Origin of the sequence: Gardnerella sp. KA00718, assembly GCF_049244285.1 — a bacterium.
GTDB lineage: Bacteria > Actinomycetota > Actinomycetes > Actinomycetales > Bifidobacteriaceae > Bifidobacterium > Bifidobacterium vaginale.
Genome location: NZ_CP058370.1, coordinates 346,030 through 403,700, shown reverse-complemented (window position 1 = coordinate 403,700; position 57,671 = coordinate 346,030). Strand labels below are relative to the sequence as shown.

The 57,671-nt window shown below is 42.2% G+C and carries 65 protein-coding genes and 5 tRNA genes (2 of these 70 only partly in view); 5 read left to right on the top strand and 65 right to left on the bottom strand.

Going from position 1 to position 57,671, the window contains the following annotated elements; genetic code table 11:
• The 3 genes from HXT55_RS01775 to HXT55_RS01765 all read right to left on the bottom strand — a co-directional run.
• Positions 1-184, bottom strand: partial view of a sugar ABC transporter ATP-binding protein gene (locus HXT55_RS01775; RefSeq protein ID WP_180372282.1) — the start only. The gene continues 1,388 nt to the left of window position 1, outside the view; only the first 184 of its 1,572 coding nucleotides appear in the window; it begins with the start codon at positions 182-184; its stop codon lies off the left edge, out of view.
• Between the two features lie 42 nt (positions 185-226).
• Positions 227-1,264 (bottom strand): substrate-binding domain-containing protein, encoded by a 1,038-nt coding sequence (locus HXT55_RS01770; protein ID WP_004114423.1) that lies wholly within the window; start codon positions 1,262-1,264, stop codon positions 227-229.
• 88 nt (positions 1,265-1,352) lie between these two features.
• Positions 1,353-2,837 (bottom strand): xylulokinase, encoded by a 1,485-nt coding sequence (locus HXT55_RS01765; protein ID WP_004114421.1) that lies wholly within the window; start codon positions 2,835-2,837, stop codon positions 1,353-1,355.
• Between the two features lie 321 nt (positions 2,838-3,158).
• Between HXT55_RS01765 and HXT55_RS01760 the strand changes: the two genes are divergently transcribed.
• Positions 3,159-4,265 carry an ROK family protein gene (locus tag HXT55_RS01760; RefSeq protein WP_240318824.1) on the top strand — a complete coding sequence of 369 codons (1,107 nt, stop codon included), beginning with the start codon at positions 3,159-3,161 and terminating at the stop codon, positions 4,263-4,265.
• An 89-nt stretch (positions 4,266-4,354) separates the two neighbouring features.
• Here HXT55_RS01760 and HXT55_RS01755 read toward each other — a convergent pair whose 3' ends face one another.
• The 8 genes from HXT55_RS01755 to HXT55_RS01720 form a co-directional block, all read right to left on the bottom strand.
• A complete protein-coding gene (locus HXT55_RS01755) occupies positions 4,355-4,807 on the bottom strand; it encodes a DUF386 domain-containing protein (protein ID WP_065189383.1) in 453 nt (150 codons plus the stop codon).
• 18 nt (positions 4,808-4,825) lie between these two features.
• The gene (locus HXT55_RS01750) at positions 4,826-7,843 is read right to left on the bottom strand and encodes a glycoside hydrolase family 2 (protein WP_064623052.1); all 3,018 of its coding nucleotides are present in this window, start codon (positions 7,841-7,843) and stop codon (positions 4,826-4,828) included.
• A gap of 13 nt (positions 7,844-7,856) precedes the next feature.
• Entirely contained in the window at positions 7,857-8,504 is a 648-nt protein-coding gene (pgmB, locus tag HXT55_RS01745) for a beta-phosphoglucomutase (RefSeq protein ID WP_064623054.1), read from the bottom strand.
• A gap of 7 nt (positions 8,505-8,511) precedes the next feature.
• On the bottom strand, positions 8,512-9,384 hold the full coding sequence (locus HXT55_RS01740; RefSeq protein WP_004138715.1) for a DMT family transporter: 873 nt from the start codon (positions 9,382-9,384) through the stop codon (positions 8,512-8,514).
• 1 nt (position 9,385) lies between these two features.
• Positions 9,386-11,722 carry a glycoside hydrolase family 65 protein gene (locus HXT55_RS01735; RefSeq protein WP_064623056.1) on the bottom strand — a complete coding sequence of 779 codons (2,337 nt, stop codon included), beginning with the start codon at positions 11,720-11,722 and terminating at the stop codon, positions 9,386-9,388.
• Between the two features lie 67 nt (positions 11,723-11,789).
• Positions 11,790-12,611 carry a carbohydrate ABC transporter permease gene (locus HXT55_RS01730; RefSeq protein ID WP_004114402.1) on the bottom strand — a complete coding sequence of 274 codons (822 nt, stop codon included), beginning with the start codon at positions 12,609-12,611 and terminating at the stop codon, positions 11,790-11,792.
• Positions 12,608-13,573: a carbohydrate ABC transporter permease gene (locus HXT55_RS01725; protein ID WP_421792294.1), complete on the bottom strand. Its 966-nt coding sequence runs from the start codon at positions 13,571-13,573 to the stop codon at positions 12,608-12,610. The genes HXT55_RS01730 and HXT55_RS01725 overlap by 4 nt, the downstream gene beginning before the upstream one ends.
• Before the next feature lie 8 nt (positions 13,574-13,581).
• Positions 13,582-14,805: an ABC transporter substrate-binding protein gene (locus HXT55_RS01720; protein ID WP_004114397.1), complete on the bottom strand. Its 1,224-nt coding sequence runs from the start codon at positions 14,803-14,805 to the stop codon at positions 13,582-13,584.
• Between the two features lie 198 nt (positions 14,806-15,003).
• On the opposite strand from HXT55_RS01720, the gene HXT55_RS01715 reads away from it, so the two are divergent.
• Positions 15,004-16,020: a LacI family DNA-binding transcriptional regulator gene (locus HXT55_RS01715; RefSeq protein ID WP_004114395.1), complete on the top strand. Its 1,017-nt coding sequence runs from the start codon at positions 15,004-15,006 to the stop codon at positions 16,018-16,020.
• A gap of 287 nt (positions 16,021-16,307) precedes the next feature.
• On the opposite strand, the gene HXT55_RS01710 is transcribed toward HXT55_RS01715, so the two are convergent.
• From HXT55_RS01710 to HXT55_RS01505, 42 genes are all read right to left on the bottom strand, one after another.
• Positions 16,308-16,393: transfer RNA gene (locus tag HXT55_RS01710), tRNA-Ser, on the bottom strand.
• 99 nt (positions 16,394-16,492) lie between these two features.
• Entirely contained in the window at positions 16,493-17,425 is a 933-nt protein-coding gene (truA, locus tag HXT55_RS01705) for a tRNA pseudouridine(38-40) synthase TruA (protein WP_421792292.1), read from the bottom strand.
• Between the two features lie 51 nt (positions 17,426-17,476).
• Complete coding sequence (locus HXT55_RS01700) at positions 17,477-18,793, bottom strand: Mbeg1-like protein (RefSeq protein ID WP_064623060.1); 1,317 nt, start codon at positions 18,791-18,793, stop codon at positions 17,477-17,479.
• Positions 18,794-18,946: 153 nt separating this feature from the next.
• Complete coding sequence (rplQ, locus tag HXT55_RS01695) at positions 18,947-19,381, bottom strand: 50S ribosomal protein L17 (RefSeq protein WP_004114389.1); 435 nt, start codon at positions 19,379-19,381, stop codon at positions 18,947-18,949.
• 79 nt (positions 19,382-19,460) lie between these two features.
• Positions 19,461-20,456, bottom strand: coding sequence for a DNA-directed RNA polymerase subunit alpha (locus HXT55_RS01690; RefSeq protein ID WP_004114387.1), 996 nt, complete (start codon positions 20,454-20,456; stop codon positions 19,461-19,463).
• Positions 20,457-20,535: 79 nt separating this feature from the next.
• Positions 20,536-20,934, bottom strand: coding sequence for a 30S ribosomal protein S11 (gene rpsK / locus HXT55_RS01685; RefSeq protein ID WP_004105468.1), 399 nt, complete (start codon positions 20,932-20,934; stop codon positions 20,536-20,538).
• Between the two features lie 83 nt (positions 20,935-21,017).
• Entirely contained in the window at positions 21,018-21,395 is a 378-nt protein-coding gene (gene rpsM / locus HXT55_RS01680) for a 30S ribosomal protein S13 (protein ID WP_004105472.1), read from the bottom strand.
• Between the two features lie 132 nt (positions 21,396-21,527).
• Complete coding sequence (rpmJ, locus tag HXT55_RS01675) at positions 21,528-21,641, bottom strand: 50S ribosomal protein L36 (protein WP_003842636.1); 114 nt, start codon at positions 21,639-21,641, stop codon at positions 21,528-21,530.
• 21 nt (positions 21,642-21,662) lie between these two features.
• The gene (infA, locus tag HXT55_RS01670; RefSeq protein WP_004105485.1) at positions 21,663-21,881 is read right to left on the bottom strand and encodes a translation initiation factor IF-1; all 219 of its coding nucleotides are present in this window, start codon (positions 21,879-21,881) and stop codon (positions 21,663-21,665) included.
• A 148-nt stretch (positions 21,882-22,029) separates the two neighbouring features.
• The gene (locus HXT55_RS01665) at positions 22,030-22,590 is read right to left on the bottom strand and encodes an adenylate kinase (protein WP_004114385.1); all 561 of its coding nucleotides are present in this window, start codon (positions 22,588-22,590) and stop codon (positions 22,030-22,032) included.
• A 63-nt stretch (positions 22,591-22,653) separates the two neighbouring features.
• Positions 22,654-23,994 (bottom strand): preprotein translocase subunit SecY, encoded by a 1,341-nt coding sequence (secY, locus tag HXT55_RS01660; RefSeq protein ID WP_004116039.1) that lies wholly within the window; start codon positions 23,992-23,994, stop codon positions 22,654-22,656.
• Between the two features lie 202 nt (positions 23,995-24,196).
• Entirely contained in the window at positions 24,197-24,652 is a 456-nt protein-coding gene (rplO, locus tag HXT55_RS01655) for a 50S ribosomal protein L15 (protein ID WP_004114381.1), read from the bottom strand.
• A 2-nt stretch (positions 24,653-24,654) separates the two neighbouring features.
• Positions 24,655-24,837 (bottom strand): 50S ribosomal protein L30, encoded by a 183-nt coding sequence (gene rpmD / locus HXT55_RS01650; protein ID WP_004114379.1) that lies wholly within the window; start codon positions 24,835-24,837, stop codon positions 24,655-24,657.
• Positions 24,837-25,565, bottom strand: coding sequence for a 30S ribosomal protein S5 (gene rpsE / locus HXT55_RS01645; protein WP_004114377.1), 729 nt, complete (start codon positions 25,563-25,565; stop codon positions 24,837-24,839). The genes rpmD and rpsE overlap by 1 nt, the downstream gene beginning before the upstream one ends.
• Positions 25,562-25,933, bottom strand: coding sequence for a 50S ribosomal protein L18 (gene rplR / locus HXT55_RS01640; protein ID WP_004114376.1), 372 nt, complete (start codon positions 25,931-25,933; stop codon positions 25,562-25,564). The genes rpsE and rplR overlap by 4 nt, the downstream gene beginning before the upstream one ends.
• A gap of 1 nt (position 25,934) precedes the next feature.
• Entirely contained in the window at positions 25,935-26,474 is a 540-nt protein-coding gene (gene rplF, locus HXT55_RS01635) for a 50S ribosomal protein L6 (RefSeq protein WP_004114374.1), read from the bottom strand.
• 16 nt (positions 26,475-26,490) lie between these two features.
• Positions 26,491-26,889 carry a 30S ribosomal protein S8 gene (rpsH, locus tag HXT55_RS01630; protein WP_004114372.1) on the bottom strand — a complete coding sequence of 133 codons (399 nt, stop codon included), beginning with the start codon at positions 26,887-26,889 and terminating at the stop codon, positions 26,491-26,493.
• 82 nt (positions 26,890-26,971) lie between these two features.
• Positions 26,972-27,157 carry a type Z 30S ribosomal protein S14 gene (locus HXT55_RS01625; RefSeq protein ID WP_004114370.1) on the bottom strand — a complete coding sequence of 62 codons (186 nt, stop codon included), beginning with the start codon at positions 27,155-27,157 and terminating at the stop codon, positions 26,972-26,974.
• Between the two features lies 1 nt (position 27,158).
• Entirely contained in the window at positions 27,159-27,731 is a 573-nt protein-coding gene (rplE, locus tag HXT55_RS01620) for a 50S ribosomal protein L5 (RefSeq protein WP_004114368.1), read from the bottom strand.
• A complete protein-coding gene (gene rplX, locus HXT55_RS01615; protein ID WP_004114367.1) occupies positions 27,728-28,063 on the bottom strand; it encodes a 50S ribosomal protein L24 in 336 nt (111 codons plus the stop codon). The genes rplE and rplX overlap by 4 nt, the downstream gene beginning before the upstream one ends.
• Position 28,064: 1 nt before the next feature.
• Complete coding sequence (rplN, locus tag HXT55_RS01610) at positions 28,065-28,433, bottom strand: 50S ribosomal protein L14 (RefSeq protein ID WP_004114366.1); 369 nt, start codon at positions 28,431-28,433, stop codon at positions 28,065-28,067.
• A gap of 90 nt (positions 28,434-28,523) precedes the next feature.
• Positions 28,524-28,790, bottom strand: coding sequence for a 30S ribosomal protein S17 (gene rpsQ / locus HXT55_RS01605; protein ID WP_004114365.1), 267 nt, complete (start codon positions 28,788-28,790; stop codon positions 28,524-28,526).
• Between the two features lie 2 nt (positions 28,791-28,792).
• A complete protein-coding gene (gene rpmC, locus HXT55_RS01600; RefSeq protein WP_004105502.1) occupies positions 28,793-29,044 on the bottom strand; it encodes a 50S ribosomal protein L29 in 252 nt (83 codons plus the stop codon).
• Positions 29,044-29,463 carry a 50S ribosomal protein L16 gene (gene rplP / locus HXT55_RS01595; RefSeq protein ID WP_004114362.1) on the bottom strand — a complete coding sequence of 140 codons (420 nt, stop codon included), beginning with the start codon at positions 29,461-29,463 and terminating at the stop codon, positions 29,044-29,046. The genes rpmC and rplP overlap by 1 nt, the downstream gene beginning before the upstream one ends.
• 4 nt (positions 29,464-29,467) lie before the next feature.
• Positions 29,468-30,268, bottom strand: a complete 801-nt coding sequence (gene rpsC, locus HXT55_RS01590; protein WP_101891738.1) for a 30S ribosomal protein S3 — start codon at positions 30,266-30,268, stop codon at positions 29,468-29,470.
• Between the two features lie 2 nt (positions 30,269-30,270).
• Positions 30,271-30,630: a 50S ribosomal protein L22 gene (rplV, locus tag HXT55_RS01585; RefSeq protein WP_004114358.1), complete on the bottom strand. Its 360-nt coding sequence runs from the start codon at positions 30,628-30,630 to the stop codon at positions 30,271-30,273.
• 16 nt (positions 30,631-30,646) lie between these two features.
• Positions 30,647-30,925, bottom strand: coding sequence for a 30S ribosomal protein S19 (gene rpsS / locus HXT55_RS01580; RefSeq protein WP_004114357.1), 279 nt, complete (start codon positions 30,923-30,925; stop codon positions 30,647-30,649).
• A 15-nt stretch (positions 30,926-30,940) separates the two neighbouring features.
• Entirely contained in the window at positions 30,941-31,771 is an 831-nt protein-coding gene (gene rplB, locus HXT55_RS01575; protein WP_004114355.1) for a 50S ribosomal protein L2, read from the bottom strand.
• 34 nt (positions 31,772-31,805) lie between these two features.
• On the bottom strand, positions 31,806-32,102 hold the full coding sequence (rplW, locus tag HXT55_RS01570) for a 50S ribosomal protein L23 (protein ID WP_004114354.1): 297 nt from the start codon (positions 32,100-32,102) through the stop codon (positions 31,806-31,808).
• Between the two features lie 5 nt (positions 32,103-32,107).
• Complete coding sequence (gene rplD, locus HXT55_RS01565) at positions 32,108-32,773, bottom strand: 50S ribosomal protein L4 (protein ID WP_004114353.1); 666 nt, start codon at positions 32,771-32,773, stop codon at positions 32,108-32,110.
• Between the two features lie 5 nt (positions 32,774-32,778).
• On the bottom strand, positions 32,779-33,429 hold the full coding sequence (gene rplC / locus HXT55_RS01560) for a 50S ribosomal protein L3 (protein ID WP_004116043.1): 651 nt from the start codon (positions 33,427-33,429) through the stop codon (positions 32,779-32,781).
• Positions 33,430-33,444: 15 nt separating this feature from the next.
• A complete protein-coding gene (gene rpsJ, locus HXT55_RS01555) occupies positions 33,445-33,753 on the bottom strand; it encodes a 30S ribosomal protein S10 (protein ID WP_003808013.1) in 309 nt (102 codons plus the stop codon).
• 342 nt (positions 33,754-34,095) lie between these two features.
• Complete coding sequence (gene adhE, locus HXT55_RS01550) at positions 34,096-36,801, bottom strand: bifunctional acetaldehyde-CoA/alcohol dehydrogenase (RefSeq protein WP_162860822.1); 2,706 nt, start codon at positions 36,799-36,801, stop codon at positions 34,096-34,098.
• A gap of 373 nt (positions 36,802-37,174) precedes the next feature.
• Positions 37,175-37,663, bottom strand: coding sequence for a 30S ribosomal protein S9 (rpsI, locus tag HXT55_RS01545; RefSeq protein ID WP_004114350.1), 489 nt, complete (start codon positions 37,661-37,663; stop codon positions 37,175-37,177).
• 20 nt (positions 37,664-37,683) lie between these two features.
• Entirely contained in the window at positions 37,684-38,133 is a 450-nt protein-coding gene (rplM, locus tag HXT55_RS01540; RefSeq protein ID WP_004114349.1) for a 50S ribosomal protein L13, read from the bottom strand.
• 266 nt (positions 38,134-38,399) lie between these two features.
• A complete protein-coding gene (gene malQ, locus HXT55_RS01535; RefSeq protein ID WP_064623555.1) occupies positions 38,400-40,568 on the bottom strand; it encodes a 4-alpha-glucanotransferase in 2,169 nt (722 codons plus the stop codon).
• 109 nt (positions 40,569-40,677) lie between these two features.
• Complete coding sequence (locus HXT55_RS01530) at positions 40,678-41,346, bottom strand: AbrB family transcriptional regulator (protein ID WP_004116059.1); 669 nt, start codon at positions 41,344-41,346, stop codon at positions 40,678-40,680.
• Between the two features lie 93 nt (positions 41,347-41,439).
• The gene (locus tag HXT55_RS01525; RefSeq protein ID WP_004114344.1) at positions 41,440-42,081 is read right to left on the bottom strand and encodes an IMPACT family protein; all 642 of its coding nucleotides are present in this window, start codon (positions 42,079-42,081) and stop codon (positions 41,440-41,442) included.
• Between the two features lie 78 nt (positions 42,082-42,159).
• A complete protein-coding gene (locus HXT55_RS01520) occupies positions 42,160-42,453 on the bottom strand; it encodes a metal-sensitive transcriptional regulator (protein WP_004114342.1) in 294 nt (97 codons plus the stop codon).
• A gap of 180 nt (positions 42,454-42,633) precedes the next feature.
• The gene (locus HXT55_RS01515; RefSeq protein ID WP_421792287.1) at positions 42,634-45,846 is read right to left on the bottom strand and encodes a hypothetical protein; all 3,213 of its coding nucleotides are present in this window, start codon (positions 45,844-45,846) and stop codon (positions 42,634-42,636) included.
• Positions 45,847-46,165: 319 nt separating this feature from the next.
• Positions 46,166-46,252: transfer RNA gene (locus HXT55_RS01510), tRNA-Ser, on the bottom strand.
• 119 nt (positions 46,253-46,371) lie between these two features.
• Complete coding sequence (locus tag HXT55_RS01505; RefSeq protein WP_004114330.1) at positions 46,372-47,310, bottom strand: EamA family transporter; 939 nt, start codon at positions 47,308-47,310, stop codon at positions 46,372-46,374.
• A 112-nt stretch (positions 47,311-47,422) separates the two neighbouring features.
• On the opposite strand from HXT55_RS01505, the gene dinB reads away from it, so the two are divergent.
• Positions 47,423-48,757: a DNA polymerase IV gene (gene dinB, locus HXT55_RS01500; protein ID WP_004114328.1), complete on the top strand. Its 1,335-nt coding sequence runs from the start codon at positions 47,423-47,425 to the stop codon at positions 48,755-48,757.
• Here the strand turns inward: dinB and fdxA are convergent.
• The 10 genes from fdxA to HXT55_RS01450 form a co-directional block, all read right to left on the bottom strand.
• Complete coding sequence (gene fdxA / locus HXT55_RS01495) at positions 48,754-49,074, bottom strand: ferredoxin (protein WP_004114327.1); 321 nt, start codon at positions 49,072-49,074, stop codon at positions 48,754-48,756. The two genes, dinB and fdxA, sit on opposite strands and share 4 nt — an antisense overlap.
• 181 nt (positions 49,075-49,255) lie before the next feature.
• The gene (locus tag HXT55_RS01490) at positions 49,256-50,866 is read right to left on the bottom strand and encodes an APC family permease (protein ID WP_415690781.1); all 1,611 of its coding nucleotides are present in this window, start codon (positions 50,864-50,866) and stop codon (positions 49,256-49,258) included.
• A 213-nt stretch (positions 50,867-51,079) separates the two neighbouring features.
• Positions 51,080-52,363 (bottom strand): FAD-binding protein, encoded by a 1,284-nt coding sequence (locus HXT55_RS01485; protein ID WP_048730710.1) that lies wholly within the window; start codon positions 52,361-52,363, stop codon positions 51,080-51,082.
• Positions 52,364-52,451: 88 nt separating this feature from the next.
• Positions 52,452-52,622, bottom strand: a complete 171-nt coding sequence (gene rpmG / locus HXT55_RS01480; protein WP_004114322.1) for a 50S ribosomal protein L33 — start codon at positions 52,620-52,622, stop codon at positions 52,452-52,454.
• 50 nt (positions 52,623-52,672) lie between these two features.
• Positions 52,673-52,746, bottom strand: a tRNA-Met gene (locus HXT55_RS01475).
• Between the two features lie 4 nt (positions 52,747-52,750).
• A tRNA-Thr gene (locus HXT55_RS01470) sits at positions 52,751-52,822 on the bottom strand.
• 1 nt (position 52,823) lies between these two features.
• Positions 52,824-52,905, bottom strand: a tRNA-Tyr gene (locus HXT55_RS01465).
• Between the two features lie 128 nt (positions 52,906-53,033).
• Positions 53,034-54,128: a histidinol-phosphate transaminase gene (gene hisC / locus HXT55_RS01460; RefSeq protein WP_421792284.1), complete on the bottom strand. Its 1,095-nt coding sequence runs from the start codon at positions 54,126-54,128 to the stop codon at positions 53,034-53,036.
• A 148-nt stretch (positions 54,129-54,276) separates the two neighbouring features.
• Positions 54,277-54,570 (bottom strand): co-chaperone GroES, encoded by a 294-nt coding sequence (gene groES, locus HXT55_RS01455; protein WP_004114319.1) that lies wholly within the window; start codon positions 54,568-54,570, stop codon positions 54,277-54,279.
• Between the two features lie 192 nt (positions 54,571-54,762).
• The gene (locus HXT55_RS01450; protein WP_004114317.1) at positions 54,763-55,806 is read right to left on the bottom strand and encodes a hypothetical protein; all 1,044 of its coding nucleotides are present in this window, start codon (positions 55,804-55,806) and stop codon (positions 54,763-54,765) included.
• 240 nt (positions 55,807-56,046) lie between these two features.
• Here HXT55_RS01450 and HXT55_RS01445 point away from each other — a divergent pair, with 240 nt between their 5' ends.
• Both HXT55_RS01445 and HXT55_RS01440 read left to right on the top strand, forming a co-directional pair.
• Positions 56,047-56,223: an FmdB family zinc ribbon protein gene (locus HXT55_RS01445; RefSeq protein ID WP_004114314.1), complete on the top strand. Its 177-nt coding sequence runs from the start codon at positions 56,047-56,049 to the stop codon at positions 56,221-56,223.
• A 171-nt stretch (positions 56,224-56,394) separates the two neighbouring features.
• A complete protein-coding gene (locus HXT55_RS01440; protein WP_014554343.1) occupies positions 56,395-57,066 on the top strand; it encodes a hypothetical protein in 672 nt (223 codons plus the stop codon).
• Positions 57,067-57,073: 7 nt separating this feature from the next.
• Here the strand turns inward: HXT55_RS01440 and HXT55_RS01435 are convergent, their stop codons facing one another.
• Together HXT55_RS01435 and HXT55_RS01430 are read right to left on the bottom strand one after the other, a co-directional pair.
• Positions 57,074-57,277, bottom strand: coding sequence for a hypothetical protein (locus HXT55_RS01435; protein ID WP_004114310.1), 204 nt, complete (start codon positions 57,275-57,277; stop codon positions 57,074-57,076).
• Between the two features lie 24 nt (positions 57,278-57,301).
• Positions 57,302-57,671, bottom strand: the final stretch of a protein-coding gene (locus HXT55_RS01430; RefSeq protein WP_174190785.1) for a helicase. The gene runs 3,452 nt beyond the window's last position; 370 of the gene's 3,822 nt are visible here — the last part of the coding sequence; the start codon falls outside the window, past its right edge; the stop codon is at positions 57,302-57,304.

Sequence of the window (57,671 nt, the reverse complement as noted above, 5' to 3'; positions counted from 1 at the left end):
CAACTTCAATACTTCCAGAATCAGGTCGCAAAACTCCGGATAAAATCTTAACTATCGTTGATTTACCGCATCCATTGCCACCAGCTAAGCAGTGAACTTCACCACTAGAAATATCAAAATTAATATTTTTTAAAGCATGCACTCCACCAAAACTTTTAAAAATATTCATTGCCTTTAGACGCATGTCCATCACCTTTATTCTTGAATCACTATGAAACTTAAAAGATTAGAAAGGATACTTTCCGTCTGGGAAATCACCTTTCTTAAGAACCATAGGAGCATTACCTCTTACTTGATGACCATCAACTTGAATATCTTCATAACCTTTTACATTTAGGTTTGTACCATTACTAATCTTCTTGCCCTTAATCTTGTTATATGCAAGAGATAGAGCTGCGTAACCAGCATCAGCAGGACGCCAAGCTTTAGCATACTTAACCCAACCTTCATTTATGTAAGGCATATCAACAGATGGAATACCAAGAGAAGAAACAAATACGTTTTTATTTCCTCGCTCTTTCAAAACAGCAGCCATATTAGCTCCTGCAGAAACGGATGTGCCAAATAGTCCTTTCAAATCTGGATGCGCATTAAGTATCTCCGTTGAAACCTTTCGAGCAGTATCATCATTATTGTTATCTTCATACGGTTCGTCAGATACGAATGAAATATCTGGATATTCTTTTTCTATCAAAGACTTACATGCCTTGTACCAAGCCATATGTGTTTCCATTGTCTTTGAACCAACTATCGCTGCTATCTTGCCCTTACCACCTATTCCATCAGCAAGAGGCTTGCAGAATCCCTCACCAAAGTCTTTATTCTTAAATGCTTCTATATCATAGTCAACATCATCAGCAATATTGCCACCTTCGTGAGAAATAACAACTATGCCTTTAGCCTTAGCTTGCTTTATTACTGGCTTAAGAGCTTGAGGATCATTTGGAACAACAACAACAGCTTTAACGTTTTGCGAAATTAGATCAGAAATCATCTGAGCCTGCTTTGCAGAATCACCAGAATCTGGAGCAATTTGTTTAACTTCAACTTCTCCTTCATGATCTTTACCAAAACGTTCAACACCACTTCGCATATCATCAAACCATGGAATTCCCTCTTGCTTGGCAACAAGAACCATTTTTATTTTTCCATTTTTTGACGATTGCTTTGATCCTATTAGACCACCTGATCCACATGCTGACATAGGAGCTAAAAACGCAACAGTCAGCATCGTTGCCAATGTTACTTTCATTGATTTACGCATCTTATTCTCCTTTGATTAGTGATGCATATGATTTTTTAATTTATAAACTATAAATATTATTTTTTACGATTATCGATATATATTGGTTTCAATGTTTTATCGTATCTATTGCCATACAATCTACAGCTTCTGAACGCGTTATAAAACGTTCAGAAACTTCATTAAATCGCTCTGCAATAAATGGAACATAATCACCTATATACTCACTAGACAATCTAGGCACCCATTCTGGAGGCTCAGAACCACCACAATAAACCCACGCAGCTTGTTTTGAAGCTCCATCCGCAACATATTCGCTATATTCTGGTACACTGACAGGCAATCCAAGAACGCATGGAGCAATTCTTCTAACAGCCTCAGACTGAGCGCCGCCTCCTATAAGATTAATCTTATTAACTTTCATTCCTAGAGATGTCATAGCTTTTATTCCGACACCAACTCCGCATAGCATTCCTTCAATCGCAGCACGTGCAATATTTGAAGGAGTAAAATTCTCACAAGTAACTCCATGTATTGCACCAGTCGCATCTGGCAAATTCGGCGTTCTTTCTCCTTCAAAATATGGAAGAACAACCAATCCTTCTGATCCAGGAGGAGCACACAAAGCAGAATGCGAAAATTCTTCATGTGTCATATGTAAAATTTGCCTAAACGAATCAATTACTCTAGATGCGTTTAACGTACAAACAAGTGGCAAATAATTTCCTGTAGCATCTGCAAAACCCGTAACATATCCTTTTGAATCGTGAATTGGAACTTTAGACACCAAAGACACAACCCCAGAAGTACCAATAGATAAAACAACTTCCCCTGGCTTTAGACCCAACCCAAGAGCAGCAGCTGCATTATCTCCAGCTCCTGGACCAATCTTCATATTAACGCCACAAATATTTGATTCACCGATACACTCATGAGGTCCTACCACTCGAGGTAAAACAACTTTACTTGCAAAATCATCTCCAGCAGTCATAGAGATTATACTTCTCTTGTATTCATTATCTTCTGAAGAAAAATATCCAGTTCCAGATGCTTCTGAACGATCAGTTGTTAAAGTATTTATGTCTTTACCGTCTTTTAAAACCCAAGTAAGCCAATCATGAGGAAGTGCAATAGCTGCAGTTCTTTTTAGATTATCAGGTTCTTCACGATTCATCCATCTAAGTTTTGTAATGGTTAAAGATGCGACTGGAACACTACCAACAGACTTAGCCCATTTTAATTTTCCATTTTCAGTAGAACCATTTCCAAATTCGTTTATTAATTCATACGCATCAATTGCAGATCTTGTATCATTCCATAAAATAGCATCTCTAACTACGTTACCATTGTTGTCAAGCGCAACCATACCATGCTGTTGACCTGCTATAGATATAGCGACTACATCATCCAATCCGCCGGCTTGTTTAACAGCTTCATCAAAAGCATTACGCCAAACATAAGGATTTATTTCAGTACCTCGACCATGCTTGGCAGAACCAGACCTTACTAATGCGCCAGTTTTCAAATCGCGAATAACTATCTTGCATGATTGAGTAGAAGAGTCAACACCCGCTACCAATTTATGAATACTCATATTACCTCCCAACACCATCGTCAGGTTTAATTGCTTTATGCAACATAATACGTCAAATAATTAACTTTGTCTACACGAGCAACAAAAATATCTTAACAATTCCAACACGTACGGCATACTATATATATGCAGTTGATGGATTACAGTAAACACACAAGCGCGATGTCTCTATACAATAATCAACTCGACCCAGCAAGGTCAAAATCCATTCGAAACCATAATTTGACGTTAATAGCTAACACACTGACTTCAAGCAACAAACATTATTCTAGAGCAGAATTAGCAAGAATAACTGGATTAAATAGGTCAACTCTTACACGTTTGGTAGATTCACTAATAGAATATGGAATAATTAGCGAATTACATTCAGAAATAACTGGATCAGGAAGACCAGCAGTACCACTGACCCCATCATTACATACTTATGCATCAATAGGATTATCTTTATCAAAATCAAATTTGGAAGCCTGTGTAATAGACATATCTGGAAATATTCTTTCAAGATATTATGAACAAATAAATGACACAAATCCTACAATAATATTGAAAAAAATCAAAAACATTATTTACTCAACGAAGCAAAAATTACAAAAAGCAAATCTTCCAACAGTATCAATATCTATAGCAATTAGCGGTTTAATGAATACAACTGAACAACACAAAATATCAAGCCCAAATCTTAAATGGAGCCACGTTGATTTATCTGACTTCTACAATAAGAACGACAAAGATAATAACTTAGAATTCATACCAATATCATTTATAGACCTTGCTGCAGCTGGAGCATATGCAGAAATCTATTTAAGAAACAAAAAAGGTAATACAATACCGAATTTTCTCTATATACATAGCGGCAATAGCATAGATACCGCATTAATAAAAAATAACACTTTTGAACAAGGGTGCAATAATTGGGGCGGAAAGTTCGGGCACGTTTTTGTATCATCTGGAAAATCTAATTGTTCGTGTGGGCATACAGGCTGTTTAGAAAGCTTTGCTGGAAGTCGAGCCTTAATAAGGGAAGGAAAACTAGGAGAAAATGCATCGATAAATAATTTTTATGCAGCACTATTCAGAAATGAGCCTGCTGCAACTCGAGCCGCAAATATAGCAGCAGAAAAGCTTGGAATAGCAATATCATCATTTATAAATATATTTGACATGCCAGTTTTTATATTTGATGGAATATATTCAGAAATTTTCGATTCTGTAAAAGATAAAATAATTGAGACTATTAAAGAAAGAGCAATATGCTCAAACTGGTCATCTATAGAAATAATGAAATCTATTGTTCCAGGTAATGCATCAGCATTAGGGGCAGCATGGAAAGGTATGAACGAATTCTTAAATACTCCAGAATTATGGATTAAAAAGTCTAAGGAAGCTTTGTCATACTACCCTATACAATCCATGTCTTCAGATATATAACTCATTACATTATTTGCATAACACATTTGTATATGACATACAAAAATTTTATACGAAGTGAATATATAAACTTGCAGTACGCATTGTATTCACTTATTGGGGAAGCTAAAACCTTCAACCGTCACCTGAGCCTGCATCAATACGCCATAAGATTGCTGAAGTATTTTAAACGCCTCTGACATATCAATAAGAAGAATGCCGCCTTCATGTAATTGAACGGTCTCTCCAGAACCTACGAAATATTCACGATCGCTCAAATCACTGTAACGTTCAACTGGTAGCAAATTCCCTTTATCAGCAATATCAATATAAGCAGTACCGCTTACAGAATACAACGCAGTTTGATATCGTCTCGAACCTATAAACCGTTTTTCAACAACGCATCGCAAATCATGAGTCCAAAATGTAATAGAATCCCCTATAGAGTAAGCCTCATCATTAGATAAACACTTGACCTTACCAATAGCCTCAATAAAACGCTTCCATTTTCGACTTCCATTTATACATACTTCAAATTCTGAAACATTGTTATAAATACGCATAATATCTTTCTTTTCATATCAATCCATTGTTGCATTATCGCAAATAGGCATAAAGGAAAAAGCGAAATTACAATTCTCAAAACGAATTCTATGCGAATCTAAAACCTCACTGCCCCATGAGTTAGATCCTAAACCCAATATTTGATCATTGAGATTTATTGTAACAAGATCATCTTCATGTAATTCATTTCTATGCTTCGCCTGTTCAATAGTATTGGAAGTAAACGGCCAAGCAGAATAAGAGAATCCATCAGTCATAGAACTACTAGACAAACGCGTTACTAAAATACCTACCCCACTACTATTACGCACAGATACCCACCGCGTATTTTGATGGTTTCCATAATCTTGCGGACGAACGTATGGAGTTATCATATCGTCGACACTGGCTTCCCAAAGTCCAACAACTTGAGAACTACAAGAATCTGGATATGTTTCACCCGGACCACGACCATACCAAGTAATATTGTCATACTCTCGAGGCATAGCAAAAGTTAATCCCACACGCGGAATAATATCTTTATAACTACCATAAGCTTCAGCGCATATTTCAAGATTAAGCACTCCAGACGAATTTACAACATACCTACTATTTAATTTCATTCCGAACGATAACACAGGAGGAGCAAATCTCTGTTCTACAGTGACTTCAGCAATATCATCACAACTCTTCCAATTAACGGAACGAGTATCTAATTGCATAATATCTAAGAAATTAGGCTTCCATAATTCATTGTACTCTTGTCGATAATTATCAATAAGAGGTCGCCAAATATCAAAATGAATCGGAGTTTTAATCATATCATGGGAAGCATTGTACCAATGTATGAGATCACCAGAAATTCTGTCAAACACATATTTCTGCGATTTCGATGTGATAGTAATATAGTCTTCATCAACTTTAATATCTGGTCGAAATACAGAACATTTTTCTTGCGAACATGGTAGTTCTATATTACCAGCCCTATAACAATACTGATATACACCAAGCGGAGAATGCTCATCATTCCACCAATAACGATGCAAACTATAAACATAAGCAGTTATTAATAACTCTCCAACATTTGAACCTAGTTTAGGAATATTTAATTTCACACGCATCGTATTAGAAGGATGTAATTCTCCTGGAGAGATAGTCGTATTATAGATGGCATGACCATTCTCACTCAATGAAAGATCAATACGAATATCATCAAGGTCAGTAAAATAACGCTTATTGGTTATAACTATATATTCACCATCTAAATCTACATGAACTGGACATAAAACCTGTTTATACTCTAATAGACCAGGGCTTGCCGCTTTCCATGGAAAAACAAGACCATCGATGCTAAAGTTGCCATCATTTGGGTAATCATGGAAATCTCCGCCATACGCATTATATGAACGACCCTGCGAATCAACTTGAGCAATTCCATGATCACACCATTCCCAAACAAAATGCCCTTGAATACTAGGATAACAATCAATAACCTCCTGATATTCCTGTAACCCACCAGGACCATTGCCCATAGAATGTGCATATTCACACAATATTCTTGGCTTTTTTGTTGGATGCTCACCAAAATCATTCATTTGAGAAACTCTCGAATACATAGTTGAAAGAACATCAACAACTTCGCCAAATCTATCTTCCTCATAATGTACGGGTCGCGTTGGATCAAGCTCTTTGCATCTATGATACATAGCCCGGAAATTACATCCAAACCCAGATTCATTACCAAGAGACCACATAACAATACACGCATGATTACGCTCTTGAAACACTTCACGTTCAATGCGTGACACGTAAGCTATTTGCCAATCAGAATCATCACTAATCATGGAGATATTACCAACATGTTCAAACCCATGACATTCGAGATCAGTTTCAGCAACAACCATAAAACCAAGCTCATCACATAATTGATAAAACCTAGGATCATTAGGATAATGAGAAGTGCGTATTGCATTTATATTATGCTGTTTCATCATTATAAGCTCATGTTTCACATCAGCAATGTCAATAGCACGACCTTTATTCTGATCAAAATCATGACGATTAACTCCATGCATAACAAAATACTTACCATTAAGATACATGAGACCATCTTTAATGCTTATTTCAACGAGCCCAAGACGATGCGACACAACTTCGTTAGATCCAGTATCACTTGTAACAGTAATTACCATGTCATATAAATATGGGTCTTCAGGATTCCAAAGATGCGGATTGTCAATATACATTTTTGTATGTACTTCTCCATTTGGAACCTTTTGCTCAATACGCGAAACCACAATACCGTTATCCTCAATACTGCATGAAAAAGAAGAAGTTCCGCTTATTGTAGCATCAAAAGATAAACAGGCTCTACCATCATCTAATAAATGAGTGCGAGCGAAGAAATCTTTCAAATGTACCTTTGGTCTACGATATACATATATATCACGAAAAATTCCACTAGCCCACCACATATCTTGATCTTCAAGATACGTTCCATCGCAATATTGCATTACAACGATAGCGAATAAATTCGTGCCTTCAACTACGGCTTCAGTAATATCAAATTCAGCAGAAAGACGTGATCCTTTTGTCATTCCAACATATCTGCCATTTAGATAGACTTCACCATAACTTTCAATACCGTCGCAACGCAAAATAATCTCTTCATCATCGTCAATAGATGAAATTATTATTTCTTTCTGATAAACAGCCGTTGGAGTCAAAGTTGGAACTCTAGGAGGATCAACAGGAAAAGGAAATGCTTCGTCAGTATATTGCAGTTGACCATAACCATCAAACTGCCACATATGAGGAACATTTACTTCATCCCAATTGGATTGTAATTCTGTTTTCATATACTTTCGGACAGAATTGGGACTTTTCAATAATGCAAATTTCCATTTTCCATTTAAACATACATATCCATGCGCAAATTCACGCTTATAAGTTTTTGCTAAACTAGAACACTCATAACTTAAGAAATATGCTCGAGCCGGTAATCTATTTTTACCAGTCAACGAAGGGTTCTCCCAATCATTAACACTTTCTACCATTGTTAAACCCCATTTACTTACGAAATACTGCTAGCAAATCGCTAAATGCATGGATATTATACTCAGCTTTTAGCGATGAAATTGCAATACTACCAAAAGCAGCACAATCCATACATCCAGCATGGGCCGCTTCAATTCCAGCTATGGCATCTTCTACAACAAGACACCTAGATGCCTCACACTGCAATAATTGCGCAGTTTTAACAAAAACCTCTGGATTTGGCTTTGAGTGTGTAATATCATTACCATCACACACTCCATCAAAATAATCATCAAGTTGAATCTGATGAAGAATATACTTAGCATTTTTACTAGATGATCCAAGCCCCAATTTTATTCCATCACAACGAAGCGACTCCATAACTTCTTTTACTCCTGGCAATATGTCATCTGGGCTCATCTGAGAAAGCATACTACGATAATATTCGTTTTTTTGATCCGTCCACTTTATTTTTTCTTTGTCAGTCATTTGACCTTGGTACTTCTCAAGAATAATATTAAAACTTTCCATTCTGCTAACGCCAAGTAATCGTTTGTTTATCTCTTGATTAAATTCGATATTTAGTTCGTCTGCTATATGTTTCCAAGCAAGATAATGATACTTGTCAGTTTTACAAATAACTCCATCTAAATCAAAAATAACAGCCTCGTACTTATACATTGTTATATCACTCCTTTGTTGAACGACGTATAAATGATGAAGGAAGACTAGAAATGAGCACTGCGCACAAAATAATTGCACTGCCAATAATCATACGAATGGTTACTATTTCATTAAGCAATATAATTGAGAATAAAGTGCCAAAGACCGCCTCTAAAGATAACACAATAGCTGATTGCGTTTCATTAACGTATTTTTGACATGCTGTTTGCAGAAGATAGCACACAGTCGTACTTATAAAACCAAGATAAATTACACTAATCCAACCGTTTGGCGAGGCAATCCAATGGCATTCTCCAGTAAATTGCATTACAACAAATGACAATAAAAACGCAGTACACATTTGTATACAATTGAGTACATTAGGTCTATAAACTTTTACAAATATTCCAGTTAGGACAATCTGACTAGCAAAACCTAAAGCACAAAGCAATGTCAGCAAATCACCAAAGGAAATCGTAAAATTATTACTTAAAGAAAGTATTGCGACACCTAAAACGGATAAAATAGCTCCTACAATCTCCTTCAAGCCTACACGTTTTTTAAATAAAAACATACTCAAAAAAGGAACAATTACGACATTCAGAGAAGTAATAAAAGCATTTTTTGATGGCGTTGTATACTGAAGCCCAAATGTTTGTAAGGAGAAACCTGCAAACAAAGCTACACCCATACCTACGCCAGCTAAAATCTCCTTATAATTAATGACAGTAAATTGCTTAGCAGAGATTACAAGCATAACCAATGCAGCAATAGCAAATCGTATTGTCATTATTTGCATTGGTGCAAATGAGCCCAGTGCTATATCACTTGCTACAAATCCACCACCCCATATAGCAGTAACAACAGTTAAACCAATTATTGCCAATTTACGACGCATATTAAATACCATCCTCAGCACACCCATTTATAACTACTGGTGCACCATGTATTAGGATTGTCATGCTGCGACCTTGCAATATGTGAACTTCAACTTTATCCGATGATATGTTAATTTCCAACCATCTACCAGCATAATGTAATCTGAAAACTATAGACTTCCATAGAGCTGGAAGTTTAGGATCTATAGTCAATACATTTTCAGCATTAATATTTATGCCAGCAAATCCAAAAATAACAGTTTGCCACACTCCACCAGCATTAGCAGCATGTATCCCTTCGCGTGTGTTACCCTGTAAATTAAGTAAATCGAGTGTAGCAGACCTCTTTATATAACGATATGCTTTAGAGTCATCTCCAACTACAAGACCCATAATGGCATGGATACTAGGACTAAGAGAAGAACCATGTAGTGTCCTAGCTTCATAAAAATGATAATTGTTTTTTACCACTTCTTTAGAAAACTCATTCCTCAAAAGATGCATTAACATCACAACATCAGGCTGTTTAATAATCTGAGTTTTCTCTACTGGATACTCTTTCAATGCAGCTGGACGAATTGGCCAATCATTCTCATCATATTGACTAATAACCACATCTTTCAAATTAAAGTATCCCTCAAATTGCTCAATAATTCCATTACAATCTTTCGGAAGATATATGTGATCTGCTACATACTTCCAATGAGCAATCTCCTCTTGAGTAAGGTCAGAATTATGAATAATTTCACTATACTTTTCAGGTTTTGCCACTTTTATTTGTGATAATAGTTGCAAAGAATAACGTATATTCCAACGCGCTAGATAATTTGTATATGTATTATTATCGACGGGCTCATGCCATTCATCAGGACCTGTAACTTGATTAATCTCATAACGAGAATATTTTTCTACCCACTCACAACGACTTACCCAAAAACGAGCAGTCTCTAATAAAATATTTATTCCTTTTGAATATAAAAATTCGTGATCATGAGTAATTTGCAAATACTTAGCAACACCAAAAGCAATTGCAGCAGTCACATGCTGCTCATATTGCGCAACATAGCAACGATAACAAGTACCATCTGGCTCAATCGTCCAATCTGGGCATTGTTCAGATCCGTCATCAGCTGACTCCCATGGGTACTGAGCCCCTAGTAGTCCATTCTTTTTCGCATTCCTCTTAGCTGCTGGTAAAAGATTATATCTATACTCTTCTAACTTACGCGCAGTATTTGGAAACACAAAAGCAAAGAATGGCAACATGAACAACTCGCTATCCCAGAAAGCGTGCCCTCCATATTCCTCTCCACTTAATAACTTAGCACCAATATTAACTCTATTATCTTCTTCATTCGCAGAACTCATAAGATGAAAAATATTGAATCGTATTGCACGATTTAATTCATTATCTCCTACAATTTCAATATCCGCGTGATCCCACATCTTCTCATACACCGCGATATGATTTTGCAGTTCTTTTTCTACACCATCAAGAATCATTGCATTTATTTCTGACTCTACATCTTCAAACAAATGATCAACAGGTGTATCTCTACTATCTTTTACTGCAACATATTTCACGAGAATAATAGGTTTTTTGCATTGAACAGAAACGTCACAAAATTCAACACCTCGTTCTCCAAAAGCATGAAAACAACGATTCTGTAATATGTTTACAGTAGACTCAAAATTATTGTCGCATTCATATCCCAACAATCTTGCACCAACTGCAACATGAATATTGTCATCACGTGTAGCCACTTCTAAATACGTACCATCAGAACTTAAACTATTATTACGTATTAGCTCTGTATGCTTTACTTTAAATCGTGGAGCATCGCAAAAATTGATAATAGAACCATCAATAGTGTGTTCTATTTCCAACAAACCATTGTAATTTAATGGAATTACTCGAACCACAACTGCCATACGATTACGATGAGCGCGACTCACAAATCGCAATGTATCAATCTGCGTATCACGCCCTTTTTTATCACGCAACACAATATATTGTCGTAGACAAGCACGTTTCATATCGAGCCATCTACGATATTGTATAATTTCACAATCTTCAATACCTATACACTGCTTCTCAAGATATAAGCGAACGCCTAACCAATTAGGTAATGTTGCTAGCTCTTTCATAAAAGTTTCGGATTTATCAAATATGCCGTTTATATACACATAAGGAAGAGAAACACTAGTTCCTTCTTCATGAGCACCACGAATTCCTAAATAACCATTTGATAATGCAAACAAACTCTCATATTGTAAATTTTTTTCAGAGCAATATGAATCTTCTGTTATACACCAATCGCTATCAAACACGCTGAAAATATCAGAATTCATAAGCATAGAACAATCCCCCTTTTTTGCGAAAATATATACAATGACAAACACTGAAGAAATAGAAAAACTACTTTTACTTTATTGAACCACTAGTTCCCTCAACTATGTACTTCTGACCAGCTAAGAAAGCAATAACTGGAGGAATAATCATCACGACAGTAATACAAAGCATTGGAATAATTTGCGTTTGATGCACACCCTTGAATGATGCCAAGCCTAACGCAAGCGTGTACTTACTACGATCTTGCAAGAAAATCAAAGGTCCTAAATAATCGTTCCACACAGTGATAATATTCAACAAACCAATTAGAATGAGGCACGGACGCATGATTGGCATATATACTTTCCACCAAATCTGCAAGTCATTACAGCCATCAATGCGTGCAGCTTCTTCGTATTCTTTTGGTACTCCAAGAAGGAATTGCCGCAATAAGAAGATGTAATACGCTGACCCAAAGAATGCTGGTACAATCAACGGGAGCAATGTATTTATCCAACCAAACGCCTTAAATTCCATATACTGAGGAATCATTGTTACATCCCAAGGAATCATCATCGTACTTAGCAAAATGATAAAAAGAACATTCTTCCCTCGGAAATTGTAACGAGCAAATCCATACGCAACAAGTGAACAAGAAAGAATCTGACCAATTGTAGTAAATACCGTCACTATCATAGAATTCATGAAAAATGTTCCAAAAGGTTGAGAATTCCAAGCTGTGACGTAATTATCCCAGTGCCATTCTTTTGGAAAAAGTGTAGGTGGATATGCAATAGCTTCAGAAGATGTTTTTAATGTTGAAAACAACATATACCCAAATGGTGCAAAGAAATAAATTGCAACCATTACCAATAAGGCATACACAACCACCTTAGACTGGATAGACATTTTCATAGCACAACCTTCTTACGCCCAAATTTCTTTATATTTTTTGCTGCATTTCGACCCTCAGTCTCATAGAACACCCAAGCGCTGGACGAACGAAAAACTAACGCAGTTAATAACAGTACGATAATAAACATCACCCAAGCATTCGCGCTCGCATAACCTAATCTATGGAATTTAAAGGCATTTTCGTATGTCATCAAACCGTAAAAATAGGTTGATTTTAGAGGTCCGCCATTGGTTAAAAGCATCACTAAAGTTACCTGTTGGAAAGAGGTAATAATAGATGTAACCAAATTAAACAATAGAGTAGGTGTAATCATAGGCAATGTAACATTGAAGAATTGCCTAGTCATACCTGCACCATCAATAGCAGCCGCCTCATATAGTTCTATTGGAATATTTTTTATATCTGTATAAAAAATAAGCATCATACTACCAACACCAAGGGCACTAGCAATAATTACTGCTAACAATGCCCACTTTGGATCAACAAGCCATTGTGGACCTTTAATTCCTAAGAAAGATAGAAGATAGTTAAGAACACCATAATTTCCATTTAGTATCCACCCAAAAATTATAGAAACAGCAACTCCTGAGATAACACATGGAATATAAAACAATGTTCTAAAGAATCTTACTCCCTTCACAGGCATAGCAATAAGTACAGCAAGAAACAGAGCGATTATTAGATTTAATGGAACAAAAATCGCCGCATATTTAAGCGTAATGCACAACGCATTCCAGAATTGTACATCATTGAACAACATCTCACTATAGTTTCCTAGCCCACGAAAAACTGGAGATCCAGTTATTCCCCAATCAAAGAAACTAATAGCAAATGATAAAAGCAGCGGTCCTAATGTAAAAACCAAAAATCCAATAATCCAAGGAGCAATAAAAAGATAGGGCCAAATACGCCGAGACACTGACGCAGTCAGCCCCTGCGTCCTATTAGATATAACACTCATAATATGCTCTATTTCAACACTTCTGACAGAGCATCTTTAGGAGATACACTAGAGCTTGGATTATACATTTTTTCAAAAGCTAGAGAAAGCTGATCAGATTTTTTGCTCCAATCTTTAACAATGAAACTAGCTGGAGTAAATCCATCAGACAATTGCAACATATCATAGAATGGGCGGTAATGCGGCTTTTTATTCATACCTTCTGATTTCACAACACTTATTCTTACAGGTAATTCGGTTCCGATACGAGACTTATTTGCCTCATCATTTGTCCAGAACTTCATAAACTTCCATGCCAAATCCTTATGTTTGCTATTCTTTGACATAGCAACACCCGAAGAGCTTAAAATAGAAACAGGCTTTTTCTTCGCATGGTCAAATGACGGTATATTTACAATCCCATAATTAAGCCCATCTTTATCAAAAGTATTCAAAGCCCAAGCTCCATAAACGAACATAGCTACATTGCCAGATCTAAATTCATCAGTACCATTAGATTCGGTGGCAACTGCAATGCCTTCTTTGCCCATATCTTGGAAGAGCTTGAATGCTTCTAAAGCTTTATCAGAATTTACATTACCTTTCAAATTACCGTTTTTATCAGTATATTTTGCACCATTACTCCACAAATACATTTCAAAATCATAAGGATCAGGTTTCATTTGATATGCAAAACCCTTAACGCCAGTCTTTTTCAGAATCTTCTTCGAAGCAGAACGAACATCATCCCAAGTCCAATTATTTGTAGGTTCTTCAACTCCTGCTTTCTTAAAGATATCCTTATTGTAATACAATGCGTGAGTGGTGAATCCGACAGGAAGACCTAAAGTTTTGCCATCATAAGAGTTATAATTCCAAAGAGTTGGGTAGAAAGCATCTTTGTAAGACTTACCTTCTTTCTTAATGTATGAATCAAGAGGTTCGAGACCATTTGCGTACCCAGGATAATTCCACATATACATTACATCTGGCGCATCATGAGAACCCATTCCAGCACTAATTTTTGCGTCAAAGTCCTTACCATACGCTTCTAGCGTTACATGAACATCCTTATTTTCAGAATTAAACTTATCAACTAACTGCTGTTGACGATCAACATCTTCCGCTACATCCCATGTAGCAAATCGAAGTTGAACTTTACTATTATCAGCAGTTGAAGAACCGCATCCAGACAAAAGCATTGATGTTGACGCAATCAATGCACATGCAAATAAAATTGATGACTTTTTCATAGAAACTCCTTTGCTAAACACAGTGATTTATCAGCAAGGATTCGACGTATATTCGCCGATTAGCATCATTGCTTAATGTCATTCTAGCGAAAAAAATACATTTGTGCAATCGGTTGTCCTATGGCGTGTCGGCATCATACTTCTGGCAGATTATAATGATAATAATAGATTTTTATTTGTTGCACGCATTGAGGACATATGAACACATCCCGTAAAAAAGCAGTAACTCTTGCAGATGTTGCTGCAGCTGCAGGAGTGTCTCGCTCAACTGCATCACGCGCACTAAATCATTCTCCGCGTATAAGTAAAGGTACAACTGAGCGCATAGAAGCTCTTGCAACGACGATGGGATTTGTTCCAAACGCTCAAGGACGAGCACTTGCTTCTGGTAGAGCAGAAGCAATCGCAATACTAGTCACTGAACCACTTAATGAATTATTTACTGATCCAACTTATGGAGCATTTATCGGAGGGATCACTGCAAAATTAGCTCAGACTTCTTATCTACCGATGTTACTGCAAGCAAGCAGCGATGATGAACGCCAAAGAGTAAAACGACATTTGGAATGTAGGTCTTTTGACGCAGTCATTGATATATCTCCATACACTGATTCTTACTTGTTAGATATAATGAATAAACTTCATACCCCTGGAGTATTGTTAGGACAAATCACAAATGAACGCTATCAAGGTATGTTTTCTGTAGTATATTCTGACGATACAAAAGGAGCTAAATTAGCTGCTCAGACAATTGTAGATCGCGGAAGAAAGCATCCTGTAGCAATAGTAGGACCTCGCGATAATCCGGCTTCACAATACAGAATTAAAGGATACACTTCCGTCTTTGGAACTAAGTTAAGTCCAGATTCTATAATCTACACACAATGGGATGCAGCTGCTGGATTTGCCGCAATGATGCAAATCCTGAGCCAAAAGAAGCCAGTTGATGCAGTATTAGCTGGATCTGATCGCATAGCAGTAGGAGTTCTTGAGGCATTAAAACAATACAACCTACAAGTTCCTGACGATGTGTCAGTTATTGGTTTCGATGATCATAACCTTGCACAAACTACAACACCATCGCTTACTACGATACATCAGCCGCTCTATGAAGAAGGACAATTAGCTGCTGAGCTTGCTATGAAAATGATTGAAGGTCAAGAGCCAATAACATCCATTCTTCAAATGAAATTAGTAATAAGAGACTCAGTGTAATTACTCCACAACACACATTATTTTGTGAACAAATACACTACAAGGTAATCACGATTACCTAAGCCTATCTTTCCCGCATTTGTTCTCTTTTTAAGCAAATCTGACTACAAACACGGGCGCTAGACCTGCCTTCGCGCTTAAAGCGTAGCGCGCGAGCGATTTTCCCGAGATTGTTTACGTATTTGGCGATTTTGGAAACAATATCGGGCGAAAAGAAACAAACGCAGGCAAAAATACACAAACGCAAACAAAAAGGGCTTCTAGCCAATCGCTAGAAACCCTGCTTGCGGATGAAGCGAGATTTGAACTCGCGGAGGGTGTAACCCTCACACGCTTTCGAGGCGTGCTCCTTAGACCGCTCGGACATTCATCCATTTTGCGCAAACTGCAAAATGCAGAAAGAAACGCAACTTTTCAATTGTAAACCAACCCTAGAATATACACAAATTTGTGTTGAGAATTTTGCAAACAATCAATCAAGTTCTTCAAGAGTTCGACGAGCGCGAATCGCATTAGCCCTAACTTCAAGTTGATCTTTCGGAGGATATTCAACATATTCCAAAGTCAAACCATTAGCCGCAATAGGACCAGTAGATCCTTCTCGAATCGGATTTTCAATCTTATCCTTAAACCAGTCAACGGAACGCTTACCGCAACCAACTTGTACACAAGCCTGAACAAGAGAACGAACCATATTATGTGCAAACGCATCAGCAACAATAGTAAACTCAATCAAACCATGCTCAATAGGCGGAATATTGCCAGTTGATCTAGAAACAATATCCGAACCAACAGACGCGCAACCATCCAAACAAACGCGATTCCAAACCGCTTTTTTAACACAGCGAATCGTAGTTCCACCAGGATTTGGACGAGCAAAAGACCCAAAATCATGCAAACCAACAATCATCTGTGCTGCCTGATTCATAGAATTGACATCTAAATCGTAATCAATTTGCAACACAAAACCACGCATACGCGGATCCAAATTCTCGCGATTTGCCGCATCACTAATCCTATACAAGTATGTGCGATCAAGCGCAGAAAAACGAGCATCAAAACCGCTTGGCGCAATGCTTACACTGTGAATCGAAATATCTTTAGGCAAAACCCCACGAAGCCTATATTCTAAAGCTTTTACAGGCGTCAAATTTGTGTGACCAACACAATTTTGTAAAATATCATCTTCTACATCTAAATGACAAACCTGATAAGAAGCATGAACACCAGTATCCGTGCGCCCAGCAACTGTTAGTCGAAGCGGAAAACAAGAATCGCCATCATGTACACGCAAAACTTTATATAAAGCGTCTTCCAAAGTGCCTTGCACTGTTCTTAAATTCGGCTGCCTAGCCCAACCGTAAAAATCGCCGCCATCATACGCTAAATCCAAACGAAGACGCATTCAAAACCTTTCCAAACAGACTTACAAACAGACTTTCCGAACAGACTTCTACTAGTTTTTCTTATCTGAACCGCCAGCGAGCGCAAAAGCACTCATAACGCTACGAATCAACTCATATGTCTTTGAATCCATATGCGTTGCTATGCTCAATATTTTCGGCAAAAGCTCCGACCAATGCGCAGAAATCTCATCAAAAGTAGGATATCCTAAGCTAATTAAAGCGTTGTAAACACTATCGATTCTGCGTTTTCTTTCTTCGAAAGGCAAATTCAACATCCAATCATTAGCAGCTTTAGAAACGGCCAGAGCGCGCGGAGTTACACAATCGCAGTAGTCAAAATCACCATCTTTAACCTGCCAATACATGCCAAAATGTTGCATTAATCCAATCGACTCAGCAAGCGTAACCTTATACGGTACGCCAGTATCCATGATCAATCCGATAAAAGCAGATTGTGGAACGACTTTTTCAATCCTGGAAACAACGCGAGAAAAAACCTTTGGATCAACAACATCCGAGCCAAAACTAGGGCCGTCCATTGAGTAGATTTTATTAATATGATTCCCAAGGCTTCGATCTTGCGCGTCTAATCGCATTGCCGCGTATGCAGCCATATTCCCGCCTTTTGAATGACCCACAACAAATATTTTAGGATTATCACTTAAATCGCAATCATCGCTATTTTCTAGATTGCTATTCTTATTATCGCTATTTTCTAGATCGACCTTATCCAGATCGATATTCTTAAAATCACTCTTCTTATTAAACAAATTCGCAAAATAATCGGCAACACTGCTAAAAATCCCACGAATACCGCCACTTTTGCAAGAATCTTTACACGCACGCCTAGATATAGAGAGCAAATATTCTGCAGCAGACTCTTGTGCGGGAACTGGGCAGCGAAAAGCCATATTAAAATCTTCCTTCCACCCAACAAGAGTGTTATCAGTCCCCCTGAAAGCAACAACAAAACATCTATAGCCAACACAATCAGTCAAATCAAAAGTAACTGCAGCAAACTGCTGTTCACACGAATCATCAACCTTCGACTCGTCAAAACGCTCAAGAACCTCGCCGACTCGCATTCCCCTATATCGCGGACTAGCTGCAACAGCGAGAAGAAGACTCTTACGAAAATCATCAACTTTAGCTGAACCAGAGCTAAACATTGAAGAAAAATCCTCACCGCGAAGCAATTCGCTTAAAGGAACGGTTGCTAGTGCGTTAGAATCGTCATTATACTTTGGAATCGATTCAGGCATGCAAACATACGCCAACTCGCATAAAATAAGCGAATCTACGGCGTTGAATTTTCTATCTTTAAAGTTAGTAAAATCGTTATTCACTAAATCGAGAATATTCGTCATATTTCAATAATAATTGATACCAGATATAGAAAAGATATATCAGATATAGAAAAACGGGCTGGAGATAAAACTCCAACCCGTTCAATAAATCTAAAACACGACGACTACTCGTCGAAAGATTTACTTACCGATGCATCAAGATGCTAATCTAAACTACTCGGCTGCTTCTTCTTTAGCAGCAACTTTAGCAGCAGACTCAGCTTCCTTAACGACAGCCTTCTTTGGGCTTACTGGCTCAACAACAAGCTCAATAATAGCTTGTGGAGCAGTATCACCACGACGAGGAGCCATCTTAACGATGCGGGTATAGCCACCTTCACGCTGCTTCATCTGCTCAGCAATTTGAGTGAAAAGCATGTGAACAACGGACTTATTGCGGATCACGCGCAACACACGGCGGCGCGAATGCAAGTCGCCACGCTTAGCGAATGTTATCAAACGCTCAGCAAGTGGACGAAGACGCTTTGCCTTTGGCAAAGTAGTCACAATACGACCGTGCTGGAAGAGGCTAGTAGCCATGTTGGCCAGCATCAGGCGCTCATGCGCTGGGCTAGAAGCCAAACGAGGCCCTTGTTTCGGTGTAGGCATTATTACTCCTTATTGTCGCAGAATTCAGGTGGGCAAAAACCCGAACATCCAAAAACCACGACGATTGGCGGTGGACTGTTTACTCGTCTTCTGGCGAGAAGAACGTGCCACCTTCGAGATTATTGGCGTCAAAGCCAAGCGGCGAGGCCTTAAGAGACAATCCCATAGACTGCAATTTCTCTTTAACCTCATCGATGGATTTCATGCCGAAATTACGAATATCGAGCAAATCCTGCTCAGTGTGTACTACCAGCTCACCAACAGTGTGGATTCCCTCACGCTTCAAGCAGTTGTAGCTGCGCTGCGTAAGATTCAAATCCTCAATCGGAGTAGCCATCTGAGAATCAACTTCTCCCATGACTGGAGCTGGACCAACTTCAACACCTTCTGCATCGACGTTAAGCTCACGGCAAAGACCGAAAAGCTCAACCAAAGTCGAACCAGCAGATGCAACTGCATCTCGTGGTGTAATAGCTGGCTTAGTTTCCACATCCAGGATGAGCTTATCGAAGTCCGTGCGCTGTTCCACGCGGGTAGCTTCGACCTTATAGCTCACCTTCAAAACTGGTGAGTAGATCGAATCCACTGGAATGCGACCGATTTCGCTGTTTTCCTGCTTATTCATCTGAGCAGGTACATAGCCACGACCGCGCTCCACGGTGAACTCAATTTCAAGCTCACCATCTTCAGCAAGTGTAGCGATATGCATCTCTGGATTGGCAATAGTGACGCCAGCAGGAGGAGTAATATCTCCAGCTGTTGCTTCACCCTTGCCGCTCTTGCGAAGATACATCACTACTGGCTCGTCATACTCACTTGTAAGTACGATACCCTTAATGTTCAGCAGGATTTCAGTGACATCCTCTTCAACACCTGGCAGAGTCGTGAACTCATGGAGAGCACCAGAAATGCGTACCGAAGTTACGGCAGCACCTGGAATGGAGCTCAATAGGGTACGACGCAGCGAATTGCCGAGCGTGTATCCGAAACCTGGTTCCAACGGCTCAATAGTAAAGCGAGAACGCTGGGGATTCAGTGATTCCTCGGTAAGTGTTGGACGCTGTGCGATAAGCACTTTTGTATCCTTTCAGCTTCTGGTCGGTGGTGCACTCGCCGCCCATAAGCGGGTTGGATGGATGGATTCGTAAGAGTGCTCAGACGCGGCGACGCTTTGGTGGGCGAACGCCGTTATGCGCTTGTGGGGTGACGTCGGTAATAGAACCGACTTCAAGACCCGCGGACTGAAGGGAACGGATAGCGGTTTCACGACCGGAACCTGGACCCTTAACAAACACGTCGACCTTCTTCAGGCCATGTTCCATTGCCTTACGAGCAGCAGACTCAGCAGCCATACCTGCAGCGTAAGGAGTCGACTTGCGGGAACCCTTAAAGCCGACATCGCCACCGGAAGCCCAAGAAAGGACTGCGCCCGATGGATCGGTGATGGAAATAATCGTGTTATTGAATGTTGATTTAATATGCGCCTGCCCAACCGGTACCGACTTGCGGTCCCGGCGACGCGGCTTGCGCGAGGCTTGCTTTGCAGCTGCCATTGACCCTCGTTTCCTAATGACGAATTAGTTGGTATATCTAGGCGATGAGAATTAACTCGTGGCCTAGAGCCGACCACCGACTACTATCTGGTGGCCTTCTTCTTCCCGGCGACAGTACGCTTCGGACCCTTACGAGTACGAGCATTAGTCTTAGTACGCTGACCACGCACAGGAAGACCCTTGCGATGACGCTGGCCTTGATAGCAGTTGATCTGAATCTTACGACGAATGTCTGCATCGATTTCACGACGCAAATCGCCTTCAATCTTATAATTAGCTTCAAGATAATCACGCAAAGTGATTAACTGTTCATCCGTAAGATCCTTGACGCGGGTATCCGGATTAACACCGGTCGCGGCAAGCGTTTCCTTAGCGCGAGTACGGCCTACACCAAAAATGTAGGTGAGGGCAATCTCAATGCGCTTCTCATTGGGAATATCTACTCCGGCAAGACGTGCCATTGTAATTCCTTTACTATTACGCAGGTCGTGCACCAAGTCTCCCGCAATCATGCGGCCTGGGCCTGCGCACCCAGGGTTCAGCTTTAGCTGCGACTTAGCGCCTTATCCTTTATCTTCGCGGTGGGGATCCACTCAGCCCTGACGCTGCTTATGACGTGGGTTGATGCAAATCACCATGACGCGACCGTGACGGCGGATCACGCGGCAATTTTCGCAGATCCTCTTCACGCTAGGGCTGACCTTCATGGTTTTCCTTTGCTTGTACCTTTACTTATAGCGGTACGTAATACGACCACGGTTCAAATCATAAGGGCTCATCTCCAGCACAACACGATCTTGAGGAAGAATACGAATATAATTCTTACGCATCTTTCCAGAAATCGTAGCCAGTACAATGTGCTCGTTCTCAAGCTGAACGCGAAACATCGCGTTTGGCAGTGCTTCAACTACCGTGCCTTCGACTTCAATCACACCGTCTTTTGCCATGAGCCTCGTTCCGTTCCTTGGACGTACTACTTTACGTATCCGAAGACACGCCAATCTTCTATGATACAGTAAATGCGCCCAATACAACACTCGGCGTGTCGCAAAAGGCGCATTATAAATACGAGAAAATCTAAATTTTAAATAAATCTCATACCAAAGACTCAACTATGCGATTGTTGATTTCAGCAATATCGCCAACACCATCAACCTCAACAAGCTGACCACGGCTTTCATAAATATCAAGAAGAGGAGCAGTTTCCTTCTCGTAAGTTTCCAAACGAGTAGCAATTACCTCAGGAGTATCATCTGAACGACCCTGCTCAATTGCGCGCTTCTTCATACGCTCAAGCAAAACCTCACGCTCCGCTTCAAGAGCAACAACGTGATCCAAAGGAGTACCAAGCTCCTCAAGCATAAGATCCAAAGCCTTAACCTGAGACGCATTACGTGGATATCCATCAAGAATCCAGCCATTCTTAGCATCATCCTGAGCAAGACGATCCTTAACAATGCTATTTGTCAATTCATCTGGAACAAGCTCACCCTTATCAAGATAACCCTGAACCTTCTTACCAAGCTCCGTTTGATTCTTCAAGTTGTAACGGAAAATATCGCCAGTAGAAATAGCAGGAATCCCATAATGCTCTGCAAGCAAAGCAGCCTGAGTGCCCTTACCAACGCCTTGTGGTCCCATAATTAGCAATCGCATATTAATCTCCTTGTTTCTTTATGCTCCATCGCAAATCTTAACAACAAAACCTATCTAGTAATACTATTTAGCAACTTGCTTACTATCGTTATGATCAAACAAGAATCCAGCATATTGGAACTGCTCGGTCTGAGCCTTGGCTTGACGCAAAGTATCCAAACCAACACCTGCGATAATAAGAATCGTAGTACCACCAAATGGAAGCTTCATATTAAGGTGCAAAGACATAATCAAAACTGTTGGAATCAACGCTACGAATAGCAAATAGACAGCACCAACAGTGTTTAATCTATTCATGACATAGCTAAGATAGCGACTTGTAGCACTACCAGCACGAATACCTGGAATAAAACCGCCGTATTCCTTCATGTTATCTGCAGTTTCATCTGGATTAAAAGTAATCTCAGTGTAGAAGAAGCAGAAGAACACAATCATAACTGTGTACAAGGCTATGTACCACACAGAAGTAGAGTTTGCTAAATTGGCATTAATCCAACGCACCCAATCCTTACGACTATCACCAAACTGAGCAAGAAGAGTTGGAATAGCAAGAATCGAGGATGCAAAAATTGGTGGGATAACACCACTCATATTGACCTTAAGAGGTAAGTATGTGGAAGAACCGCCATACATCTTACGACCAATCATTCGGCGCGTATACTGTACAGGAATTCTACGCTGAGCAAGCTCCACGAAATCAACAAAAATAAGAATTACAAGCAGAACGCCACCGACAATAGAGAACTTGGTCCAATCGCCATTAGTACCATTGGTTCCCCAACCAATTTCCCACAGCTTTGGAAGGAAGCCAGAGCAGATAGACATGAAGATTAACACTGACATGCCCTGACCAATACCCTTATCCGTAATAAGTTCTGCCATCCACATGATCAAACCAGTGCCACCAGTCATAATCAAAACCATAACCAGTAAGCTCCACATAGAGCCATCTGGAATAACCTGACCACACTGATAATTAAATAGTGCACCAGAACGTGCAGTAACCAAAATGGTTGTGGACTGTAAAATTGCCAAGCCAATAGTCAAATAACGAGTGTACTGAGTAAGCTTTGTTTCTCCAGACTGACCTTCCTTGTGAAGAGCCTCAAAACGAGGAATCACAACCCTAAGCAGCTGAATAACAATAGACGCCGTAATATAAGGCATAACGCCCAATGCAAAAATAGACAGCTGCAAAAGCGAACCACCAGAGAACAGGTTCACCAAACCAATAAAGTTTTCACTAGAAGAGGCAAGCTTAGCTGTGCAAGCACGTATAACTTTGTAATCAACGCCAGGAATTGGAATAAAGGAACCAATTCTGTAGATGATAATCATTGCGAAGACGAAGAGGATCTTATTCCTCAACTCCTTCGTCCTGAAGGCCTGGATTAACGTTTTCACCTGGGTCTTCCTCCCTTTTTTGCGCTACGATCTAGGCGCAACAGTAAAAAAACAAACTCTGAGGCAATAGTTTATATCACGGTGCATACCGATACAGTCATTCCGTGAGTTTAGACAATAAAAAATAATCCCTCCAGCCAAAACTAGAGGGATTATTAAACAGTCAAATCACTGCGTTAATTAGCATTATCAGCTGAGTACATTACTCTTCGCTAACAGAGCCACCAGCAGCTTCAATCTTGGCCTTAGCAGATGCAGAAGCTTTAACTCCCTTAAGAGTCAAAGCAACCTTAAGATCGCCATCACCCAAAACCTTAACTGGGTAACCATCACGCACAGCGCCCTTAACTACCAAATCAGCAACAGTAACTTCGCCACCATTTGGGAAGAGCTCTTCGAGGGCTGCAACATTAACAACCTGGAACTCTTTCTTGAATGGGCTCTTAAAGCCACGAAGCTTAGGCAAACGCATGTAAAGTGGAAGCTGGCCGCCTTCAAAGCCTGGACGAACTTGGTAACGCTTCTTCGTACCCTTATCGCCACGACCCGAAGTCTTACCCTTAGAGCCTTCACCACGACCCACGCGAATGCGATCCTTCTTAGCTCCTGGAGCTGGACGCAACGTGTGCATGTGCAACATTGGTTCTTCATTAGCCATAATCAGTCAACCTCCTCAACGCTCAGCAAGTGGCGAACGGCCATAACCAAGCCACGATTGACTGGATTGTCCTCGCGAACAACGCTCTGGCCAATCTTGTGAAGACCGAGAGTTTGAACGTTCGCGCGCTGACGCTCGGTGGAATGAACCAAACCGTGCACCAGAGTGATCTTCAAGTTAGCCATCACTCACCATCCTTTGCTTGGGCAGCCTTAGCAGCCTGAGCTTCTTCACGAGCCTTGCGAGCTTCGGCAATGCCTGCAGCGCGCTCACGAAGCAATGCGTCTGGTGCAACTTCCTCGAGGGAAAGTCCACGACGAGCGCAAATCTCCTCTGGCTCTTCAAGCTTCTTCAAAGCATCCACAGTAGCGCGAACCACGTTAACAGCGGTTGCAGAGCCCATGGACTTGGTGAGGATATCGGTAATGCCAGCGCACTCCATAACAGCACGCACAGCGCCACCAGCAATTACACCAGTACCTGGAGCAGCTGGACGAAGCAAAACTGTGCCAGCAGCATCGTGACCCAACACAGGGTGGGTTACGGTACCACGAATACGTGGAACAGTGAACATATGCTTCTTAGCATCAAGCTGACCCTTAGCGATAGCTGCTGGAACTTCGCGAGACTTACCGTAGCCAACACCAACAGTGCCCTTACCGTCGCCAACAACAACAAGTGCTGCAAAGCTAAAGGTACGACCACCCTTGTGAGTCTTGGAAACACGGTTAATAGTAACTACGCGATCCAGAAGCTCTTCGCCGCGGTTTTCTTCACGACGGTTACGACGCTCTCCGCGCTTACCTTCGCCCTTAGAGCGACGGGAACGGCGATCGTCAGTACGCTCCTCGGCGGATGCCTGAGTGTTCTGAGTTTCTTCAGCCACTTGGGTTTCCTTTTCGTTATCGCTCACAGTGCTAGACCTCCCTGACGGGCGCCTTCAGCTACTGCTGCGACGCGACCATGATACTTATTACCGCCACGATCGAAGATTACAGCGGTAATACCCGCTTCCTTCGCCTTGGCAGCGATTAACTCGCCAACCTTGGTAGCAGCTTCAGTCTTCGTACCAGTAAAACCAGCGAAGTCAGAAGTCAAGGTGGAAGCGCTTACAAGGGTAAGACCCTTAGTGTCATCCACAATCTGAGCAACCATGTGACGGTTAGAACGAGAAACTACCAAACGTGGGCGCTCTGGAGTGCCAGAAATGCGCTTACGAAGACGGGCGTGACGACGCAAACGCGCGACTTTGGTACCCTTACCGAAAATCTTAACGCTCATATCACTTACCAGCCTTTCCAGCCTTGCGCAAAATACGCTCATCGCTGTACTTAATGCCCTTACCCTTATAAGGTTCTGGAGCACGCAGCTTGCGAATGTTAGCGGCAGCCTGACCAACGGCCTGCTTGTCAGTACCCTTGACGATTACCTGATTTGCGTTTGGCAATTCAAACTCAATACCCTCAGGTGGCTGAACGGTAATAGTGTGAGAATATCCGAGTGAGAACTCAATGCCCTTACCCTTCATCACAGCACGATAACCAGTTCCAACAATGTCCAAAGTCTTGGTGTAGCCTTCATGCACACCCTTAACCATGGACGCTACGATTGCACGAGCCAAACCGTGCTTTGCACGAGTTGGACGCAAATCATCAGCTGGGGTTAAAACGATCTTGCCATCAGCAACTTCAGCGGTAATACCTTCTGGAATTACATAGGAATCAGAACCCTTAGCGCCCTTAGCACTAAAGGACTGACCTTCAATCTTTACTTCCACGCCTGCAGGAATGTCGACGGGGAGCTTACCAATATGCGATGCCATTTTCAGCTCTCCTTTCTCACCATACGTAGGCGACGATTTCGCCGCCAATGCCTCTGTCGAGGCATTCCTTCTGAGTCAACAATCCCGAGCTGGTCGAGATAATAGCGATACCGAGACCACCAAGAGGCATAGGCAAAGAATCAGACTTTGCGTAACGACGCAAGCCTGGCTTAGAAATGCGCTTGATGCCCTGGATGGAACGCTGACCATTGGAGCCATACTTTAATGTGACTTCCAAAGTCTGTCCAACCTTGGCTTCCTTAGCAGCAAAGTCTTTAATATAGCCTTCACGCTTCAGAATCTCGGCGATATTCGCCTTGAACTTGGAGTACGGCATTTCCACGGTATCGTGCTTTGCCGCGCTCGCATTACGCAGACGTGTCAACATGTCTGCGATAGGATCTGTCATTGTCATGTTGGGCTAACGCCCTTTCTCGCCGTGGTTTCCACCGCCTGTTTTAGTTATTCTTAAAGCAGTGGACCTTCAGCGTCGATATTTACCAACTGGACTTCGTAACACCCGGCAACTCACCGCGATGTGCCTTTTCACGAAGGCATACACGGCACAGACCGAACTTGCGATACACGGAGTGAGGACGACCACAAACCTGGCAACGCGTATAAGCGCGCACCTTGAACTTCGGCTTAGCGGCCGCCTTGTTTTTCAGAGCGGTTTTTGCCATATCAGTTCTCCTTGAATGGGAAACCGAGGTGCTTAAGTAGCGACTTCGCTTCCACATCGTCCTTGGTGGTGGTCACCACGGTGATGTCCATACCACGCTGATGATCAATCGAATCAGGATCAATCTCGTGGAACATTGACTGCTCCGTAAGACCAAAGTTATAGTTACCCTGACCGTCGAACTGGTTGCCATTAATACCACGGAAATCGCGGATACGTGGCAAAGCCAGAGTGAGCAAACGATCCAAGAATTCCCACATACGATCACCACGAAGAGTTACGTAAGCGCCAATAGCCTGACCTTCGCGCAAATGGAACTGCGCAACAGACTTCTTAGCCTTAGTAACCTTTGGCTTCTGACCAGTGATCAAAGTGAGATCCTTAATCGCACCTTCGATAAGCTTGGAATCGCGAGCTGCAGCGCCAACGCCCATAGAGACGACGACCTTCTGCAAACGAGCCACCTGCATAGGATTAGTGTGGCCAAATTCCTTTTCCAAAGCTGGAACGATTTGATCATTGTATTGCTGCTTTAAGCGCGGAGTTGCCGGCGCCTCAACTGTAGTATCGGTCATGCCAGCTCCTTTCCGGACTTCTTAGCTACACGCACGCGCACGGTCTTTACTTTGCCGTCGCGAGCTTCTTGCTTAACAATCACGCCCACGCGGGTTGGTTGCTTGGTCTCTGGGTCAATCACCATAACGTTAGAACGGTGAATTGGAGCCTCAACAGAGACGATGCCTGCCTGCTGACCCTGCTGGGTAGCACGCACATGCTTCTTAACAACCTGAACACCCTCGACGATCAAACGGTCTTCGGCGAGTACACGAAGTACTTTGCCTTCCTTACCGCGATCCTTGCCGCGGATAACCTTTACCTGGTCGCCGGACTTAATCTTGGCTACCATCTCAGATCACCTCCGGGGCGAGGGACACAATCTTCATGAAGCGCTTATCACGCAATTCACGACCGACTGGTCCAAAGATACGAGTGCCCTTTGGTTCACGGCCAGAGCCGAGAATAACAGCGGCGTTCTCGTCGAACTTAATATAGGAACCATCAACACGACGATGTTCCTTGACAGTACGGACGACGACAGCTTTAACTACGTCGCCTTTCTTGACCGACCCGCCAGGAATAGCATCCTTAACGGAGGCGACGATGATGTCGCCGATGCCGGCATAGCGTCGCTTCGATCCACCGAGCACGCGGATGGCAAGCAATTCCTTAGCACCCGTGTTGTCGGCGACATGAAGCCGCGTTTCCTGCTGAATCATTGATTCTCCTTAGTCGAGCTGGTTCTCCCCGCTCACCCGTACCTACTAGACAACAGGCACAGGTGAAGCGCGGAGCCTTGCTGAACTTGTTTACTTGGCGCGCTCGATAATCGAGTCGAGACGCCAACGCTTGGTCTTGCTCAAAGGCCGAGTTTCCATGATACTCACGAGATCGCCAATATGCGCCTCATTGTGTTCATCATGTGCCTTGACCTTGCGTGTGGAGCGGACGACTTTACCGTAAAGTGGGTGTGTCGAACGCTGCTCCAGCTCCACGGCAATTGTCTTGTCCATGGCCTCGGACACGACGTAGCCGCGACGAACCTTGCGGAAGTTGCGCTCTTGGTTCTCAGCCATGCTTACTTCTCCTTGACCTCAGTGGCGCCAGGCTCTTGGCTGATGCCGAGTTCACGCTCACGCAGGATAGTATACATCCTGGCTATGTCGTGCTTGACCGCCTTGAGGCGAGCGCTGTTTTCGAGTTGACCAGTTGCTGCCTGGAAGCGCAAGTTAAAAAGCTCTTCCTTGGACTTCTTTAAGAAGCCTTCGATTTCAGCATTAGTCTTCTCGTTTAAATTCTTGATGGTGTAGTCTGCAGTTCCGACTGGCATCAGATGTCACCGCCTTCACGCGCAATAACACGGCATTTCATTGGGAGCTTGTCGATAGCGCGGCGCAAAGCCTCGCGAGCGACGTCCTCAGAAACACCACCGATCTCGAACATTACACGACCTGGATGGATGTTAGCAATCCAGAATTCTGGAGCGCCTTTACCGGAACCCATTCGTGCACCAAGCGGGTGCTTGGTTAATGGACGATCAGGGAAAACCGTAATCCACACGCGACCACCACGCTTAATATAGCGGGTCATTGCGATACGGGCTGCCTCGATCTGACGGTTAGTGATGTACGCCGGAGCCAGCGCCTGAATACCGAAATCGCCGAAAGCGATAGCGGTTCCACCCTTAGACATGCCGCTACGGGTAGGACGGTGCTGCTTGCGATATTTAGTCCTTTTTGGGATAAGCATCTGCTCACTCCTTCGTTTCCGTTGCGGCAGGAGCTTCAGCTGGCTTCTCAGCCTGTGCTTCGGCAGCCTTCTGCTGGTTGGCAGAGCGTGCGCCACGACGTGGACGACGATCGCCACGGCGACCTTCACGCTTACCCTGCTGGGCCTGCTGCTCTTCGAACTCACGCTCGGTCATATCACCCTTATAAATCCATACCTTTACGCCGATACGGCCGTAGGTAGTCTTAGCTTCAAAGAAGCCGTAATCAATAAGGGCACGCAGGGTCTGCAGTGGAACGCGACCCTCACGATAGAACTCAGAACGGCTCATTTCGGCGCCACCAAGACGACCAGAGAGCTTAATACGGATACCCTTTGCACCTGCGCGCATTGCATCCTGCTGTGCTTTACGCATAGCGCGACGGAATGTAACGCGATTGGTTAACTGTTCCGCAATTCCCTGAGCAACCAATTGAGCGTCAAGTGCAGCATTCTTCACTTCGAAAATGTTGAGCTGTACTTGCTTACCAGTGAGCTTCTCAAGCTTTGCACGAACACGCTCGGCTTCTGCGCCACGACGACCGATAATAATACCTGGACGAGCGGTGTGAATATCAACACGAACGCGGTCACGAGTACGCTCGATAACGATGCGGGACACGCCTGCACGTTCGAGGTCATGGCTCATTTCCTTGCGAATCTTGTCATCCTCAAGGACGAAGTCACGGTAACGCTCGCCGGCTTTAGTAGAATCAGAGAACCACCTAGAGCGATGATTCTCGGTAATGCCCAGGCGATAGCCGAAAGGATTGATCTTCTGACCCATCTTTAGCGATCCCCTTCCTTAAGCGAGACGATAACAGTGATATGGCTTGTGCGCTTGTTAATGCGCGCAGCGCGACCTTGTGCACGAGCGCGGAAACGCTTAAGCGTTACACCCTCATCCACATAGGTTTCCTTGATGACCAAGTCTTGCTCACGGAATGGTTCTCCAGCCTTTTCAGCCTTAACGCGAGCGTTAGCGATCGCGCTTTCAAGAACCTTACGCACTGGTAAAGATGCGTCCTGAGGAGCAAACTTCAAAATGGTAATAGCTTCGCTTGCACGCTTGCCTCGGATGAGGTCGACCATGCGGCGAGCCTTGCGCGGCGTCACACGTACGTGACGAGCGATTGCTTTAGCTTCCATGTGTCCTAACTCTCCTTTAGCGGCGTGCTTTCTTGTCGTCCTTCACATGACCCTTGAAGGTCTTGGTTGGGGCGAATTCACCGAGCTTATGACCAACCATTGCTTCGGTAACGAATACCGGCACATGCTTGCGGCCATCGTGTACGGCAAAGGTGTGTCCAATGAAATCAGGAGTGATCATCGAACGACGCGACCACGTCTTGATGACGTTATGCGTGCCCTTGTCGTTTTGTTCGTCGACTTTCTTCTGTAAGTGGGCGTCGACGAAAGGGCCCTTCTTGATGCTACGAGTCATCTGTTCGACACTCCCTTACTTGCGGTTCTTACCATTCGGACGACGACGAACAATCATCTTGTTCGAAGCCTTCTTCGGACGGCGTGTACGAACCTCGCCCTTGCCCCATGGAGAAACAGGTGGTTTACCACCACGGGTACGACCACCATGAGGGTGATCAACAGGGTTCATAGATTCGCCTCGGGTGATTGGCCTGCGACCAAGCCAACGAGCACGACCTGCCTTACCAAGCTCGATATTAGCGTGGTCAGAGTTGCCAACCTCGCCGATTGTAGCGCGGCAACGAGCGTCCACGTTACGAATTTCGCCGGATGGCATACGCAACTGAGCGTAAGCGCCATCCTTAGCTACGAGCTGAACGGCAGCACCTGCGGAGCGTGCAATCTTTGCGCCACCAAGTGGACGAAGCTCGATTGCGTGCACCACGGTACCAGTTGGGATGTTCTTAAGAGGCAAGTTGTTGCCTGGCTTAATATCAGCCTGGGCGCCAGTCTCAATAACATCTCCCTGGGAAATGCCTTCAGGAGCGATAATGTAGCGCTTCTCACCATCTGCATAATGCAACAATGCGATGCGAGCGGAACGATTAGGGTCATACTCAATATGAGCAACCTTTGCTGGCACGCCATCCTTGTCCCAACGCTTAAAATCGATGAGACGATACTGACGCTTATGTCCGCCGCCGCGATGGCGGGAAGTCATGCGACCGTAAGAGTTACGACCGCCAGTTTTGCTGAGTTTGCGTACCAACGACTTTTCAGGAGTGGAACGCGTAATCTCGGAGAAGTCCGAAACGGATGCGTTACGACGTCCTGCAGTCGTAGGCTTATAAACGCGGATAGCCATAATGTAGTATTCCTTTACTTTTCTCGGCTAGCCTTCAGTTACCAAAGATATCGATTGTCTGGCCCTGTGCCACGGTGACAATAGCACGCTTCTGATTCACACGACGACCGAAGCCGGTGCGAGAGCGCTTAAGCTTGCCAGCGCGATTCAAGGTGTTAACATTCGTTACCTTGACTTTGAAGATTTCTTCGATAGCCTGCTTGATCTGAACCTTGTTAGCATTTGGAGCTACCACGAAGGTGTACTGACCACGATCGGAAGCTGCATAGCTTTTTTCAGAAACAACTGGCTTTAAAATGATGTCATGTGCTGGGTTATGGACTGCGACCATTTAAATCAGGCCTCCTTAACTTCAGGCTCGGTCTTAGCTGCAACGAAGGCTTCGAAACCTTCCTTGGAGAAGACTACGTACTGAGCGGTGATGACATCGTAGGTGTTGAGCTGATCAGCGAAGATCACATGCACCGTTGGAATGTTACGAACAGACATCCACTCATTGATGTTTTCACGAGAGAGAACAACAGTGGTGAACTGATCCTTAGTTACTGGTGTAAGTGCTGCAACTGCTGCTTTGGTGGATGGAACATCCTTAATACCAAAGTCCACAACTGCAATGCGACCAGCATTTGCACGATCCGAAAGAGCATAACGAAGAGCAGCTGCCTTCATCTTCTTTGGAGTACGCTGATCATACTTGCGAGGAACTGGACCATGTACAACGCCACCATGCACCCACTGTGGAGCACGAATGGAGCCTTGACGAGCACGTCCAGTGCCCTTCTGCTTCCATGGCTTCTTACCGCCGCCAGATACATTAGCGCGATTCTTAACCGCGTGAGTACCCTGTCGAGCAGCAGCAAGCTGAGCAATAACGACCTGATGAACCAATGGACCGTGAGCCAAAACGTCTTCGTTGGAGATGCCGAAAATCTCAGCAGGAGCTTCAACAGTTCCGTTTGCATTGCCCTTGGTGTCAGTTACGTTCAGAGTTACGTTTGCCATTTAAATCAGGCTCCCTTCACTGCCGAACGGACGAGAACGATAGCACCTTTAGGTCCTGGAATAGCACCCTTAATAGCTAAAATACCGTTCTCAACATCCGAAGAAACGATTGTGAGGTTGAGCGCAGTAGAAGTCACATGACCCATGCGACCAGCCATACGCTTGCCCTTCAAAATGCGGCTTGGAGTTGCACATGCGCCCACAGAACCTGGACGACGTTCATTCTTGTGCGAGCCGTGAGTACGACGGTAAGACTTGAAGCCCCAACGCTTGATTGTGCCAGCAAAGCCTTTACCCTTTGTAGTACCCGTTACGTCGACTTCGGCACCTTCAGCAAATACTTCAGCGGTCAATTCTTGACCTGGCTTGTAATCTGCTGCATTTTCAGTGCGCACCTCAGCGAGGTGACGACGAGGAGTCACGCCAGCCTTTGCAAAGTGACCAGCCAATGGCTTGGTAACCTTGGTAGGATCAATCTGGCCATAACCGAGCTGTACGGCGCAATAACCGTCAGTTTCTTCGGTCTTAACAGCGGTAACTACGTTAGTAGCAACCTCAACCAGAGTTACGGGGACAAAAAGGCCGTTTTCATCCCAAACCTGGCTCATGCCCAGCTTACGGCCGAGCAAAGCAGTGCGATTCTTATTTTGCGACATTATTTACCCCCCTTCCTACAGCTTAATCTCGATATTTACATCCGCAGGCAGGTCAATGTGCATCAAAGAATCCACAGCCTTTGGCGTTGGATCAACGATGTCAATGAGGCGCTTATGAGTGCGCATCTCGAAATGCTCGCGAGAATCCTTATATTTGTGAGGAGAACGGATAACAACAAACACGTTCTTCTCGGTCGGCAGAGGAACCGGACCCACTACTGTGGCGCCCGCGTTCGTCACCGTCTCGACGATTTTCTTCGCCGATTGGTCGATGACCTCATGGTCATAGGACTTAAGCCTGATGCGGATTTTCTGTCCCGCCATTGCCGTCCGCCCTTTCTAGCGATTCGTTTACTGTTTACCAACCTGTATCAAAGGGCACCGGGAGAATAGACACTAAAGGTCATTCCACATCAGTGCGCAGCCTACAAAAATCAACAAAAATTGCGATTTCTGTTTCTGCGCTCGCTTTTTTGAATTACAATATGCGAGCCTTAAAAACAGGCAACTAAGTAATTAAACCATCAACCTTGGATTAACAAAAATCGGGCGTGTCGGCTATTTTCCAACGAAAAATGGCAGAAACTACAGCTAGTGCAGCCTCTGCCATTTGCAACTAAATATACAATAATTATTCAATAATTATCTAAATAGTCACCTAGATAATCACTTAGATTCGCGCTCCAAACGCATACGATGTCCTTCTTCTTGGGAAACACCATAATACGCTGCAATCGCAATATCCTTCATATCTTCGATTTGAGGAATACGAGGATTTGCAGGAGCGCACTGATCTTCGTAAGCACGCATGCCAATCTGATCCAACAAAGACCAATAGTATTCTTCATCCACACCGCATGCCTTAAACGAAGCATCCATACTAAGAAGATTATCTCGATAATTTTCAACAGCGCGAGCCAAATTCTCAACGCCCTCTTGAGGAGTTTTACCAGGATCTATGCCAAGATTCTTTGCAATCTGCTGGTATCGCTCTGGAGCGATGTAGCGATTGTACTTTGGCCAGCTTGTAGGCTCTTGTGGAATTTGACCATTGTAGCGAATCACATAAGGCAGCAAAATTGCATTCGTGTGGCCGTGCGCAACATGGCACAAAGCTCCGATTGTATGCGCCATTGCGTGGCACATACCAAGGAACGCCGAACCAAACGCCATTCCAGCCATAGTAGCCGCATTATGCATTTTTTCTTGAGCTTGAATCTTGCGCTCCGAATCATTGGAATTCACAGAATCGTTAAGATTATCCCAAATCAACTTTGCTGCATGCAATGCCATTGCGTCCGTAAAGTCGTTAGCATAAACAGAAGCAAAAGCTTCCATAGAGTGCGTCAAAGCGTCAAAACCAGAATCGCAAGCCAAGCGACGAGGCTGTGTGCGTGCCAAAACTGGATCCACGATTGCCACCGAAGGTGTAATTGCGTAGTCCGTAATCGGGTACTTGTATCCAGTCTTATGGTCTGTAATAACTGCAAACGGAGTAACTTCCGATCCTGTTCCAGAAGACGTTGGCACACAAATCAAGCAAGCCTTTTTACCAAGAGGCGGAATCTTAAACGCGCGCTTACGGATATCGAAGAACTTTTCGCGCAAATCTGCGAAGGAAATTTCTGGGTGCTCGTAAAGAAGCCACATAATTTTTGCAGCATCCATAGGAGATCCGCCGCCAACAGCAATAATCGTGTCTGGCTGGAACTCTTCGCGCATCATTTCGGCGCCGCGCTCAACAGTTTCAACGCTTGGCTCTGGCTCAACGTAGTCAATAATCCTAAACGTTACGCGATTGTCTCTAGCGCGAAGCTGATCAATCACCTTGTCTATAATTCCAAGCTGTTCCATAACTTTATCGCACACAATAACTGCGCGCTCAATGCCATACATGTCTCGCAAATAGCGAACAGCATTCGGCTCAAAATACGTTTTGGCCGGAATCTTGAACCATTGCATATTGTTATTCCTTCGCGCTATGCGCTTTATATTAATAAGATTTACTGCTTGAACGTTTCCAGAAACAGAGTTTCCACCATAAGAACCACAGCCCAAAGTGAGAGAAGGTGCGATTGCGTTGTAGATGTCACCAACACCACCCAAAGATCCTGGGGAGTTCCAAATGATTCGGCAAGCGTGCATGCGGCTGCCATATTCGCGAGCAAGCTGCTGATTATTAGTGTGAATCACAGCAGTGTGACCAGCTCCGTGAACAAGCATCTTCTCGCACATTTCAAAGCCTTGTTCCTTATTTTCAGCGCGAAGCAAAGCATGAACAGGAGCCAACTTTTCCATTGTTAGAGGCTCCATCTCGCCAACTTCCTTGCACTCGGCAATAAGTATCACAGCATCTTCTGGAATCTCAAACCCAGCTTCATGCGCAATATATTGAGGAGATTTTCCTGGAACAACTGAATTAAGCTTAGGAGTTTGACCTGAATACGAAGTGCAACCAAACATATACTGTTCAAGTTTCGCTTTTTCATCGGCATTAACGAAATATGCTTTTCTGCGCTTCAATTCCTTTAACAATGGCTCATACACGTCTTTATGCGCAATAATCGCCTGCTCTGTTGCGCAAATCATACCGTAATCAAAATGCTTTGAAAGCACCAAATCGTTTGCAGCGCGCACAACATCTACGTCCGCATCAACATATGCTGGAGCGTTTCCTGCACCAACGCCAAGTGCTGGCTTTCCCGAAGAATAAGCAGCTTTAACCATTCCAGGACCGCCTGTTGCAAGAATTGTTGCAACATCTGGGTGCTTCATTAAAGCTCCCGTAGCTTCGATTGATGGATGTTCAATCCACTGAATGCAATTTTCTGGCGCGCCTGCTTCTATCGCTGCATCGCGCACAACTCTTGCCGCTTCTGCGGAGCATTTTTGAGCGAATGGATGGAAGCCAAAAATAATTGGGCAACGAGTTTTAAGAGCAATTAGCGATTTAAAAATGGCTGTAGATGTTGGGTTTGTGACTGGAGTCACGCCTGCTACTATGCCAACTGGCTCAGCGATTTCATCGATTCCAAGAACATCATCTTCGCGAATAATGCCTACTGTGCGCTGGCCTGCAAGATAATGGGTAATGTGTTCGCATGCAAAAATGTTTTTTGTGGCTTTATCTTCAACTAATCCTCTGCCTGTTTCTTCAACAGCCATTTTTGCTAAGACTAAATGCTTGTTTAACGCTGCAATAGACGCTTTTGCTACTATTCTGTCTACTTGCTCCTGATTTAATTTTTCAAACTCTTCTAAAGCAACCTTTGCTTTTTTAGCTAATTCATCTACTTCTCGTTTGGCTGCTAATGCGGCTTGCTCTTTTTCATCAAGCACTGTTTCTTGCGCCTTTTCTTGCGCCTGCGCCATTTGGTCCTCCTCGATCATTCATATATTTTTATATTTACATTTCATATGCAGACATTTACATGAAGAATCTTCTTTATAAACACATCTTAAATGTCTAACAATGTGATACAGTTCACAATCTACTTGATTTACTGTACTATTTTGGATTTGCAGCGAGTTGCGCTATTTATGAGCGAGGTTTATCCTCTAATGTTCGTTATTTGTTATTATTTGTGACTATTTATGTGCGATTATCCTCTAAATTTTCTAGAATGTTAGATTTAATGATTACTTATAAACGATTAATAACATTTAGAACATTCAACCGCATTAGATACAAAAAATGGCTTCCAGCAAAAGCCAGAAGCCATTGAAAATATAAATTCTTCGCAGCTTAACGCTTTGAGAACTGAGGTGCACGACGTGCCTTGTGCAAACCAGCCTTCTTGCGCTCCACAACGCGAGCGTCGCGAGTCAAGAAGCCAGCCTTCTTCAAGGAAGCACGGTTTGCATCACGGTCAATAGCATTCAAAGCACGAGCAACACCCAAACGGATTGCACCTGCCTGACCAGTGGTGCCGCCACCGTCTACCAAGACGACAACGTCGAACTTACCTTCAAGCTTCAAAAGCACAAATGGGGAATTAACTTCACGCTGCAATAAGCGAGATGGGAAGTATTCCTCAAGAGCGCGACCATTAATAGTCCACTTGCCAGTGCCTGGAATCAAACGAACGCGAGCAACGGCTTCCTTACGACGACCAGTGCCATAGCCTGGAGCAACGGCAGAAGTACCAGTGCCTGCGCCAGCGTTTGTCTCAGTTGTATAGCTAGTCAGTTCTTCTTCATTCTCAAGAACCGCGGAGTTGTTGTTATCTACCATAATCATATTCTCCTTACGATTCACTTAGCCTGCTGAGAGACCTGAGAGATCTCGAAGACCTGTGGTTTTTGCGAAATATGAGGATGCTCAGCACCAGTGAACACACGAAGGCGATCAAGCTGAACCTTAGCAAGACGATTCTTTGGAAGCATTCCCCTCACAGCGGAAACGATGATGCGCTTTGGATTCTTCTCCAAAAGCTCAGCATAGCTATCGCGACGAAGTCCACCTGGACGACCAGAGTGAGAATACAATTCCTTGCTCAACTTATTGCCAGTTAAAGCAATCTTATCTGCATTAATGATAATGACGTGATTGCCAGAATCAGCATGAGGAGCAAATGTTGGCTTATTCTTACCACGCAGCAAAATGGCTACCTGGGAAGCCAAACGACCAAGCACCACATCAGTGGCGTCGATAATATACCAGTCATGAGTTAAATCTGCTGGTTTCGGTGTGAAAGTCTTCACAATCGTACCTTTTCTCTATTGTGTTTCGAGCTTTATATCTTCTTGGTTTATAGGAGATATGCTGCTCATAATCCGTGGGCTCCCTGAAAGTCCTCGATGGCGAGTGGGAAAAGCGCTTTGAAGGACCCCTTAGGGAAACACAACAATCTGCAAGTATATCGCCATATGACGACTATTTGCAAGTTCCTATTTTACATACAATGCGGACTGCAACGCTCGCGAATATCAATAAACGCTACAGCCCGCAATTAATCACGCATCTAGAACTACTTATTCATGATTTGCGCTAAAGACTTAACTCTAGGCGAGTCAAATAAGTTGTCTAAAAGAACAGGATTACAATTAGCATCAGCCAAAGGAATACGCCAATTTGGATATTCATCATTAGTACCAGGCTGATTCTGAGCACGATGCTCGCCCGTTGCATCAACAATGGATGCAGCAAGCAGCTTGGAAGGAGCAGCTTTAAGTGCTCGATATAATGCTTCTACAATCTCTTGCTCATGCTCAGATTCATTTTCTAGAGCCTTCTTGTCTAAGAAACCTCCAGAAACAAGCATTTTCAGCATCGCATTATGCTCTTTAACAGCACCAGCGCGGAATTCTTCTACGGATCCCGAAAGAAGATTCAAACGCTCGCGAATATTAACGTGCTCGTAGTTTAAGTAGCCTGCAGCCGGTGGCAAATCGTGAGTATTTACAGAAGCAAGCGTCATTTCGCGCCACTTCTTAGGCTCGCGGAATGCACCATCCCTCTGTTCAAACCACTCAACCGTGCATCCAAGAACCTTATTCTTAGCCAAAACTTCCAAAGTTTCAGTTGGCACAACACCAAGGTCTTCTCCAACTACAACACCATTTGCGCGCGTGGCTTCAATCGCAAGAATGCCAAGCATAACGTCTGCATCATAGTAAACGTAAGCTCCATCACCTGGAGTAGATCCTTCTGGAATCCACCATAAGCGGAAAAGCCCAAGAATATGGTCAATTCGCACAGCGCCAGCAGACGCAAACATTCCGTGAACCATATCTTTGTACACTTTAAATCCAGTGCGCTCAAGCTCGAATGGATTAAGCGGAGGCTGAGACCAGTTTTGACCCTGCTGATTGAAGTAATCAGGAGGCGCACCTACGCAAGCACCATTGGCAAATCGCTCTGGATTCCACCAAACCTCGGAGCCTGCAGGATGCACGCCAACAGCCATATCCGACATAATGCCAATGCGCATACCCGCATTTTTAGCTGCAACTTGAGCATCATGCAATTGCGTAAACGCAATCCACTCAAGCCAACGATAAAACTCTAGAGTATCTGGGAATTGTTTACATAAAGCGCTAATCTCATCGGAATCTTTAGTAAGATGCTTCTCCCAGCAGTCTTCTCCCTTAGGAGCACCCCACTTATCGTAGCAAAGGCACCAAGTTGCATAAGATTCAAGACGCTCACCCATGTCTTGCTTAAATGCTTCAAATTCTTCGGAGCGTTCAGCAGAAAGCCCAGACTTAAAAATAATCCACAAAGCATGCATTTTTACTCGCCACATGGAGTCTCGATCAACAATTTGAGCATCATTATTAAGAGGCTCTACTTCGTTATGAAGATCGTCAACAGTCTTACGATCCTTATCATTAAGCGAATCATATTCTGGAATTATTTCTGGGCGAATATAGGTTACATTAACCATTCCTCTTGCGACTGGCAAATAAGGAGACGGTGTTAATGGTGCAACTGGTTCACCTGCATGCAATGGGTTTACAAGCACAAAATCTGCACCTGTTTTTTTCTTTGATTGCACAAGAAGATCAGCTAAATCTGCGTAATCGCCAACACCCCAAGACTTAGAAGAACGAATGGAATAAAGCTGAGCCATCCATCCCCAAATCTGCTTTCCATCTTTTTCAAGCTTTTCTAGAGTATCAATGCTTTCTGGAGCACTAATAAGTGACGCCTCTTCTACTCGATCCGCAACGCTTATTCGTAGAGTGTGATACCCCATAGGCACGTCTGCTGGAATTGTCAACAAAGAGCTTGCCACAAAAGTGCCATTAACAGGGAACGCAACATCATCTTTACATGGAGAAATCTGCAAGTCACCTTGGTACTGTTCTCCATCTTCCAATATCAAAGTTGCTGTAGGATACTCCAAAATACCTGTGTTGATTATAACAGTGTCTTCTTTACCAACTGTATGCAACACCGTTGGAGCAACTAAACGTGTATGACGTTCCAAAAGAATCTTCTGCATTGATTCTTCAATCGCTTTATCAGTACTTGCATCTACGCACAGAGAGCGCAATACTTTTACAAGCACGTTATCAGCAATCTGATGTTCTATTCCATCCGATCCAACGAATTTGGAGCGTACTCCCATTAACTCAGCCAAACGCCTTAATGGGCTTGTCTGCTGAGTACTTTCTTCATTTTTATTGTTCATAGTTTCCATCGTAGTATATATGTGAGTTTTTTATGCAAACGTATGCAATTATTGTTTAATTTAATTTTACACTCAAGACTTATCTAAATTTTTTTATTTATTTAAAACTTTATTTATTTAAAACTTCTAATGCGGCAGAGGAAACATCTGGGTCTTTGTCTTTTGACAAAGCTATCAATGTTGACTGCGACACACCAGGATTAAGCGCCACTGCTCTTCTTACCATTGCGGAAAGTACTGGCGAATCCTTACTTTCTTCACCTACACCAAGTGAGGCTAAGTAATCTAATGTTTGTGCCCCAACGCCTTCGGTTTGAGCACCCTCGAGACGCATTTTCCATGATGTCTGCGGATTGCACAATGCAGCATCTCTAACTTCTCCGCAAGAATCTTTAGTAAGTCTTCCTACTAGCCAATTTTTAGCATTACGATTTTTAGCAACAGCTAAACGAACGTTATCAGATTTATCCTGTGAAAGTTTAACCAAAATATTAGGGAATGGCATCACTGTTGCTAGATGAATACGATCTTCTTCTGGAGTATTTATGTTGCCTGCTACAGCTTCTAGTAATGCCGTAGCCCTAGAAAATTCTGCTTGATCTGCTCTATCTGGGAGTTCTTTTACAGCAAATTCGTGAAGCTCTTTAGAATTACTGGAGTGGCGTAAACGCTCATAAATAGATGTCAAAGGCTCATAAATTTCATGAGAATCGTCATGAGAATTACTACGCGAATCATCATTGTGTTCAAGATTATTTTGATCTTGCATATCACTCATAATCTACTCACCAACCTTTTAGCTACCAATATCCAATATAATGTATCAGTTTTACGCCACAAATTCTAAAACAGACCAGGTGAGAAAACTTTATCAGGAAATCCTACTGTAAACACCACATGATTTAGGAATTATTATAGCTGAAAATGTATTTTTCACTGATTCTAAAAATCTATCTGATTCTTCAAAAGGAACACAAACCTTTAAATCTACAGAAATTCCGTATTCTTCATCCATAATTTCTGCGTTATGTTTTAGCAATAAGCGTTTAAACATTCTTAGCTGAGTATATTCGACTTTGCAAGAAAAACAATTACATTCTATGATATCTGCCATTTTGCTCGACTGTATAGCGCCAGCTGCTGCATGTGAATAAGCGCGCATCAATCCACCAGAGCCAAGCAAAATCCCACCAAAATAACGCGTAACTGTTACAACTGTATCTGTAAGATTAGAAGCCCTTACAACATCTAGAATAGGTTTCCCAGCAGTACCTGAAGGCTCTCCGTCGTCACTCATGCGCTCACACAGTCTGCCATTATTGTCTCCGCACACAGCAGCATAAGCCACGTGCCGCGCCTTAGGATGTTTTAGCCTAATAGACTCTACAAAATCTATTGCTTCTTCAAGAGTTGTTATATGGCAAGCATCTGAAATAAATTCAGACTTCTTTTCCACGAAGGCAAAGTGCGCAGGATTTTCGCATAAATCAGTTACGGTTCGCATATTATTCATACTTAATATTCAAATCGTTTTCAATTCAAACAGTTTAAACGCTATCGATAAATCATACGAAACCGTTAGAATCACAAATCACGATTTATCGTATCTCATTAAATGATCTACAACATCAACAAGTTCAGCAACTTTCTTGTCGGTAACTTTTTGATCTGAAGCATTTTGCGCCGCCTCTAAAGCTTTTGAGATTTCCTGATGAGCAACTATAAGAGCAACAGCTCTAAGAGCTGCAGTAGAAGCAGAAAGCTGCATAAGAATATTTGTATAATCTTCTCCCTTTTCGATCATATTCTCAACAGCATGAACCTGTCCACATACCCTATGTAGACGAACCAACATTTTTTCTTTATCTATGTTGTAGTCGCTCATATAAAACCTCGTAGTATAAACAGTACTTCTTACATATTGTCTATATCAAAATTGTGCGTTGTATAGTATGCATGCATAAACTACGCCGCATCAATAAACTATATCTATAGAAAACGATATCTATAGAATAAATTATGCATATTATACAACGCAACAATTTTATTTGTATTTAATATTTTGTTAATATACAACGCGATATATATTTTTTCCCAAAACTATAGCACCAGCAATAAGTAATACTGCCATAGAAAGCATCAAGACACTCTCAATTTTTATACCAGCATTAAATAAAGATGTGGCACTTACAACACCTGCACGAGCATGCCTGCGCTTATTCCTTTTTGTATTTGTATACTCTGATTGGCTTTCTGCAAGAGACTCAGATCCTAAATCAGATGCTTCTTTTTTAGATTTATTATCATTCTGTTCATCAGTATTTAGGTTGGAAACCGCTGCAGAAGCTGTTCTCTTTGTTGTGCGACCATCTTTTTTATCACTATTCGTATTGCCTTTATGCACAGTTACACTACTACCAGAATCTTTCTTAGATGACTTATCTGCTTTATCACTGTGAACATTTTTGCTACTCAAATTCTCATTATCGGCATTTTCCGTATTCTCTGCATTCCCAGCATTATCTGATTTACCTGATTTACCTGCGTTTGTTTTATCTACTACGCCAGCATTATTTTCTTTATCACTTTTATCGACTTTGTTACTTTCATTATTCTTTTGCGAAGAACCGTTTACATTTGTATTATCACTATTAACAGCAGAATGAGAATCAGAACCACTCTGAGAACTATCTACATTAATATTGCTATTTTGTTTACCTTCAACATCACCAGTTTGCTTATGTTGTTTTTGCGAACCAGCATTTTGACCACCTTGATTCTGCGCAGTTTGGGTACTATTGCCTTGACTTTGTGTATTTTGATTAGTATTTGGCTGCGTATTTGACTGAGTATCTTGTTTATTATTTTGTTGCGCACCTTGATCATGAGAGTCTTGCTTATTGACTATATTGTCTACAACAGCGCCTCCAGCAGACGTTTTTGGATCTATCTCATTCTTAGTGACTTCACCAGATTCTTCTACTTTATTATCATTGTTGTTTACTTTATTATCATTGTTATTCGTAGATACGTTATCACTTTTATTACCACCATTCGGCTTAACGTCACCGCTCGGCTTAACGTCACCACTTGGTTTATTATTGCTCGGCTTTGCATCACCATCTGGCTTATTACCATTTGGTTTAACGTCACCACTTGGCTTACTTTCACCACTCGGCTTTGCGTCTCCACTTGGCTTTGCGTCTCCACTTGGCTTTGCGTCTCCACTTGGCTTGGCATCACCAGTATTACCTTCAGAATTATTATTTACTGTTTTATGCTCTTCTTTTTCTTGAGTAAATCTGCTTCTACTGTCTTCATCGTTAAACGCTGTTTTAAACGCTTCTGCTCTAGAAGAACCAGGGAAATCATATACAAACACATACATTCCACTTTCGCCCGAATTGCCAGACTTCAAATTAACAATATCGGCAACTTTCTTTCCAAGCTCTGACTCTTCTTTTTCATTACCCTTTTCACTATTGCCAACAGCACCACTATTACCAGCGCCATCCGCAGAATCTTCCTTTAGCATCACTTTTCCGTTAGCAATCGTATAAACGCCATTTCTAAGCGGAACTGACCATTCGCCAATTTTCTTGTGATTATCGTCTTCCTCAGGCTCTTTATCTGATTTTGGATTTAACTTACTCATAGACTCTTTATCAACAGTGCCATTTTCATACCCAATCCACCACAAGCGAACTTTCATATTTTCATCGCCATCAAATCCATACTCTTTATTGCCTTTAAACATTCCGTAATCTTTTGGCGCGCCACTAACAACAATCGTATCTGATACTTCATTTGAATCTTTATTTTTAGCATTTTTAACATGTTTTATGTTTACTTTTGCCATATGAGTTAAAGTAGATTGTGCTTTACCAAAACCTTCAATAAAATCACTAGAAACAAAATCTTTAACGTCATTATCTTGCTCGTTTTTAGCAATAGTCCAAACCCATGTACCAAATAGTCCAGCATCTTGTTCACCAACTTTATATTCTGTTGCTTTTTCAAGATTTTCTGGTTTCATATCTCCATTTGTTACATGAACAACTGTTTTAGCTTCTTCACCTGATTTAGTAAAGTAAACGTCACTTGCACCTACTTGTCTAATGCTAGAATCAGCGCGCAACTCTTTTATGTAGTCATCTACGCTACTACCCACTGCACGTTCTTTTAGAATATTTTCATACGATCCTACAAAGTAGTATCCGCGCGCACGAATCTTCTTATTTTCAATCCAAGGCTTATTCTCTTCGTTATTAACGCTACTTTTTACATTACCTTCTACAGAATCGCCTAGTTTTAACTTTTTAACTTCAGATTTTGATGTAACAGCTGGGTAAAAATCTCTATGCGCATCAATAGAAATCGAACTATCAATATTATATTTCACAGGAGATTGCGATAATCTAAGCAAGTAGCAACCGCTTTTTGTATCTCTTCTCTCCAAGTTTGGAAGATAATATTCGCCATTAATATCAACTTTGCCTTCTCCAGACGCAACCCAAACAAATTCATCTGAATAATCTTTGTCTGTACGTATAAAACCTTTGCGTTCTGCTTTTAATTCACTATTGTTGTAATAATAGTTATCTTTGAACATAATATTTCCATTCGATGCAGTTATTTTAAAATCAACACCGTCATCACCGTTATATGCTGTTCTTAGAACTCCTTCTGCTTTTACTTTTATTTCACCAGAACTGCCTGAAGTCCCATACAAATTTTCAAATGAAACTTTTGTAGGAATTTTGCTAGCAGCTTCATTCCAAAGTTCATCAGCTTTAGCAGCTATTTCACTAAAATCTTTAGTACTGGTGAACGAATGCTGTTTCGCATTATTCCATTTGTCTTTATCTTCAAAATGTTCATGAATAGCATAAGCAATTGCGACTCTGTCTCTATAGTCACCGCGCCAATACTTTCCATTAACGCTCAGTTTTATCATCATTGCAGCAATCGCAACATCACGATTATTTACTACAGGACCCCAAGAAGTATCTGCAAACGCGTTTCCAGACTCATGAAGATCAACGCAATATGTAATGTCGTCATTAACTGAATACAATCCTTTATAGTCACCTTCAGCTCCGCAACCAGAGTAATTGCTTATATACGTAGGAATATCGTCAAACGCATATGCTCCGCTAATTACACCATTTCCAACAACAATTGCAATAGTCGCCAGCAACGCTGTCAGTAAAGAGAACATTCGCGTGCGCTTATTGCGTAAAAAGATTGGAATCTTTTTACATCCATGTTTTCCCATATCAACTCCTTAAACGTTGTTTTCTCTTACGTGACAAACGTTTTGCTAGCCACGATGAACGAAAAATCGCTCATGCTCTAACTATGATTTAGGGATTTAATTATGTAAATAAAAATCTATCAATGTGGTTAAAGCCTATTTTAAAGGCGACTTATCCACAGAGTTATCCACAATTCTTGCGGTTGCTGGCGACTATCCAATGAGGAACAGGGGTTATAGCCCAAAATATCCCAAGGAAAAAAATTGTAATTACGGGAATCTACCCAAAACGCAAAAAGCTCTAAATCACTGAAAAATCAACGATTTAGAGCTAAAACCGCGGAGTCAGAGAGATTCGAACTCTCGAGCCGCTTACACGACTAACACCTTAGCAGGGTGCCCCTATCGGCCACTCAGGCATGACTCCACTTTGTAGCTATTCAAGATAGCAACAGATTCAGACTATATCACCTCTTGAGGACGTGCACAATGCTTCAGCGACACACCAAACACACAAAAGTGGATTGAATAGCCAAACAGCAAAATTTATGCAGGATTATGGTCTCCCGAAAATGTAATCGCAACAGCCAACATAACTAGAGCCATTCCACAAACATCAATCCAAGTTGGCACTTCTCCAAATCCCATTCCAACAACTGCAGCAATAGCAGGATATAAAGCCTGCATAACAGAATATCTTGCCGAAGACACGCGCTTTAAAAGAACTTGATCCAACAGCGTAGGAATAAAAGATGCGCATATCGCAATAACAACCATCAAAGCTAAAAGCTTTATAGAACCGCCAGACTGTGCAGCCCAAGTAGCTCCTGGCTTAGGGTATATAACATGAGAAATCGCAGGAACTGCAAGTACGCTAGACTGCAACAACCATCCAATTAAAATAGCTACACTAACTCTGTCTATAGCATTAGAACCTCTAGCCAACATTCGCCCAGAGACAATATACATTCCCCACATGGATCCGCCAATAAGAATTGCAACTAATCCAACAAGAAAATGCGGACTTTCATTAGAACCCATAGAAGCGCTTGCAAGAAGCACGATTCCACACGCGGCAATAACTATACCAATGCGCTCACGCCACGTTTTACCTGTTATAACAGCAACCATAAGCGGTCCTACAAACTCGATAGTAACTGCGACCCCCACAGCCATACAGCTAATAGCTAAATAGAACATGGTGTTCATAAGAACAACGGAAATTCCTACTGCAACAACAATTAACCATTCTTTTAACGTTTTAGGCAAAGAATTGTGCGCGCGTTTTTTGTGCGAAAAAGGTCTTCTCCAAGCAAGTAAAAACAAAGTCATAAATCCAACGCGATACCACACAGAATACAACGGATCGAGCTGACTAAACGCGACTTTCGCTATTGATGTTGCTAAATAAACCATCGCCGCTTCTACAACAACAATCAGCAAAACAGGCATGCGATTTAGCGCGTTCACTATGATTTGTTTCATACAGCATACCCTACACGGCAGTAGTTATATTTGCATATTTTGACTATATTTTTCGTAAAATTTATTGCGACACACTATAGATAAAATCGAACGTTTGTTCTACCATAAATCCATGAGCACAGCACCTCGAGTTACAGCAGCTAAACGCGACTGGGGGCATGACACGTCTGGTTGCACAATACTTCATATCGATATGGATGCGTTTTACGCATCACTCGAGGTGGCGCGTAATCCTAGGTTACTTGGTAAACCTGTGATTATTGGTACAGGCTCGCGCTCCGTAGTTTCGGCAGCCAGCTACGAGGCACGTAAGTATGGCGTGAATTCAGCTATGCCTACAGCGCGAGCACGAAGCTTGTGCCCTAATGGCATTTTCTTGCCGGTAGATATGCCATACTACGTTTCCATTTCATCTAGGATTTTTAAGGAGGTTTTTTCAAAAATCACAGATAGGGTTGAACGAGTCTCTGTAGACGAATGTTATATGGATGTTAACTCCGCACTTTTACGCTGGCATTCGCCTATTGTTATAGGCGAATGGATACGAAGCGAAGTCGCGCGTAAGTTTCATATCACCTGCTCAGTGGGAATAGCATCCAATAAATTAATAGCAAAAATGGCATCAACAAATGCAAAGCCAAATGGAATGCTGGTTGTCCCCCAGAACCGCAACGCTGACTTTGTGTCAATAATGCCATTACGAGCAATACCAGGAATTGGACCAGCTCTGGCAAAAAAGCTAGCAGCATGGGGAATAAATAGTATAGAAACACTAAGAAATATAGATGAAAAGACTCTGGAACGAATTGCTGGCTCTAAGATTGTTGCACAAATGCTTTATAACACTTCGCGCGGAATCGATAATCGGCAGGTCATGCCCCATGTTCCAGAAAAATCCATTGGTACAGAACAAACTCTCAATTCTGACACCACGGATATTGCAGCAGTGAAAAACCTGATCAGGCACTGCTGCAATGACGTGGCGCAAGAACTACGCAAACGCAATATGGCAACCAAAACTGTCACGTTAAAGCTACGATTCAGCGATTTGCACTATGTTACTAGATCTAAAACGTTAAGAAACGCAACGGATTCTTCCCATGAATTATATAAGCACGTTGACTCATTGTTAATGGATGCAGACCCTATAGTACACAATCATAAATTAGGCGGAAATAATATTTGCTTATTAAGCCCAGTTAGGCTGGCAGGAGTAAGCGCTAGTAATCTTGTGAAATGCAGCAAAACTTTCATTCAGCCAACTATTAATGACATTCTTGAAGAAAGCAAAAGAGAAACCGTAATAAACAACGATACATACAAAAATTCAACATCAATTAGAGAAAACGCAGTAAAAAATACTTATGCACGAATAAGTCACGCAGAACATGTTTTAGATGCTGTAAGAGAAAAATATGGAAACAATGCGGCGCAACTAGGTATTTAAGCATCTCTTTTAGGAAGAGCAGCTACACGATCTTCATCCCAGCCAGATGGACCAGCTTCTTGCGCTCCACCTAAATCACCAAGTTTGTTAAAGTACTCTACTGCAGCGTCTTTATACCATTCCCACTCTTCTGGAACATCGTCCTCGTAGAAAATGGCTTCTACAGGACAAGCTGGTTCACAAGCACCACAATCAACACATTCATTAGGGTTTATATAAAGCGTACGATCGCCTTCATAAATGCAATCAACAGGGCACTCGTCAACACAAGCTTTATCCTTAACGTCAACACAAGGTTCTGCAATAACATAAGGCATAACAAACGCCCCCCCTTCTGCATTCTTTTGCTCTAATGAAACAATTTAACTTTTCTATTATAGTGCAAACACGGCGCGCAAAACTAATTGAGTCGACACGCGTAAAACCGCATGCCGACTCAACGTGATTAGAATCAATAAATCTAAAAATAAGATAATATCTTAATTCAAGATTTTATAATCAATTATTACCTGTCTCTTGAGCAGCTTCTGCACGAGCCTGGTCTTCAGATTCTCCCTGAGCCATCTTTTCAGCTGCAACAGCATCTTGAACAAACAAGGTTTCTACTGGAACACCAAGCTTCTTAGCCTTGCGTAACTGCCTTCCAAGCAAAGAATTGCGGTAGGAATAGCCGAAGTACACTGCAAAGCCAATCGCGAGCCAAATCGCAAAACGAATCCATGTAAGCACGGAAAGGTTTAGCATAAGCCAGAATGTAGAAAGCGCAGCGAAAATAGGCAAAACTGGATTCCATGGAACCATAAAGGATCGATGCAAATCTGGTCTACGCATACGCATAATTGGAACACCAGCAGAAACGAGCAAGAATGCAGAAAGCGTACCGATATTCACCATATCAGAAAGAATTCCAATATCTAATGTAGAAGCGATTATAGCAACTACAATGCCAGAAACAATCTGAATACGTGCAGGAATGCCGCGTTTGCTAACCTTAGAGAAGCTACGAGGAAGAAGACCATCGCGGCTCACAGCAAACACGATACGCGTAAGACCAAGAAGAAGAACCATAACAACAGTTGTTAAGCCGATTACAATGCCAAGAGAAATAATCTTTGCTGCCCAAGTTGCGCCTACAAGCTCAAAGCTTGTAGAAAGAGAAGGAGCCTCTTGCTTAGCCAAATCCTTGTACGAAACCATGCCAGTTGTAACAACAGCAACAAGAATGTAAAGAACAGTCACAATCAAAAGACCAAGACCAATGCCCTTAGGAATGTTCTTGTGTGGGTCCTTAGTTTCTTCTGCCGTAGTTGCAACAACGTCGAATCCAATAAATGCAAAGAACACAAGTGCTGCGCCAGAAAGAATACCAGTAACACCGTAAACAGCTGGCTGCATGCCAGTAAGCCATTGCCAAAGCGGCTGGCTCATTGTGCCAGAAACGTGGATTCCCTTAACGCTAGCAACATCTGTTGCAGGTGGAACGAATGGAGTGAAGTTAGAAGCCTTAATGTAGAAGAATCCAACAACAACAACGAACAGAACAATACCAATCTTCAAGATTGTTAAAGCGCCATCAAAACGAGCAGAAAGCTTTGTTCCAACAACAAGCATAATCGTAAAGAATGCAACGATAACTACTGGAGCAAAATCGAAAGTAAAATTACCCAGCTTTACAGAAGTAGATACATTAAGACCAAACAAGTGCATTAAATCGTTAAGATAAACGCCCCAATATTTGGCTATAACGGATCCTGCCATAAGCATTTCCAGAATCATATCCCAACCAATAATCCAAGCAATAAGCTCGCCTACTGTGGTATACGTAAAGGTGTATGCAGAACCAGCAACAGGAATCATCGAAGCAAACTCAGCGTAGCACATTGCAGCCGTTCCGCAAACAATACCAGCGATGATAAAGCTAATAATAACTGCAGGACCTGCGTGGAACGCTGCAGCCTGAGCGCCAACGGAGAAGATGCCAGCACCAACAGCCACAGCTACTCCCATAACTGCCAAATCCCATGCATTTAACGTACGCTTAAGATGGCGATCACCATCCATTGTTTCTGCAATAGTCTGTTCAACAGACTTTTTTCTCCATATTTGCATAATCCAACCTTCTCTAAAACTACGTCTAAAACATTCCATATAAGGGTATATATGTTATTAATAGCAAAAAATACAGTTCAACACACATTAAGTGCCATCAAACAATAATTTTTACGATATTAAAAGAGCATAGTACTGTGTTCAGCGGAAAATCACAACATAAATCGCGATTTATTATGTTAAATTATGCTAAATTTGTGTTAACAACTTACATTAACAATCTAAGTTAATGCCGATTAGAACAGGCTCTGGAACAAGTTTTACGCCAAAAGAATCATAAACACCATCTATGATTTTGCGCGCTAAATCAACAATATCTTTGCATTTTGCGTTATTGCGATTGGTCAATGCCAAAGTATGCAAAGAAGACAACCCAGCTTCACTTTTTATACCATTGTTTTGCGTAAGCCTAAATCCTTTATGGAATCCTGCATGATCAATAAGCCATGCGGCAGAAGTCTTAACACCCTTAGATCCATCTGGCAAAGTGGCGTCAAATCGCGGAGCGCCTTCTGGAAGCAAATCTGCCTGAGATTCTGTCAAAATCGGATTCATAAAGAAACTTCCACAACTATGACGATCGGCATACTTAGAATCGCCGTCTAACAAATCTCCACAAACATAGTCTTCATTTTGAAGACTAATCGCAGACTCAACACCGCTCTCGCTTTTTGCGTAGCACATCCACTTATTTGCGTAACGCATAGCATCTTCAAGCATGCCCTTAGACGCTCTAACGCGCAAAACTTCGCGACGAATCTTAGATGTTTCCATCCTATCGCCAACTTGCACGCCAAGCGCGTGAGCAAGCTGAGAATGAGCCACAACACCCGTTTTTGAATGCTTTAAGCAAAAAGTAACAGATAAAACAACATATCTAGGCGTTGGGAAGAAGCAATCGGCAGCAACACCAGGCGCCTTATACATGCTTTTTTTAAGAACAGACGTGCGATATCCAAACTTAAGATCCGCAAGATTCATATAAAAAGTTGTTTTATCTTTACGATCCCAAACTTCTACACATTCAACGCTTTGCGCCACTTCCGCACCATATGCGCCAATGTTTTGCACAACAGATGCCCCAACAGTTCCAGGAATACCAGATAGCGCTTCTACTCCTTCTAAGCCAAGCTGAATCGTATGCGATACAAAATCATCCCAATTGCATCCTGCTTCTGCACTAACGTGAACTAAACAATCTCCACTATCCTTATCAACGCCATCTTCGCTAGGAGCCGCCTCATCTAAAACACAAATTTCACGCCGAGCATCGCGCACAACAACTCCGTTAAACAACTCGTCGCTAACGAGCATGTTAGATCCACCACCAATAACACACAATGGCAATCCCGCACAATCGGCATCTTCTACAGCTTCAATAACAGCCACCCTGCTATTAGGCTCTACAAAACGAGCAATACTACCCCCAACCCCAATTGTTGTAAGGTCTGCGAAAGTTGGATTATCAGATTTCGATAAGGATGATTGCATACTCATATGCCTAATCCTAACAGCACTAAATAACAAAAAACCCCGCAAAACGCGGGGTAAATAAAGCTACAAAACTTCGCCGAAGCTCACTCGCTTAGCGAGTCTCGCGATGGAGAGTATGCTTGCCGCAACGTGGGCAGAACTTGCTCAACTCGAGACGATCAGGCGTATTACGACGATTCTTCGTCGTGATGTAATTACGCTCCTTGCACTCCGTGCATGCAAGCGTAATGCCTGGACGGATGTCTGCGCTCTTACTTGCCATTTCGTTCACCTCTAGAATGTTGTGTGTTGACCAACTCCTGCTGGCCATTGTAGCGAGGAAGAGACTCGAACTCTTGACCTTACGATTATGAGTCGTACGCTCTAGCCAGCTGAGCTACCCCGCCAGAGAGCCTCGAGTGAGAATCGGACTCACGACCTCTTCCTTACCAAGGAAGTGCTCTACCACTGAGCTATCGAGGCGTGGCGGGTAGTGGATTTGAACCACTGAAGCACGAAGCAACTGATTTACAGTCAGTCCCATTTGGCCGCTCTGGTAACCCGCCAATGTTTCCGAACGGAGAAGAATATCTCCAAACGGCAACTTTGTTATTTTGCCACGAACGCGAGACTAATGCAAGATTAAGACACGCCGAAAGGCAAAAACCGCATCTAAATGCAGTCAAAAATATGATTATTTAAGCGCAAAACCATCTTTCTTTAAAGACTCGCATATTTTAAGAACACGGTCATTTGCTTCTGTTTCCGCAATTGTTATGCGAATACCTTCTCCAGCAAAAGCTCGCACAGAAAGACCTGCATCAACAAAACGCTGATTAGCTCGCTCTGTGTCTTCACCAAACGGCATCCAGAAGAAGTTTGCATACGGCTCGGCAATATTCCACCCTTGTTCACGCAAACCGCTTACAACGCGATTACGCTCCTTAACAAGCGCATCTACGCGATTGCTCATCTCTACAAGCGCTTGAGGTTCCAAAGAGGCAATGGCAGCCACTTGTGCAATTTGGCTTACTCCAAATGGAACAGCCACTTTTCTCATGCCGTCTACAACATCTGCAGCGCCAATAGCGTATCCAATGCGCAAGCCAGCTAAACCGTATGCCTTAGAGAATGTTTGAGCAACAACAACGTTTGGATATTCGCGGTAAAGTTGCATGCCATCTGCCGTGCCTTTTGCGTTGTTAAATTGCACATACGCTTCGTCAATAAGCACCAAAACGTCGCTTGGTACAGCATCCAAAACCTTTCTAGCATCCTCATCAGAAAGTTGCGCGGATGTAGGATTGTTTGGATTGTTCAAAATAACAAGACGCGTGCGCTCATTAATTGCATCAATCATTGCGTCCACATCGTGCGACCCATCTGCGCGATTAGGAATTTTAACGCTTGTAGCACCAGCACCCGTAACAATAATTGGATATGCCTCAAAGCTTCTCCAAGGGTATATAACTTCGTCTCCAGGACCAGCGACTAAGTCTACGAGCTGCGTAATAACCTCTGTGGAGCCGCAGCCAAGCACAACTTCATTGGGAGTAACGCTAAACTTTTTAGCTAACTCTTCTACAACTTCTGTTCCACGCATATTTGGGTAACGATTAATAACACCAAGCGCGCGGTTAGAAATAGCGTCTTTTACGCTTTCTAACGGCTCAAATGGGTTTTCGTTGCTCGAAATCTTATATGCGCGAATGCCGTCTAATGCGGGCGCTGGTTTGCCTTGCTTGTAATTTGGCAAACTATCTAGAATACTGCGGTGTTTGTAATCCATGATTTTATAATAGTCGCGTCTTAAACAAATTAAGCAAAAACGCTGAAAACAGCGGCGAACCGTTATTTTCAGCGTTAAATAGATTCAAATATTATTTGATTAATTACAAGCGATTAGCAAAGCAATCAAGCAAACAATTAATCAAAAATCAGCCAAGGATTGCAAGAACGTCACGAGACGAAACAATTAAATAATCTTCGCCTTCGTAATGAACTTCTGTGCCGCCATACTTGGAGTAAAGAACCTTGTCTCCAACTTTAACGTCCATAGGAATGCGCTCACCCTTGTCGTCGCGACGACCTGGTCCAACAGCCAATACTTCGCCCTGTTGTGGCTTTTCCTTAGCGTTATCTGGAATATACAAGCCAGAAGCAGTTTGAGTTTCTGCCTGAGCTTGCTTAACAATAATCTTATCTTCCAACGGTGTGAGCTTAATCGACACTGTCGCCACCTCTTTCTTAAGAGAAATGTAACTATTCGCACAAATAATATTGACGAGGCTGACGATCACGTCAAAACTATCGCGCACTGTGATTTATAATAGCGCGTTTTTAGCACTCTACCAACTAGAGTGCTAAAATTTTGGAAAATTTTTTAAAAATATGTGTATTTTAATCTACTTTTAAACTTATTTTCATGCGGTGCGACGAGCTAAAACATCTCGCAAATCAGCTTTTCCTAATGAATCTTCAGTAATAACTGGTGGTTCCACATTATTATCGGAAGCTTCTTTAGTAGAAAGCGGTTTTTTAGCTGAAATTGCCTTAGCAACCTGCTTAGTGGACTTTATTTCCAAGCTTAACGGACCATTATTCTTGTCATTTGAAGAAGATTCTGTAGAATCAGACCCAAACGAGAAAGATATTAAATCTTGATGAGATTCAGACGAATCAGACGCGCCAGAAGAATAAGATACATCAGGCAAAGACGATGACTGATTACCAGCAGATACATAACCATTAGCATTCTGCGAATTGACGCGTTCTAAAGCCATACTAATTTCACGCTGCTGCATAACAGAAGTTTCTGTATTGTCTTGAGTATTCGACGAATATTGTGTAACAGAACCTGATGAATAATTTTGATACTCTTCTTCATGAGCTACAACAGAATTGACAATTGCGTCAAAAACTGGTTCCACAATAGATTCACTAGATTCGCCATAACCTTTTTTACCATAGTTTTGCGGCACTCCAGCAGATTTGTTATAAGCAGCAACGCGCGCTTCCCAATCTCGCGCATGCTTTGCCGCAATAGAGCCAAAGTAAAGAACTGTTGACACCATAGCGAATGGTATAAGAGCGAACCAAGCAGAATATAATCCAGACAAACCAGCTACAAGAACCACAAGTGTCAAGAAAACAAGCGAAAAAACCAAAATACGGCGACGACGAACCGCAGCGCGACGAAGAGCACGAATACGAGCCACATGTTGCGGAGTAAAATTATCTCTTAACACCTTTGACTTATTGCTCTTATTTTTAGTGTTCTTATTTTTATTCGATCGCTTCTCTGACGGTTGCATTCCAACCCCTTTCGCCATCGCACCACTACACTCATGGAACAGCGAGGCACTACGCTCATCCACAATATGCAGCGAAGGTGAATACCTATCTTCGCTGTGTTCCAACATTGACTTCATGCTGTTAACAGTGCGCTTAGGCAACCAACCAAACATTAAGGCTATGATGATGATTAATACAATTAACGCACTCACCGATTCATAACCCATACGTATAAATATAAAGTGCGTTACGGATGTGAAGAGCCAAAATCAATTCGGCGTGTCGCAATTATAGGAATTATTACATTAAATTTTTACAAATTACTGCATCTTTTTGCATATATTTTAAGTCATCTTTCATGCGGTGCGGGAATGAGCTAGGATATGTGATGGAAATAAAGATCGGAGGAACCGTTGCCTACTTATCATTACCGTTGCAAGCAATGTGGATATGATTTTTCGGAATATCAATCGTTTGAAGATGACCCAATTACAGTGTGTCCAAAATGCGGAAAACCAGAACTTCGTAAGGTGTTTTCTGCGCCACCAATCAATTTTAAAGGTAGCGGATTTTATCGCACTGATAAATAATTTTTCAAGCAGGTACAAACAATTTGTGGAAATGTGCATAAACAATTTCGCTTATTAACCAATTTGTGGAAAAGTGTATAAAAATCATCTGATTTACAATAGAAAATAACCTTTAACCACATTGACAAAAATATCTTGTAGAAGCATCACCTTTTATTAGATGATGCTTCTATGAGCATGATATCAATATTAAAAAACACATCTAGCACGCATGATGCGCACGAAAATCAAGTGCCAGCCATGCTTTTAAAACGCAGGCAGAAAGCACTTTTGTTAAATGCGCTTACCATATTTTTTATTAGCGTTGCAACACTTATTGCAATAAATATGATTACGAGCTGTCAAGAAACGCAAATCATACCTGTAGCAATTAGAGATATATCTAAAGGCACTCTTATTAAACAAGATGATTTGTCTTATGTTAACGTGCCCAAAAACAGTGTTTTTAATCATGTTATTAACAAAGATTTGATCAAAAATGCTATTATCGCAACCTGCAATATCAAATATGGTATGCCTATCTTTACTAGTCAGATTACGCAACAAGCAAAAATTCCACCAGGATTCACAACGATTTCAATAAAACTGGCAAGCAACAACCAAGATTTAAACATTGGAGAAAATATTTCGATAGCATTTAGCAAAGTTTCAAGAGGAGATCACAACGAGAATGACATTGTTCAAGAAAATAAAAACATTTCTTTTATCCACGACGTAATAGTAGTCAAAACAGGCAATTCATCTCAAAACGCGTTACTAGCCATGCCTGCAGAGTCTGCATTACAGATAATAAATACACAATCTATTATTCCAAACCTTGCGGTTATTGCAATACGAGGATAAAACAGCTTTACCTACCACGTTCACTAAAAACTGCCCAATGAGGAGGAAGCTCGCCAAGAATACGATTATCGTCATCTTTAGAGCGCTGGTCTAAAGTCTGAAAATCCGAAGGCTCCAGCTTAACGCCATCAGCATCAAAAAGCTCAGAGCCTTTACGAACTACTCGATTATGTGTTCTAGAACATCTGCGATTGGGATTATAGTCACTCACTTATAGTCACTCACCTATCACGGCTCACTGATCTTCACCATAAAGCTCGCCTATTCTAGAAACAACCCGCTCAACCTCTTTTTCAGGATTTACGAATGCTCCAACGCTCCAAACATTCATAACAGACCAGCCAAGATACTCCAAATCTTGCGCAAACATGCGATGACGTTCACGCGTTGATTCTATATTCATGAATCTCATATCATCCGTTAAAACAGCAAGAGCAAAAGGCTTATCTGGCAAACCAACAACAAGAGGAATACTGTGTTCCTTATCAAATCCGTAATTCACCGCTACGCACAATCCGCGAGCGCGAATACGATCCGCCAAATCAGTAAACAAAACATTATTAAAACTGTCTACTGAAGAATCAAAAGCCTCCGCACGCGCATCT

Excerpts from the sequence above, each read along its gene's own strand:
- rpmJ (WP_003842636.1), bottom strand. The coding sequence starts at position 21,641 with ATGAAGGTCAGCCCTAGCGTGAAGAGGATCTGCGAAAATTGCCGCGTG.
- HXT55_RS01715 (WP_004114395.1), top strand. The coding sequence starts at position 15,004 with ATGAACACATCCCGTAAAAAAGCAGTAACTCTTGCAGATGTTGCTGCA.
- HXT55_RS01525 (WP_004114344.1), bottom strand. The coding sequence starts at position 42,081 with ATGAATAATATGCGAACCGTAACTGATTTATGCGAAAATCCTGCGCAC.
- rplV (WP_004114358.1), bottom strand. The coding sequence starts at position 30,630 with ATGGAAGCTAAAGCAATCGCTCGTCACGTACGTGTGACGCCGCGCAAG.
- rplQ (WP_004114389.1), bottom strand. The coding sequence starts at position 19,381 with ATGCCTACACCGAAACAAGGGCCTCGTTTGGCTTCTAGCCCAGCGCAT.
- HXT55_RS01735 (WP_064623056.1), bottom strand. The coding sequence starts at position 11,722 with ATGCTTATGAATTCTGATATTTTCAGCGTGTTTGATAGCGATTGGTGT.
- rpsQ (WP_004114365.1), bottom strand. The coding sequence starts at position 28,790 with ATGGCTGAGAACCAAGAGCGCAACTTCCGCAAGGTTCGTCGCGGCTAC.
- rplX (WP_004114367.1), bottom strand. The coding sequence starts at position 28,063 with ATGGTAGCCAAGATTAAGTCCGGCGACCAGGTAAAGGTTATCCGCGGC.
- HXT55_RS01750 (WP_064623052.1), bottom strand. The coding sequence starts at position 7,843 with ATGGTAGAAAGTGTTAATGATTGGGAGAACCCTTCGTTGACTGGTAAA.
- rpsM (WP_004105472.1), bottom strand. The coding sequence starts at position 21,395 with ATGGCACGTCTTGCCGGAGTAGATATTCCCAATGAGAAGCGCATTGAG.
- rplE (WP_004114368.1), bottom strand. The coding sequence starts at position 27,731 with ATGACCGATACTACAGTTGAGGCGCCGGCAACTCCGCGCTTAAAGCAG.
- rpmD (WP_004114379.1), bottom strand. The coding sequence starts at position 24,837 with ATGGCTAACTTGAAGATCACTCTGGTGCACGGTTTGGTTCATTCCACC.
- fdxA (WP_004114327.1), bottom strand. The coding sequence starts at position 49,074 with ATGCCTTATGTTATTGCAGAACCTTGTGTTGACGTTAAGGATAAAGCT.
- rplW (WP_004114354.1), bottom strand. The coding sequence starts at position 32,102 with ATGGTCGCAGTCCATAACCCAGCACATGACATCATTTTAAAGCCAGTT.
- pgmB (WP_064623054.1), bottom strand. The coding sequence starts at position 8,504 with ATGTATAAGTACGAGGCTGTTATTTTTGATTTAGATGGAGTTATTTGT.
- HXT55_RS01440 (WP_014554343.1), top strand. The coding sequence starts at position 56,395 with ATGAGCATGATATCAATATTAAAAAACACATCTAGCACGCATGATGCG.
- hisC (WP_421792284.1), bottom strand. The coding sequence starts at position 54,128 with ATGGATTACAAACACCGCAGTATTCTAGATAGTTTGCCAAATTACAAG.
- rplO (WP_004114381.1), bottom strand. The coding sequence starts at position 24,652 with ATGGCTAATGAAGAACCAATGTTGCACATGCACACGTTGCGTCCAGCT.
- rplR (WP_004114376.1), bottom strand. The coding sequence starts at position 25,933 with ATGAGCGTTAAGATTTTCGGTAAGGGTACCAAAGTCGCGCGTTTGCGT.
- HXT55_RS01490 (WP_415690781.1), bottom strand. The coding sequence starts at position 50,866 with ATGCAAATATGGAGAAAAAAGTCTGTTGAACAGACTATTGCAGAAACA.
- HXT55_RS01700 (WP_064623060.1), bottom strand. The coding sequence starts at position 18,793 with ATGACGAATATTCTCGATTTAGTGAATAACGATTTTACTAACTTTAAA.
- rplD (WP_004114353.1), bottom strand. The coding sequence starts at position 32,773 with ATGGCAAACGTAACTCTGAACGTAACTGACACCAAGGGCAATGCAAAC.
- HXT55_RS01725 (WP_421792294.1), bottom strand. The coding sequence starts at position 13,573 with ATGAGTGTTATATCTAATAGGACGCAGGGGCTGACTGCGTCAGTGTCT.
- rpsI (WP_004114350.1), bottom strand. The coding sequence starts at position 37,663 with ATGGTAGATAACAACAACTCCGCGGTTCTTGAGAATGAAGAAGAACTG.
- rplC (WP_004116043.1), bottom strand. The coding sequence starts at position 33,429 with ATGTCGCAAAATAAGAATCGCACTGCTTTGCTCGGCCGTAAGCTGGGC.
- HXT55_RS01755 (WP_065189383.1), bottom strand. The coding sequence starts at position 4,807 with ATGCGTATTTATAACAATGTTTCAGAATTTGAAGTATGTATAAATGGA.
- HXT55_RS01450 (WP_004114317.1), bottom strand. The coding sequence starts at position 55,806 with ATGTTTGGTTGGTTGCCTAAGCGCACTGTTAACAGCATGAAGTCAATG.
- HXT55_RS01530 (WP_004116059.1), bottom strand. The coding sequence starts at position 41,346 with ATGAGTGATATGCAAGATCAAAATAATCTTGAACACAATGATGATTCG.
- rpsH (WP_004114372.1), bottom strand. The coding sequence starts at position 26,889 with ATGACAATGACAGATCCTATCGCAGACATGTTGACACGTCTGCGTAAT.
- HXT55_RS01765 (WP_004114421.1), bottom strand. The coding sequence starts at position 2,837 with ATGAGTATTCATAAATTGGTAGCGGGTGTTGACTCTTCTACTCAATCA.
- rpsJ (WP_003808013.1), bottom strand. The coding sequence starts at position 33,753 with ATGGCGGGACAGAAAATCCGCATCAGGCTTAAGTCCTATGACCATGAG.
- rplB (WP_004114355.1), bottom strand. The coding sequence starts at position 31,771 with ATGGCTATCCGCGTTTATAAGCCTACGACTGCAGGACGTCGTAACGCA.
- malQ (WP_064623555.1), bottom strand. The coding sequence starts at position 40,568 with ATGAACAATAAAAATGAAGAAAGTACTCAGCAGACAAGCCCATTAAGG.
- rpsS (WP_004114357.1), bottom strand. The coding sequence starts at position 30,925 with ATGACTCGTAGCATCAAGAAGGGCCCTTTCGTCGACGCCCACTTACAG.
- HXT55_RS01740 (WP_004138715.1), bottom strand. The coding sequence starts at position 9,384 with ATGCGTCGTAAATTGGCAATAATTGGTTTAACTGTTGTTACTGCTATA.
- HXT55_RS01730 (WP_004114402.1), bottom strand. The coding sequence starts at position 12,611 with ATGAAAATGTCTATCCAGTCTAAGGTGGTTGTGTATGCCTTATTGGTA.
- rplF (WP_004114374.1), bottom strand. The coding sequence starts at position 26,474 with ATGGCATCGCATATTGGTAAGCTCCCCGTCGACATTCCTGCAGGCGTG.
- HXT55_RS01485 (WP_048730710.1), bottom strand. The coding sequence starts at position 52,363 with ATGAGTATGCAATCATCCTTATCGAAATCTGATAATCCAACTTTCGCA.
- HXT55_RS01520 (WP_004114342.1), bottom strand. The coding sequence starts at position 42,453 with ATGAGCGACTACAACATAGATAAAGAAAAAATGTTGGTTCGTCTACAT.
- HXT55_RS01665 (WP_004114385.1), bottom strand. The coding sequence starts at position 22,590 with ATGCGATTGCTAATTATGGGACCACAAGGCGTTGGTAAGGGCACTCAG.
- rplN (WP_004114366.1), bottom strand. The coding sequence starts at position 28,433 with ATGATTCAGCAGGAAACGCGGCTTCATGTCGCCGACAACACGGGTGCT.
- rpmC (WP_004105502.1), bottom strand. The coding sequence starts at position 29,044 with ATGCCAGTCGGAACTGCAGACTACACCATCAAGAATTTAAACGAGAAG.
- rpsK (WP_004105468.1), bottom strand. The coding sequence starts at position 20,934 with ATGGCAGCTGCAAAGCAAGCCTCGCGCAAGCCGCGTCGCCGGGACCGC.
- HXT55_RS01720 (WP_004114397.1), bottom strand. The coding sequence starts at position 14,805 with ATGAAAAAGTCATCAATTTTATTTGCATGTGCATTGATTGCGTCAACA.
- infA (WP_004105485.1), bottom strand. The coding sequence starts at position 21,881 with ATGGCAAAAGACGGTGTGATTGAAGTCGAAGGCACGGTAGTTGAAGCA.
- HXT55_RS01505 (WP_004114330.1), bottom strand. The coding sequence starts at position 47,310 with ATGAAACAAATCATAGTGAACGCGCTAAATCGCATGCCTGTTTTGCTG.
- adhE (WP_162860822.1), bottom strand. The coding sequence starts at position 36,801 with ATGGCGCAGGCGCAAGAAAAGGCGCAAGAAACAGTGCTTGATGAAAAA.
- rpsC (WP_101891738.1), bottom strand. The coding sequence starts at position 30,268 with ATGGGTCAGAAGATCAATCCTTTCGGCTATCGCCTGGGCATTACCGAG.
- HXT55_RS01515 (WP_421792287.1), bottom strand. The coding sequence starts at position 45,846 with ATGGGAAAACATGGATGTAAAAAGATTCCAATCTTTTTACGCAATAAG.
- dinB (WP_004114328.1), top strand. The coding sequence starts at position 47,423 with ATGAGCACAGCACCTCGAGTTACAGCAGCTAAACGCGACTGGGGGCAT.
- HXT55_RS01625 (WP_004114370.1), bottom strand. The coding sequence starts at position 27,157 with ATGGCAAAAACCGCTCTGAAAAACAAGGCGGCCGCTAAGCCGAAGTTC.
- truA (WP_421792292.1), bottom strand. The coding sequence starts at position 17,425 with ATGCGTCTTCGTTTGGATTTAGCGTATGATGGCGGCGATTTTTACGGT.
- rplP (WP_004114362.1), bottom strand. The coding sequence starts at position 29,463 with ATGCTTATCCCAAAAAGGACTAAATATCGCAAGCAGCACCGTCCTACC.
- HXT55_RS01770 (WP_004114423.1), bottom strand. The coding sequence starts at position 1,264 with ATGCGTAAATCAATGAAAGTAACATTGGCAACGATGCTGACTGTTGCG.
- rpmG (WP_004114322.1), bottom strand. The coding sequence starts at position 52,622 with ATGGCAAGTAAGAGCGCAGACATCCGTCCAGGCATTACGCTTGCATGC.